Genomic DNA, 51,463 nt, shown 5'->3' on the forward strand with positions numbered 1-51,463 from the left:
TAGGGTGTGTGCGGTACGCACGCACGCGGTTATTTGATTGACGGTTTTGTTGTTTCAACATTTCAGACGGCCTCCAATGTCGTCTGAAAACATCAGCTTCAACAAAGTTAAAACCTTAAACAACAAACCATTCCTTCTCCAACACCCAAACCACAAACAAAAATCCTATGGCGCGTTATCGCAGAAACTTCATTGCCGGCGGCACATTCTTTTTCACCATCAAACTCGCCGACTCGAAATCACGCCTGCTTGTCGAACATATCGGCTTATTGCGTGCGGCTTATATGGATGTGCAAAAACAATATCCCTTTGAAACCGTCGCCGTATGCGTGCTGCCGAACCACATTCACGCCATTTGGACGCTGCCGCCCGACGATGCGGATTATTCCCTACGCTGGCGGCTGATTAAAACCAAATTCTCCGCATATTTCCCTCATGCTGAAAACCTGTCCGCCAGCAAACAGCGGCGGCACGAACGCGGTATTTGGCAACGGCGTTTTTACGAACACACCGTGCGCGACGAAATTGATTTGCAGCGTTGCACAGACTATATCCATTTCAATCCCGTCAAACATGGATTATGCAACAATGTCCGCGATTGGCCGTTTTCGTCGTTTCACCGTTATGTGCGGGACGGATGGCTGCCGTTAAATTGGGGTGGAAAAAAAGAAACGGCGGTAATGAGTTTTGGGGAGTGAATACCATAATAAAAAACTACTGACCGCATGCGTGGCTACGCCACACACCCTACCTGTGAATTACGCGGAACTTCAAAACCAACGCGTAGGGTGTGTGCGGTACGCACGCACGCGGTTAGTTTGATTAATGGCTTTCTGTTGTAAATTAAACTTAGTTGAAACTAACGCTTTCAGACGGTATAAAAAAATGGCTGTCTGAAAATTGAAAAATGCCTTATCCCAAACACTCTGATTCACAAAACAAAAAACGGATTCCAAATCATTGGAATCCGTTTTTCTCTAAAGCTATCCGAATTATTTAGCTTCTTCTTTAGCGTCTTCAGCAGCTTCTTTAGCATCTTCCGCTGCGTCTTTTGCGTCTTCTTTAGCCTCTTCAGCAGCATCTTTGGCTTCTTCGGCTTTCTCTTCAGGAGTTTCGGCAGCAGGTACACCTTTCAAAGCGTCCAAAGAAGTTTTACAAGTTGCATCGCGTTGGTCTGCAGGCAGGTTTTTCAACGCTTCTTTGGTTTGTTCGAAAGATTTTTGCATCATGTCTTTGGTTGCGGCATCTACGTCTTTAGTTGCTTCGGCAAATGCTTTTTCGTACTCGTCACAAACGGCAGAAGAAGATGAGCCTGAACCGCCGCATGCTGACAGGGACAGGGCTGCCAACAAAGCCGCCAATAAAGCTGATGTTTTCATGTGTCTCTCACTTTTTTAAATTTAGGTTAAAGGATGTTATATGTTAATTCATTATATGAAAGTGTCAAGAGTTTTTGTTTAATTTAATCAAAACTATATCATTGAAAGAGCCTGCCTATCTCAAAATAATCAAGGCCGTCTAAAGTTTCAGACGGCCTTAGGTTTGAAGCAATCTTTTTCAGCGATTACGCCGCTTTACGGTGATAATGTCTGAGCGCGTGTTCTTTGCGCCGTCCGCTGGAGAAGGCGGATACGCGTTTCAGGTAGCCGATGACACGGGTGCCGTAGTCGATGTCGTGCGAACCGCAGGCGGAACAGGCGTGCAGGGTGCGTTTGTCGATGTGGCCGCATTCGTTGCAGATGGTGATGCGCACGTTCACGCAGAAGTAGTTGCAGCCGGTTTGTGCAGCGATGTCCAAGAGCGAGCGGTAGCCAGATTCGGGCAGTGCTTCGTCAAGGTTCAGGTGCAGCGCGGAGCCGCCGTCGAGCCAGTCCACCAGTTCTTTGCCGTGCAGCAGGAATTTGTCGAGCGCGTTGATTTCTTCGTCTTCGACGACGTAGAAATAGGAGTTGTAGCATTCGCGGCTGACTTTGTAGCCGTCGGCTTTGTCCCATTTGGCGTTTTTCACACCGAGGTTTTCGGCGGGAACGAACTCGGTGTTGAACTTCACACCGTAGTGTTTGCTGGCGGCTTGGTTGGCTTCGAATATGGTTTTCAGACGGCCTTGGACGAAGTTGATGTAGTCGTCGTTGTAGCCGACTTTGATACCTTGCGATTCGGCGGCTTCCGCCATGCCGTTGATGCCGATGGTGAGGAACTGTTTGTCCAGCGTGATGAAGCCTGCATCGTAAACGGGCAGCATTCCGGCGGCTTGGTATTCTTCCATCAGTTTGCGGTAGGCATATTGGTATTTGTGGATTTTCGCCACTTCGGCGGTAAGGTCGCGTCCGTCTTGCTCCAGCCGGTTCATATTGATGGTGATGACGTTGATGGAACCGGTCGCCACGCCACCTGCGCCGAGGGTGTAGCTGAAGGTGCGGTCTTCGATGGCGTTGCGCAGGCGGCAGCAGGAAGCCAAGGAGTCGGGGTTGTCGGAAAGATAGACGAAGAAGGAATTGCCCTCCGCCAACTCTTTCGCCATTTCGTCGGCGAACACGGTGTCTTTGCATTTGCCTCCGTCGGTCAGCATCGCAGCGGTCACGACAGGGAAAGTCAAAACGGCTTTAGTGCGCTCTTGATTAAACCATTTGAGGAAGAAGTTTTGCAGTTTTGCCACGCTCGTCCACACCGGTTTGCTGAAATCGGGAAAGACGAAATCGCCGAACATCGCATCGAAATAGTATTGATCGTAAACGGAAATATTCCAAAATACGCTCTGATAGCCGCGCGCGGCAGCGGGCTGGTTGATGCTGTACACCACCTGCTGCATATGGTTGGCGATTTCTTTGCCGTGGGTTTCCAAATAATCGTCGCCGTAGTCTTTGCGGGCGAAGTAGTCGAAATAAGTCAGAAATTCCACCGTTGCCACCGCGCCGGCAAACTGTGCGCTGATGGCAAACACTAGGTTGATAAACGAACCGCAAAACGAAGCCAGATGTTGCGGCGCTTTGGATTCGCCGCCGAGTTTGCTTAAGCCGTCGAGCAGGAAGGGATACAGCGTAACCGACACACAATAAGGCTTGAGGCTGGTTTCGTCGTGCACATAAATCTCGTGCGCCTCAATCTGGCGGATGTATTCGTCGGCAACGGATTGGTCGAAAATTTCGGCAATTTTGCGCGATACTTGGGCGCGGTTAATCTGCACGAAAAAGTCTTTCATGATTTCCGCTTCCATCGTGGCGATGTTTTTCTGGGTAACATTGGCGTTGGCGTCCATTTTCGATCCGTCCGCCGCGTTTTGCGCGCTGATGTAGTCACGCATGAATTGTAGTTTTCCGTTTAACTGTTCGGGATGCAGCCGAATCATGTTAATTCTCCTGTATGGTTTGGTTGATTTATTAAACAATGACGGTTGGGCCGTCTGAAACATCGCTGTCAGCGAATACAATAAATTCAATTTAAATCAGTGCAATACAGCACCGGGCTAAATTGAAGCCACTGGAAAAACTTTAGGCGCAGGTTTGTCTTTGATAAACAAGCGGTTCAACACTTCGCCCGTGTGCAAATTGATAAACTTCTGATTGGTGGCCGGACTTTCCAAACCGCCCAACTCCATCTGCCAGCGGCCAGTTTTCAGATACGTCAGATAAGGCAGGATGCCGTCTGAAACCGCCTCCAGCTCATCACGCCCCAGGCCGGTGTACAAACAGGCTTTCAAACCCGCCTGCGTCACGATGGCCAGCATTTTCTGCAAGGTTTCCGGCTGCCATTCTCCGCCCATAAACAACACGCACGTAATCAATCCGCGATAGCGTTTCAGACGGCCTTTTAAGTAATCCTCGGTCAATTCCGTGCCGATGCCCTCTTTCCATGTATCGGCACTATGGCAACCTTTGCAACGCAGCGGACAACCGGAAAACAGAAACGCCAGCGACACTTCGCCCGGCACTTCCTGCCATACAATTTGCTCGATTGTGAATTTCAAACCGCTCATTGCAATGCCATAAAACACAAGATATGGTGTAAATTAAAACACAATAATACTAGATATGGTATTTTATTTAACAATCCATCTTTATTTTGTAATAGATTTTTATAATTTGATAGATTGTAAATTTCAATAATTACATCTACACGGCTCCCTTGATAAAGGCCGTCTGAAAACAATTTCAGTGCATTAATATAAAAAAAAGAAAAGCAAACTCCGTTATAACAAAGACGGTTTTAACAAATCAAAAAAGGCCGTCTGAAATCATCTTTCAGACGGCCTTAATTTCAGGTTTTACCCTCGATTCGAACCTTTCACCATATCCATCAAAAACAATCGGCAATCCAAATTACCGTTAAACAAAGGAATTTTCCGCTTCGGAGAAAGGCGCATAAATTTCGGCATATCGCGATCACCGGTAAACATTCCTACCAGCCAGCCGGCGTAATATTGTTTCAACCATGTACCGAGTTGCGGATATAAAGCCTGCAAAGCTTGAATCTCCGCAAGGCGCACGCCATAAGGCGGATTGGAAATCATAATGCCATGTTCGCCGTTTGGGCGCGCGGTTTGCGCATCTTGCACGTCAAAGCGGATGAAATTATCCACTTCGGCGGCTTGGGCATTAGCCAATGCGGCGCGGATCATATAACGATCGTTGTCGCTGCCGGAAATGGGCGCGGCGGCCGGTTTGATTTGTTTTTCAGCCTCACGGCGCAACGCTTGCCATTTTTCTTTGTCGAAGTTTTGCAGTTTTTCAAAACCGAAACGGCGCATCAAGCCCGGCGCACGGTGTGTCGCAATCCATGCAGCCTCAATGGCAATCGTGCCGCTGCCGCAAAACGGGTCTTGGAAAGGCTGCGTACCGTCGTAACCTGCCAAAAGCAGCAAACCTGCCGCCAAGTTCTCTCTCAATGGCGCTTCGCCGGTATCCTGACGATAGCCGCGTTTAAAGAGTGCTTCGCCGGAAGTATCGATAAAGATTTCCACATTGCGCTCATCGATAAAGGCATGAATGCGGATATCGGGGTTGATTTTACCCACGCTCGGACGCGCATCATAAATATCGCGGAAGGCATCGCAGACGGCATCTTTGATTTTCAAACCGACAAAATCCAAGCTTTTCACATTGGCGCGCTTGCCTTCGACTTTGACTTTAAAGGTCTGCTCCAGCTTAAACCAGCCTGTCCAATGCAGATTTCGTGCCAATTTGTAGATATCGTGTTCGTTTCGATAACCGCCTTTGGTCAAGCGCAACAAAACGCGGCTGGCAACGCGCGAATGCAGGTTGATGCGGTACACCTGCTCCATCGTGCCTTTACATGCCACACCGCCGTCAACAGCGCGGATATCCTGACATGCCATGCTGTCGAGTTCCTGCGTCAAAGGCGCTTCCAAACCGCGAGGACAAGTGATAAAAAGTGAATAAACCGTCATATAAAACCTTTCCGGGTAGGGCTATCCGAACCACTCGGATAACAAATAAAAACAATATTATAGCCGAAAAACCAAAGGCCGTCTGAAACTTCAGACGGCCTTTGAATAAAGCTCGCTTAGTGATCCAAACTGTCGGTTTCAACCTTAACCGCTTTATCGGTTTTATCCTCCGGCAAAACCAAGTTCAACAATACCGCCATAATACCACCTGCGGAAATTGAGTTTTGGAACAATACCGGCAGGTTTTTAAACACTTCCGGCTCAAACGCCACGCCCAAACCCAAACCGACAGAAGTCGCCGCGATAACCGCTTCACGGCGGCGAATACCGTGGCTGACCAAAATCCGCACACCGGCAATCGCAATCAGGCCAAACATCAACACCATCGCGCCACCCAAAACCGGACTCGGAATCGTGGTAAACGCACGGCCGATAACAGGGAACAAGCCCAACAATACCAAAATCGCCGCAATATATTTGCCCACATGACGCGAAGCCACGCCGGTCATTTGAATCACGCCGTTATTTTGCGCAAAAGTAGTCAAAGGCAAAGAGCCCAACGCAGTCGCAATTACAGAAACCAGACCATCTGCCAATACACCGCCGCGCAAGCGTTTGGTATATTCCTCACCCTCGATCGGCTGCTCGGAGACCATCGCAGTCGCCGTCAAATCGCCCACTGCTTCAAATACGCTCAACAGGAAAATCGCACCGGCGACAATAAATGCGTGCCAATCGAATGCAAAACCATATTTAAACGGAACCGGCAGGGTAATCAGCGGCAGGTTTTGCAGGGCGGAAAAATCCACTTTGCCCAAAAACAGCGCAACGATATAACCGACGATCAAACCCACCGCGATGCCGCTCATGCGCAGCAAAGGATTTTTCAAGCAGTTGAAAACCAAAACAATCAGCAACACCAGCGATGCCAGACCCAAGTTTTCCATCGAGCCGAACGTACCGTCTGCTTTCGCACCGAAGCCGCCGCCGAAATCGGTAATGCCGACATGCACCAAGCTCAAGCCGATCAACATCACGACCACGCCGCTTACAGTCGGCGTAATCACTTTTTTCAGATAAGGCAAAAGCCAGGCGGAGAAGCACACCAAAAACGCGCCGACAAAGGACACGCCCAAAAGCGTTGAAATCATTACATCTTCAGTCAAACCGCCCTCTTTCATGCCGGTACCGAGCGCAATCATCACGGTTACAAAAGAGAAATTGACCGACTGAATCGACAACATGCCCGAACCGACCGGCCCGAAACGGTTGACCTGCAAATAAGTACCAACCCCGGAAGCCACCATCGCCATCGACACCAAATAAGCCGTCATTTCAACCGGCAGCTCCAACGCCCCGCCGACAATCAGCGCCGGCGTAATCATCGGGACAAAAATAGCCAAAAGGTGCGTAACCGCACTCAACAACGCATTCCCAAACGGCGGCTTGTCTTCCAAACCGTAAACCAAATCAGGCGAACCGGCCTGTTTATCTGTCATTTCGGCCATAATGACCCTTTCTTAAGAATCGTTAAAAAATATTAAGATGCGCATTTTAACTAATTTAAAATGTATCAGCAAATTCAAAATCATCAGGCCGTATGAAAGTTTTGCCCAATCATTTTCAGACGGCCTCAAACAGCCTTAACACATTTTAATCCTTGACAGTATTTTTCCATCTTAAAACAAACAAACTAATGATTTAAAAATGTATTATTCATTAAGATAATGACAAATCACGATTAAACGGCCCGGCCTAATAGCGGATATGTTTCACACAAACAACAAAGTAAGCTACAATCCGATGAATAATCCACCCACATTATAAAATTAAAGGTTTCCGTATGTTAAAAGGCAGTCTGGTTGCCCTGATTACCCCGATGAATCAAGACGGCAGCATCAACTACGAACAACTTCGCGACTTAATCGACTGGCACATTGAAAACGGCACCGACGGCATCGTCGCAGTCGGCACCACCGGCGAGTCAGCCACCCTGCCTGTCGAAGAACATTTGGCCGTTATTGAAGCCACCGTCAAACACGTCAACAAGCGCATCCCCGTTATCGCCGGCACAGGCGCCAACAATACTGTCGAAGCCATCGCCCTTTCCCAAGCCGCTGAGCAAGCCGGTGCGGACTACACCTTATCTGTTGTTCCCTATTACAACAAACCTTCGCAAGAAGGCATTTACCAACATTTCAAAGCCATCGCCGAAGCCACTTCGATTCCGATGATTATTTATAATGTTCCCGGCCGCACCGTCGTCAGCATGAGCAACGACACTATTTTGCGCTTGGCTGAAATTCCCAATATCGTGGGTGTCAAAGAAGCCAGCGGCAAAATCGGCAGCAACATCGAATTGATCAACAGCGTTCCTGAAGGTTTTGCCGTGTTCTCCGGCGATGATCCTACCGGCCTGCCTTTCATGCTGTGTGGCGGTCATGGCGTGGTAACCGTCGCAGCCAACGTTGCACCGAAACTCTTCGCCGACATGTGCCGAGCCGCCCTTGAGGGCGATATTGCGACCGCCCGTCGTCTAAACGAGCAACTTATCCCAATTTATAACACCATGTTCTGCGAGCCCAGCCCGGCCGCGCCCAAATGGGGCCTGAGCTTATTGGGCAAATGCGAACCCCATGTTCGTCTGCCTTTGGTAGCACTGACCGAAGCCGGTCAAGCCAAAGTCCGAGCCGCTCTGGAAAAATCAGGACAAATCTGATCCGGAAATAAGGCCGTCTGAATCCCAAACACCCTTTTCAGACGGCCTCCCTGTTAAGAACTTCATCCACAGGAAAACAAGATGACCTATATCAAACCCATCGTAGTAGCCCTCGCCCTGATTAGCATGACTGCCTGTTCCGGCAGCAAAAAAGAACAACCCAAACTCGACTATCAAAGTCAATCACACCGCCTGGTCAAACTGGAAGTACCACCTGATTTGAACAACCCGGACCAAGGCAACCTCTATCAATTACCGGCAGGCAGCGGCGCCGTCCGCGCCAGCGACTTCAACAAACGCCGCACCCAAGCCGTACAACAACCTGCCAATGCAGAAGTCTTGAAATCCGTTAAAGGCGTACGCCTTGAGCGTGACGGCAACCAACGCTGGTTGGTTGTCGATGGCAAATCGCCTCGCGAAATTTGGCCGTTGCTGAAAGTATTCTGGCAAGAAAACGGTTTCGACATCAAATCCGAAGAACCGGCCATCGGCCAAATGGAAACCGAGTGGGCGGAAAACCGAGCCAAAATCCCTCAAGACAGCCTGCGCCGCCTGTTGGACAAAGTCGGCTTGGGCGGCATCTACTCCACCAGCGAACGCGACAAGTTCATCATCCGCATCGAACAAGGCAAAAACGGTTCGACCGACATCTTCTTCGCCCACAAAGGCATGAAAGAAGTTTATGCCGACCGTAAAAAAGACACTACCATGTGGCAGCCAAGCGAGAGCGACCCTAACCTCGAAGCCGCATTCCTCGCCCGCTTTATGCAATACTTGGGCGTTGACGGCCAACAAGCCGAACAGGCTCTGACCCAAAGCGTTGCCGCCCGCAGCAATGCCTCCGAGTTGGCCCGTGTGGACAACGGCACCCTGCTGCTGGCAGGCGATTACGGCCGCAACTGGCGCCGTACCGCCCTTGCGCTCGACCGCATCGGCCTGACTGTTATCGGTCAAAATGCCGAACGCCACGCCTTCTTGGTTCAACAAGCCCCAACCGAAGGCGAAGCAGTTGCCAATAAAAAACCCGGCCTGTTCAAACGCGTATTTGGCAAAGGCAAAGCAGAAGCACCAAAAACTTATCCTGAAATCATCGTTTATGTTGAGCCAATCAACAATGGCGCACGCCTCCATCTGTTGAACAAAGACGGCAGCCCATACAAAGGCAGCGATGCATCCACATTGCTGAGCCGCCTGCACACAGAATTGCGTTAATCCGTTATTCAACTCAAGGCCGTCTGAAATATTCAGACGGCCTTTTTAACGAATCCGACATGGTTTCAAATTCCCAATCTGACGTTATAATCAAAACATTTTTCCCCTTATCCAAGCTGCCATGACCCGACAAAAAGCCTATCTGCTTCTGACCGCTCTGTTTACCCTGATGTTTATCGTCCTGATTCTGTTGGGCGCTTATCTTCTGAACATTCACAGCAAACAATTCGCCGTTGCCGCCTTTCTGTTTGCCTTTGCCGCCGTTTTTGCCCAAATCGGCAGCCTTGCCCTTTACATCCGCTACAAAGTACGCGCGCAAATGGCCCGTATGCAGCAAACCGAAACCCATTAAGGAAAAACCATGTTTGAAAAAATCGTCCTTGCCAGTGGCAACGCAGGCAAACTCAAAGAATTTTCCCGCCTCTTTACCGACTTAAACATCGAAATCCTGCCGCAATCGCAGTTCAATACGCCCGAATGTCCCGAGCCGTACCATACCTTTGTTGAAAATGCCCTGGCCAAAGCACGCCATGCCGCCAAATACAGCGGCTTACCGGCACTTGCCGATGATTCCGGCATCTGCACCAACGCCTTAAACGGCGCACCCGGCATTTTCTCCGCACGTTATGCAGGCGAAAACCCCAAATCCGATGCCGCAAACAACGCCAAACTGTCTGCCGATCTTGCCGATAAAGACGACAAAAGCTGCTACTACGTCTGCGTGCTCGTCCTCGTCCGCCACGAAAACGACCCGCAACCCATCATCGCCGAAGGCATCTGGCGCGGCCAATGGCAGGCCGAAGCAGCCGGCACAAACGGCTTCGGCTACGACCCTCATTTCTATCTGGCCGAACACGGTTGCACCGCCGCCGAGCTTGCCCCTGAAATCAAAAATGCCGAAAGCCACCGCGCCCAAGCATTGCGTGAATTGTTAAGAAAAATTGAATCCTTATAAACCAAAGGCCGTCTGAAACCTTCAGACGACCTACCTTACATTCATTCCCATGCCCAAACCCTCTCCTGAAGAATTGGCAGCCTTTGCAAAACACGTCGCTGCCTTCATTCCAACCACACCTGACGAACTTCTTCAACTCATTGACAGTCAAGAAACTGCTATCGTCTTTTTAGGCAAACCAAGCTGTTCATACTGTCGCCGTTTTGTTGCAAAACTGTCTACCGTTTCCTTAAACAAGCAGTTTACCATCCGCTTTACAGACAGCAGCAACAAAGCGGCTTTGAAAGATTTTCGTGAACAACACGGCATCAAAACTGTTCCCGCATTACTCAACATCTCACAAGGCAAAATAAAATTTGTCTGTAATTCCAAATTATCAGAAGAAGAAATTGAAGCTTTTTTGAGCGCTTAGACTGCGCAAATTTCCTACTGATTACTTTCCCGGCCGACATTTCAGTTAAAATAACGGCCTAAAAATTTCAGACGGCCTCGAGCCTCAACACATCATGACCCAAATCACCTTCCAACGCCCCGGCCAGCTAACCGCCCTACCTCCTTTATCACTCTATATCCACATTCCGTGGTGCATCAAAAAATGCCCGTATTGCGACTTTAATTCACACAGCCTGAAAAACGGCCTGCCGGAAGAAGCCTATATCGATGCCCTATTAACCGACTTGCAGCTTGAGTTGCCGAATATTTGGGGCAGACCGGTGGAAACCATATTCTTCGGCGGAGGTACGCCCAGCCTGTTTCAAGCGAAATCGATTGACCGTTTGTTAAGCGGCGTGCGCTCGCTGTTGCGTTTGCAACCCGAAGCGGAAATTACTTTAGAAGCCAATCCGGGCACATTTGAAATTGAGAAGTTTCAAGGATTTAAAGACGCAGGCATTACGCGTCTGTCTATCGGCGTGCAAAGTTTTAACGATGATATGCTTGCTCGATTGGGACGCGTTCACAACGGTAAAGAAGCCCTGACAGCCATTGATACTGCCTTGAAATTATTTGAAAAAGTCAATATCGATTTGATGTATGCCCTGCCAAACCAAACGGTTCAGACGGCCTCAAACGATGTGCAAACCGCTATTGCAACAGGCGTATCGCATATCAGCGCATATCATCTGACCATGGAGCCGAACACGCCTTTCGGTCATACGCCACCAAAAGGTTTGCCGCAAGATGAAGCAGCATTGGATATTGAAGATGCCGTACACGGAGCGCTGGAAGGCGCGGGTTTTATCCACTACGAAACATCGGCTTTTGCAAAACCAGCCATGCAGTGCCGCCACAATTTGAACTACTGGCAGTTCGGCGATTATTTGGGCATCGGCGCGGGCGCACATGGAAAAATTTCCTATCCCGACCGCATCGAGCGCACCGTCCGCCGCCGTCATCCCAACGACTATCTTGCCACCATGCAGAGCAATCCGCATGAAGCAGTTGAACGCAAAACCGTTGCTGCCGAAGACCTTCCATTCGAGTTCATGATGAACGCCCTGCGCCTGACCGACGGCGTACCTGCTGCAACGCTGCAAGAACGTACCGGTGTCCCCACTGTAAAAATTATGGCTCAAATCGAAACCGCCAGACAAAAAGGCCTGCTTGAATCAGACCCGACCGTGTTCCGCCCGACCGAACAAGGCCGTTTGTTCTTAAACGACTTATTACAGTGTTTTTTATAAGTGCGGTTTTACAACAGTTAAAACATTTTTAGATTTGCTTAATTTACGACAAGAAAATACAATCAGAACAATTGTTGGGAACGACCAACCCCGGCGATTATCCACTACTTCTAATCCTACATTAAGGACAAAATCATGAAAAAAGTTCTGGTAACACTGATTGCTCTTTCCCTGCCTACATTTGCATTGGCTGATGCAACCAAAGGTTTTTATGTTCAAGCAGATGCTGGTTATGCTACTGTAAAAGGAAAATATGATGATGTAAGTGAATCGGTTAAAGGCTTTAGCCCACGTATCTCTGCCGGTTACGATTTCGGCGATTTCCGTGTTGCTGCTGATTATACCCACTATAAATCTTTTAAATCAGATTCTGAAACTCCAACTACCACTAACAAAGAGAAAGTTAAATTCCAAAGTGTTGGTGTGTCGGCAATTTACGATTTTGACATCAACTCACCTGTCAAACCCTATGTCGGAGCACGCTTAGGAATTAACCGTGTATCTTCAGATGAGAGTGAAACCGGCAGTAACTATTATTCCGAAGAAAGCTATCGCAAAACTCAAGCTGGTATTGGGGTATTGGCTGGTGTAAGCTACGAAGTAACTCCTAATATTGCTTTGGACGCTGGCTACCGCTACAACTACTGGGGCAAATTTGAAGAGACCAAAGTACACTCTCACGAAGTATCTGCCGGTGTACGCGTAAAATTCTAATATTTGAATACTTAACATGAAGCAATCATTGCTTCATACATCAAGTAACAAAAGGCCGTCTGAAACCTGTTTCTCAGGATTTCAGACGGCCTTTTAACTTCTTTAAATATATCTAACTTTTTGCTGCTTTTACTTTTGCTGCAAACCACAGCGCCGCAGCCGTACCTGCCATATCGGCAATACCGTCCGCGATCGAACCTTGGCGCGTAGTAGTCAGAAATGCCTGAGCCAGCTCGCTTCCTACTGCAAATAATAAAGCGGAAAACAGAATGCCTTTATAGGGAATATTCCTATTGTCTTGAATAAATATTTTTGCACACAACCATGCCTGACCGAAAAACAGCCCGAAATGGCCGACTTTATCAAAATGGGGAAATGGTGGAGCGCTATTGCCGCCCTCTTTGAAAAGTAAGGCATAAATGGCAGCGGCAAACCAGATCAAGGCAGCGACAGTAAATTTGTTTAATGGTACGGCTTTCATTTGTCAGCCTCTTCATCCAGCCATGTTTGGCAAATACCTGCCAAGCGGACGAATTTCCCACCCCGCGCCTTCAAAATATCACGCCATTGTGCCACTTCTTCTGCATCCGGGGCATCTTCAATACTGCATTCGTAAAGGCAAAAGTCTAATGTTTCGCCAACAACGCCGGGGGCTTCGGTCTGCATCAGGCTGGTCAGTTCGTTCATATTTACTGTTTCTTTAATTGGTTTATCGCTAGCCAGACTGCGCCGTCTGTTTTCAGGCCGTCTGAACTAATGTGCAAGGCTGCCCGTTTGATTTGGGCACGCTTACTTACTGTGTAAAAAACGCGTTGCCTCTTCCCATTCGCCATTTAACACGGCCGGCAATCCTTGCAGGGATTTGGCGATAGAATCATCAATTTGCTGTCTATGTTCCGCTGACGGTTTATTCAACACATAACCGACAACCAGATTACGGTCGCCAGGATGATCAATACCTAAGCGCAGGCGGTAGAAATTAGGCGTACCCAAACGAGCCTGAATGTCTTTGAGACCGTTGTGTCCGCCGTTGCCGCCGCCAAGTTTAAATTTGATACGGCCGCATGGAATATCCAGCTCGTCATGAACCACCAAGATTTCCTCCGGCTTGATTTTGTAAAACTGAGCCAAAGCGGCTACTGCCTGACCGGATCGGTTCATAAAAGTCATGGGTTTGAGCAGCCAAACATCGCCATCAGGCGTAGTGGCGCGCGCTACTTCGCCGTAAAATTTCTTTTCGTCTTTAAAATTGACTTTCCATTTCCACGCCAGTTCGTCCAACAGCCAAAAGCCGACATTGTGGCGCGTTTGTTCGTATTCTTGGCCTGGATTACCCAAACCGACGATTAATTTAATTTTCAAGCTCATTACTGTTCTTTCAGTTTGACAGGCCGTCTGAAAAAGTTTCAGACGGCCTTGGATTTATTCTTGCCCGGCGCGTTTACGTCGCGCTTCTTTCGGATCAATCAACAATGGACGATAAACCTCAATCCGATCGCCATCTCGCAACACCGTCTCATCTTTCACCGCCTTGCCGAAAATACCCAAAGGCGCTTGCTGCAAATCCAACTCTGGAAACTCCTCCTCCAAACCACTTTGCAGGGCGGCTTCGCGTACGGTTGAACCTTCGGCAACGGTCATACCCTTCAACACTTGCCTATCGGCCAGTCCGTAAACAATTTCAATCTCAAGCATAGCGGCGGTCGGCCTCTTTAATAAAAGCATCCACCAACGTACCGGCGAGATGGCCGAACACTGGGGAAATCATGGCAGAGAGTACGGCATTGGAAAAATCGTATTCTAATCTGAATTCGACTTTACACATATCATCGCCCAAGTCGATAAATTTCCAAGTGCCGCGCAGGGTTTTAAACGGCCCCTCGAGCAAATCCATGCGGATTTCCTGCCCCGGGATATTGTGGTTGTGCGTCGCAAACGACTGTTTGACGCGCATATAGTCCATAAACAGGCGCGCTTTGAGCTCATTGCCTTTGCGTTCGATGACTTCGGTCTTGCTGTACCACGGCAAAAATTTTGGATAGTCCTCAACTTTGTCCACCAGCTCAAACATTTCCTTAGCGCTATGCAGCACCAATACATTTTTCTCGACTTTTTTCATGTTGGTTGTAGACCTTGTTTTTAAATATTTGGGGTTCAGACGGCATGATGTAGAAAAATATCCGCCCTACTTTGGGACAAAATTCCCAATTTAAACTGCTTCTCCATTTTGTTTCGCTTCCAGCCATTCCCAGCGTTCCAGCTTTTCTAAAAGCAGCATTTCGATTTCTTCGGCCCTGCTTTGCAATGCACCTGCTTTTTCGTAATCTTTAAAAATTTCAGGATCGGAAAGCTGGGTATTGATTTCAGCCTGCTCAGTTTCCAAAGCTGCGATTTCATCAGGCAGGGCATCGAGTTCACGCTGTTCTTTATAGGAAAGTTTGACCGTGCGGTTGGCTTTGGGTTTGACTTTCTCAGGCTCGGCAACCGCTTTAGGCGCAGAGGCCATCTGAATTTTCTCTTCCCGCGATTTTGCGTCGATATAATCCTGATAGCCGCCAATGTATTCTTTCAGACGGCCTTGTCCTTCGAAAACAATGCTTTGGGTAATTACATTATCCAAGAACATACGGTCATGCGAAACAAGGAATACCGTGCCTTGGTAATCGCGCAGCAAGTCTTCGAGCAGCTCTTGGGTATCGATGTCCAAGTCATTGGTCGGTTCGTCCAAGACCAAAATATTAGCAGGACGGGTGAAGAGTTTTGCCAGCAGAAGGCGGTTGCGTTCGCCACCGGAGAGCGATGAAACAGGGCTTTGCGCACGGGCGGGGTGGAACAGAAAATCTTCCAAATAGCTCATTACATACTTTTTCTTACCGCCGACTTCAACGTAATCATTGCCCTGTCCGAGCGTGTAAAACACGGTATCGTTTTCGTTCAACGCGCTGCGGAACTGGTCAAAATAGGCAACTTCCTGCTTACTGCCAATACGGATTCTGCCGTAGGTCGGCTGCAATTCGCCCAGAATCAGCTTGAGGAAGGTGGTTTTGCCGATGCCGTTGGGGCCGATTAAACCGATTTTGTCGCCGCGCTGCAAGATGGCGGAGAATTTGTCCATGATGACTTTGTCGCCATAGGCAAACGAAGCGTGTTCCAGTTCGGCGATGATTTTGCCGCTTTTTTCGCCGCTGTCGAGCTTGAAGTTGACATGCCCTTGTACGTTGCGGCGTTCGGCGCGTTGGCGGCGCAATTCTTCCAAACGGCGCACGCGGCCTTCGTTGCGGGTGCGGCGCGCTTCTATGCCTTTGCGTATCCATGCCTCTTCCTGAGCATGGAATTTATCGAAGAGGCGATTGTGTTCCGCTTCAACCGCCAATTCCTGCGCTTTTTTCTCGCTGTATTTGGAGAACGAGCCGGGATAGGAGCGCAAAATGCCGCGGTCGAGTTCGACAATGCGCGTGGCAATGTTGTCCAGAAAACGGCGGTCGTGGGTAATCACAACCAAACTGCCTTCAAACGCTTTGAGCAGGTTTTCCAGCCAGATAATCGCGTCGATGTCCAAGTGGTTGGTCGGCTCATCCAGCAGCAATACGTCGGGCTTCTGCACCCAAGCCTGCGCCAAGGCGACACGCTTTTTCTGTCCGCCGGAGAGGTTGCCGATTTTTTCGTTTTCTGGCAAACCGAGTTCGCCCAAAGTCTGCTTCACCGCCGCATCCAGCTTCCAGCCGTCCTTCGCTTCGATTTCAAGCTGCAATTCGTTGAGTTCTTTCAACAAAGCCTCACTCGAACCATTTTCCAACTCATGGCTGACGTGATGATAACGGCGCAATAAATCGCGAATTTCGCCCAAACCTTCGGCAACGGTATCAAATACGGTTGCGTCCTTATCAAAAAAGGACTCCTGCGGCACATAAACGATTTTGAGGTTATTTTGAACAATAATCTGCCCGTCATCGAGCTTTTGTACGCCTGCAAGGATTTTTAAAAACGAAGACTTACCCGCACCGTTGCGGCCGATTAAACCAATTTTTTCGCCGCTGTCGAGTTGAAAAGAAGTTTTGTCGAGCAAGGCAACGTGGCCAACGGCAAAAGAAGCATTTTCTACGGATAAGATATTCATGGGGAAACTTCAAAAAAGAAAAGGGGGACATTTTAACCGATTATCGGCAGATATTTGCCGACAATCATATGAAATTGAAAGTATCAGGCCGTCTGAAAGCAGTTTTCAGACGGCCTTCATTATTATTCTTGAACCTTCAAGCCGAAATGCAGATAGGCTCGTTCGGTTGCCACGCGTCCGCGCGGTGTACGCTGCAAAAAGCCCTGCTGAATCAGATAAGGTTCAATCACATCTTCGATGGTATCGGTCGATTCGCCAATCGCAGCGGCCACGTTTTCCAAACCGACAGGGCCGCCGCTGAATTTGTGCAGAATCGCCTCAAGGAATTTTCTGTCCATCACATCCAAACCCTGCCCGTCCACATCCAGCATACTCAAGGCAGCATCGGCAATTTCCGCATCAATCACGCCGTTGTTTTTCACATCGGCGTAATCGCGTACACGTCGTAAAAGGCGGTTGGCAATACGCGGCGTACCGCGGCTGCGCTTGGCCACTTCCATCGCACCCTCTTCACCCATTTCCAACTGCAACAATTGAGCAGAACGGGCAACAATAGTCGCCAAGTCTTTGTTTTGATAAAACTCCAATCGGGACACAATACCGAAACGGTCGCGCAACGGATTGGTCAACATACCGGCACGGGTCGTCGCGCCTACCAATGTAAACGGCGGCAAATCGATTTTGACCGAACGTGCGGCCGGCCCCTCTCCAATCATGATGTCCAACTGATAATCTTCAAGCGCAGGATAAAGGATTTCTTCAACCACGGGGCTTAAACGGTGGATTTCATCAATAAACAGCACATCATGCGGCTCTAGGTTGGTCAATAAAGCAGCAAGGTCGCCGGCGCGCTCTAAAACCGGGCCGCTGGTTTGACGCAAATTAACGCCCAACTCTTTAGCGATAATATGCGCCAAAGTAGTTTTACCCAAACCCGGTGGGCCAAATAGCAAAGTATGGTCAAGCGCTTCGCCACGTTTTTTCGCCGCCTGAATAAAAATAGCCAACTGCTCTTTGGCCTTGTCCTGCCCGATATAGTCGTCTAAAGTTTTCGGACGTAAAGCGCGTTCAAGCAATTCTTCCTGAGCTGAAATATTTTGAGCAGTGATAATGCGCTGAGGTTGTGCAGAAGTAAGATTATCGGTTTGTAACATAATGTTTCTAAATTCTAAGATCATTCCTGGCCCGTTGTTTCAGACGGCCCGAACAATCAGATAAAGCGGTTAAATTATGATTTTGGCCATTATACCCGATAAGGCCGAGCCACTTTTCCTTCAAATTTAAATCACACAAAAATTTTCGTTTTCAGACGGCCAAAGCAACGTATAATAAACGGTTAATTCAAATACCTATCGCATTCAGGAGAACACATGAGCCTCAAGCAAAAAGTCATCGCCATCGACGGCCCCAGCGCATCCGGCAAAGGGACGGTTGCCTCACGCGTAGCCAAAGCCTTGGGTTTTCTTTACCTCGATTCCGGTGCGCTTTACCGCCTGACGGCGCTTTACGCACAAAAACAAAATGTTGCCTGGACAGATGAAGATGCCGTCAGCACACTGGCAGAAACCTTGCCCGCACAATTTGAAGGCAGCGTTGTATTATTAAACGGCGAAGATGTATCCGAGCAAATCCGTACCGAAGCGATCGGCATGGGCGCATCTGCTGTCGCGCAGTTGCCTAAAGTGCGTACCGCCCTTTTGCAGCGCCAACGCGATTTCCTGACCGAAAAAGGTTTGGTCGCCGACGGCCGCGATATCGGCTCGGTTATTTTCCCTGATGCCGCATTAAAAATCTTCCTGACTGCAAGTGCCAATGTTCGCGCCCAACGTCGTGCCAAACAACTCGGTATCCCATGCGAAGGGGTTGCATTCGAGCGTATCTTGTCAGACATTGAAGCGCGCGACGAAGCAGACCGCCGCCGCCCTGTTGCCCCGTTGAAACAGCTGCCCGACGCCCTGCTTTTAGACACTGACAACCTTTCTATCGAAGAAGCTGTAAAAAAAGTGCTTGATTGGTATCATAAAGTTTAAAATTTGGAGTATAATCGCGAAGTTTTCATTTCAGACGGCCTGTTGCCCCTAATAACAAGGCCGTCTGAAAACATTTCCCAACCTGCCGCGCCAAGGACGGCAGGTCATTTCAAACCTAACCCGCACCCCTTGGCGGTGTACCGAAAAGAGTATATATGACTATGGAAAATTTTGCCCAGCTGCTGGAAGAAAGCTTTACCCTGCAAGAGATGAACCCAGGTGAAGTGATTACTGCCGAAGTAGTCGGCATCGATCAAAACTTCGTTACCGTTAACGCAGGTCTGAAATCAGAATCTCTGATTGATGTTGCTGAATTCAAAAACGCTCAGGGCGAGATTGAAGTTAAAGTTGGCGATTTCGTTACCGTTACCATCGAATCTGTTGAAAACGGCTTCGGCGAAACCAAACTGTCCCGCGAAAAAGCCAAACGCGCTGCCGACTGGATCGCTTTGGAAGAAGCTATGGAAAACGGCGACATCCTGTCCGGCGTTATCAATGGCAAAGTCAAAGGCGGCCTGACTGTTATGATCAACAGCATCCGCGCATTCCTGCCGGGTTCTTTGGTTGACGTACGTCCTGTAAAAGACACTTCTCACTTCGAAGGCAAAGAAATTGAATTCAAAGTGATCAAACTGGACAAAAAACGCAACAACGTCGTTGTGTCCCGCCGCGCTGTTCTGGAAGCTACTTTGGGCGAAGAACGCAAAGCCTTGCTGGAAAACCTGCAAGAAGGTTCAGTTATCAAAGGTATCGTTAAAAACATCACCGATTACGGTGCATTCGTTGACTTGGGCGGCATCGACGGTCTGTTGCACATCACCGACTTGGCATGGCGCCGTGTGAAACACCCAAGCGAAGTTTTGGAAGTTGGTCAAGAAGTAGAAGCCAAAGTTCTGAAATTCGACCAAGACAAACAACGCGTTTCCCTGGGTATGAAACAACTGGGCGAAGATCCTTGGAGCGGCCTGACCCGTCGTTACCCACAAGGTACCCGCCTGTTCGGTAAAGTATCCAACCTGACTGACTACGGTGCGTTCGTTGAAATCGAACAAGGCATCGAAGGTTTGGTACACGTTTCCGAAATGGATTGGACCAACAAAAACGTACACCCAAGCAAAGTTGTTCAACTGGGTGACGAAGTTGAAGTCATGATTTTGGAAATTGACGAAGACCGCCGCCGTATCTCTTTGGGTATGAAACAATGCCAAGCTAACCCTTGGGAAGAATTTGCCGCCAACCACAACAAAGGCGACAAAATCTCCGGCGCAGTTAAATCCATCACTGACTTCGGCGTATTCGTAGGTCTGCCTGGCGGTATCGACGGTCTGGTTCACTTGTCTGACCTGTCTTGGACTGAAGCCGGCGAAGAAGCTGTACGCAAATACAAAAAAGGCGAAGAAGTTGAAGCCGTTGTATTGGCCATCGACGTTGAAAAAGAACGCATCTCTTTGGGCATCAAACAACTGGAAGGTGATCCGTTCGGCAACTTCATCAGCGTAAACGACAAAGGCTCTTTGGTTAAAGGTTCTGTGAAATCTGTTGACGCCAAAGGTGCCGTAGTTGCTCTGTCTGAAGAAGTTGAAGGCTACCTGCCTGCTTCTGAATTCGCCGCTGACCGCGTTGAAGACCTGACTACCAAACTGAAAGAAGGCGACGAAGTTGAAGCCGTTATCGTTACCGTTGACCGCAAAAACCGCAGCATCCGTCTGTCTGTTAAAGCGAAAGACGCTAAAGAAAACCGCGAAGTGCTGAATTCAGTTAACGCCGCTGCAACTGCCAATGCCGGTACTACCAGCTTGGGCGACTTGCTGAAAGCCAAACTGTCCGGCGACCAAGAATAAGGTTGCAGACATGACGAAGTCTGAATTGATGGTTCGCCTCGCAGAAGTGTTTGCCGAAAAAAATGGCAACCAACTGCTGGCTAAAGATGTCGAATACAGTGTAAAAGTCTTGGTTGATACCATGACCCGCTCACTGGCTCGTGGACAACGTATCGAAATCCGCGGCTTCGGCAGCTTCGACTTGAACCACCGCCCTGCCCGTATCGGGCGCAACCCTAAAACCGGCGAACGTGTGGAAGTGCCTGAAAAACATGTTCCCCACTTCAAACCGGGTAAAGAGTTGCGTGAGCGTGTAGACTTGGCATTGCAAGAAAGTGCTCATTAATACTTAGTAGCAAAACGCCGCAGAAATGTGGCGTTTTTTTGTTTTTTCAAAAATACTAAAGCCAGCCCTTTTTACTTGCACTTTAATCGCACACTTTTCCAACTATATTGACAACAAAGCCTTTGCAAAAAACGCAGGCCGTCTGAAATCATTTATAATAGACCGACTATTCCATAATGAGAACATCATTCCGACTACTGTCCATATTATTGTGGATGATGTTTCGACTATCGCCAGCAAAACATAATAAAGGTTATACATGAGCAATAGAGACCAACTATTTACGCCACCGCCATTTGAAAACCACAGCCCATTGACTTGGTATCAGGCCGCCGCCGAACAACCCAACTTCATCCGTGACGAAGCACAAGCACGAGCCATTGAGTATTTGGATCGCTTATGGACCGAGCTGATGATGTTCAAACGCAAACGCAACCGTTTTCTCGGCCGCAGCCTGCGTTCCCCTCAAGTACCTAAAGGACTCTATTTTTATGGCGGTGTAGGACGCGGTAAAAGTTTCCTGATGGACGCTTTTTTTGGCTGTCTCCCTTATCGCCGTAAGCGCCGCGTGCATTTCCATGCCTTTATGGCCGAAATTCATCAAAGGCTGAAAGCTTTAAAGAGTGAAGCAAATCCTTTAAAAGCCGTTGCAGCAGAAATTGCCAAAGAAACACGCGTATTATGCTTTGATGAATTTCACGTCAGCGACATTGCCGATGCGATGATTTTAGGCCGTTTGTTGGAAAACCTGCTGAGCGAAGGTGTTGTTTTGGTGGCTACTTCCAACTACGCTCCATCCGAACTCTATCCTCAAGGCCAAAATCGCAGCAGCTTTCTGCCAACCATCGCCCTTATCGAATCTAATCTGACCGTTTTAAATGTGGATGGCGGCGAAGATTACCGATTGCGCACACTACGTCCTGCCGAAATTTTCTTTGTACCCAATAATGAAGAAAACGAGCAAAAACTGGCCGTTTTATTTAAAGAAATGAGCGGAATCTCTGAATTGAATCCGGGAATCAGCATTATTCATGGACGGGAAATTCCTCATAAAGCCCAGTCGGAACGCGCCATCTGGTTTGATTTCCGTGCATTGTGTTTCGGCCCGCGATCACAAGCCGACTATCTGTATTTGGCCGAACATTACGAGATGGTTTTTCTATCAGGATTGGAACGCCTGACCCCTCAAGAAAAAGCAGAAGCACGCCGTCTGACATGGTTGATTGACGTTTTATATGACTTCCGCGTGAAATTGTGCGCCACCAGTGCCGTTGGCGTAAACGATATTTATGTTGAAGGCGATTTTGCCGAAGAATTTACCCGTACAGCCAGCCGCATGGTCGAAATGCAGTCTGAAGTCTATTTGGAGCAACCGCACCTGACTTTAAGCAAATAATGCCTTTCCCAAAAAAGGGCGAAATTTGGTAAAATACACTCCCCTTGCCTTTGGGTTACGACAACTTACCTTTCAATAAAAACAAGGACATAATATGGCCATCGAACGTACGATTTCCATCATCAAACCCGATGCGGTAGAAAAAAACGTCATCGGCAAGATTTATAGCCGCTTTGAAGAAAACGGCCTGCGCATTATTGCGGCAAAAATGAAGCAGCTGTCTGAGCGCGAAGCAAAAGAGTTTTATGCCGTACATAAAGGCCGCCCTTTTTACGAAGACTTAGTTAAATTCATGACACGCAATCCCGTCATGATTCAAGTATTGGAAGGTGAAAACGCCGTTGCTAAAAATCGTGAATTGATGGGCGCAACCAATCCAGCTGATGCCGCTCCAGGCACAATCCGCGCCGACTTTGCAGAATCTGTCAGCGTCAATGCAGTGCACGGTTCTGACAGCGTGGAAAACGCTGCGATTGAAATTGCCTACTTCTTCAGCCAAAGCGAAATCTGCCCACGATAAAAGCAAAAAGCCTGTAGCCGCTTTACGGCCGTCCGATTCCATATCGGACGGCAAAAGTGCTTTGTATGCACTGCAAATGACAGGCCGTCTGAAACCCTTAAAGGCTTTTAAAGCAAAGCTGACCGATAAGCCTCTTTACTTTAAAAGCTTTATTGAGAAACATAAAAATACATGAAAACCAATCTACTGAATTACGATTTAAACGGACTGACGCAACACTTTGCCGAAATGGGTGAAAAACCTTTCCGCGCCAAGCAAGTCATGCGTTGGATACATCAAGCCGGTGCACAAAACTTTGAAGAAATGACTGATTTGGCCAAATCATTGCGCGCCAAGCTGAATGAACAAGCCACAATCGAAGTGCCTAAATTAATGATGGCACAAGAATCTACGGATGGCACACGCAAATGGTTGCTGGATGTCGGCACGGGCAACGGTGTAGAAACCGTTTTCATTCCCGAAGCCGAACGCGGCACTTTGTGCATCTCTTCCCAGGTAGGTTGCGCATTGGAATGCACCTTCTGCTCTACTGGACGACAAGGTTTCAACCGCAACCTGACTGCCGCAGAAATTATCGGCCAGCTTTGGTGGGCCAATAAAGCCATGGGCGTTACCCCTAAAAATGAACGCGTTATCTCCAACGTGGTGATGATGGGTATGGGCGAACCCATGGCAAACTTTGATAATGTTGTTACCGCTTTGAGCATTATGCTGGATGATCACGGCTATGGCTTGAGCCGCCGCCGCGTGACCGTTTCCACTTCGGGCATGGTTCCGCAAATGGACAGACTGCGCGATGCAATGCCTGTTGCTTTAGCAGTATCTTTACACGCCTCCAACGACGAAGTGCGCGATCAAATCGTTCCGCTGAATAAGAAATATCCGTTGAAAGAATTAATGGCGGCCTGTCAACGTTATCTGGTCAAAGCCCCCCGCGACTTTATTACCTTTGAATACGTTATGCTCGACGGCATCAACGACAAGGCCCAACACGCGCGCGAATTGATTGAATTGGTTAAAGACGTACCGTGCAAATTCAATCTGATTCCGTTCAACCCTTTCCCAAATTCCGGCTACGAACGTTCTACCAACGAGAATATCCGTATCTTCCGCGATATTCTGCAACAAGCCGGCTTTGTCGTTACTGTCCGCAAAACCCGCGGCGACGATATTGATGCCGCTTGCGGACAATTGGCCGGACAAGTACAAGATAAAACACGCCGCCAACAAAAATGGCAACAAATTTTGGTCGAACAATAAGGTTAATTATGAAAATCAAGTTCGGATTCGCTTTACTTACCGCACTGACTCTTTCTGCCTGCGCATCCTCTTCCGGACCAAGCCCCAAAGAACGTGCCATTCAGGTTTCCAATATCAAAACCCAGCTTGCCGTGGAATATATGCGCGGCCAAAACTACCGCCAAGCTACCGAAAGTATCGAAGAGGCACTTAAATTCAATTCAAAAAACGATATTGCTTGGCTGGTACGCGCTGAAATATATCAATATCTGAAGGTCCGCGATAAAGCTCAGGAAAGCTTTCTTAAAGCATTGTCTTTAAAACCGGATAGTGCGGAAGTTAACAACAATTACGGTTGGTTCTTATGCAATCAAATGAATGCACCTGCCGAATCTATGGCTTATTTTGATAAAGCACTGGCCGACCCGACCTACCCGAGTCCCTTTATTGCCAATATGAATAAAGGCATTTGCAGCGCAAGGTTAGGCCAATACTCTTTGGCTCAAGCCTATTTGGAAAGGTCTTTGGCAGCCAATCCACAATTCTTCCCTGCTTTCAAAGAGCTTGCCCGAACCAAAATGATGGCAGGCAATCTGAACGATGCCGACTATTATTTCCGCCAATACCAAAGCAAAGTCGATGTCCTGCAGGCTGACGATTTGCTTTTAGGCTGGCGTTTGGCTACCGCCTTGGGCAATAAACACGCCGCATACGAATACGAAGCCCAACTTAGGGCAAACTTCCCTTATTCAGACGAACTACAAACTGTTACAACAGGCCACTAAATGGAAAATAACGATAAAATCAACTACGACACACAAGCCGCCAAAACACTGGGGGATGAATTACGCAAGCACAGAACTGATGCCAAAATCGATATTGAAGATGTTGCTTCACGTTTAAAACTGTCTGCCGAACAAATTGATGCCTTGGAAAAAGGGGAATATTCAAATTTTCCGGGCCTTGTCTTCGTCTCAGGCTATCTTCGTTCATATGCACGATTCCTCAAAATCGATGAACAAACCATCACCAAACATTTGCACTCGATTACTCCGCAACTTGAAGACCATGTATATGCAGTAACACGCAGCACCAACAGCGGCTTAAGCTACGAAGATGCTGAAAAACAGGGTTTCCCTAAATGGATATTGGGTGCAGCCGCATTGGCTTTAGCAATAGGCGGTGTTTACTTTTGGCAAAGTAAATCCAGCTATGAAAACGAACAGGCAAATATTCAAAACAGCAAAGATGTTGCCGATACGATGAAAACGCCTGCTTTGAAAACGGATAATGTTGCCGTTAGCGAAATGACCGAAGATGGCAAAAAAGAAATTACCAATAAGCCTGAAGCAGCCAATGAACAAGCAGCTTCAGCAGCTTCTGCCGTTGTAGAAGAAAAACCTGCCGTCAAAGTCGAAAAAGACGAACTGTGGATTAAAGTCCAATACCGAAGCAATCTGATTATTGCAGACAAAGATGGAAAAGTAGTATTCAGCCGCATTGTTCCGGCCGGAAGCGAACATCGTCTGAGAGGCGGTGCGCCTTATAATGTTTGGATCGGTATTGCAGCCGGTTCGGAAGCCAATTACGGCGGCACACCAATCGAGCCTTTAAAACACCGTGTTGCCGGTGAAAAATCCGCCTCTTTTGTTGCAGGAAAAAACTAAAATGACCACACCTAAACGCCGTCTGACACATCAAGTACAAATCGATCATCTCATCGTCGGTTCGGATGCGCCCGTCGTTGTGCAATCTATGACCAATACCGACACCGCAGATGCAGAAGTAACCGCCCGACAGGTCAAAGAGTTGAGCGATGCCGGATCGGAAATGGTACGCATCACGGTCAATACTCCGGAAGCGGCTTCGAAAGTCGCCGAAATCCGCAGCCGCTTAGACGATATGGGTTATACCACGCCCCTGATCGGCGACTTCCATTTCAATGGCGAACGCTTATTGGCTGAATTTCCCGAGTGCGGCAAAGCCCTGTCTAAATACCGCATCAACCCGGGCAATGTCGGCAAAGGCGCAAAAGGCGATGAGAAATTTGCCTTTATGATTCGTACAGCGGCAGAAAACAATAAAGCCGTACGCATCGGCGTGAACTGGGGTTCGCTTGATCAAAGCCTTGCCAAGCGCATGATGGATGCCAACTTGGCCTCTGCCACACCGAAGCCGCCTGAAGAAATCATGAAAGAAGCTTTGATTGTTTCGGCGCTGGAGTCGGCAGAAAAAGCCGTAGCTTTGGGTTTACCCGAAGACAAAATCATTTTGTCGTGTAAGGTCAGCGCCGTACAAGACTTGATTCAGGTTTACCGCGAATTGGGCAGCCGTTGCCGCTATCCGCTCCATCTCGGTCTGACCGAGGCTGGCATGGGTAGCAAAGGTATTGTGGCATCTACCGCTGCCTTGGCTGTATTGCTGCAAGAAGGCATCGGCGACACCATTCGAATCTCCCTAACCCCCGAGCCCGGCAGTTCGCGTACTCAGGAAGTCATTGTCGGTCAGGAAATCCTGCAAACCATGGGCTTGCGTTCCTTTACACCAATGGTTACCGCCTGCCCGGGCTGCGGCCGTACCACCAGTACCGTATTCCAAGAATTGGCGCAAGACGTACAAAACTATTTGCGTCAAAAAATGACTGTTTGGCGCACTGAGTATCCAGGCGTTGAATCATTGAACGTTGCCGTAATGGGTTGCGTAGTCAATGGCCCGGGCGAAAGCAAGCTTGCCGATATCGGTATCAGTCTGCCAGGCACTGGAGAGACACCGGTTGCGCCGGTTTATGTAGACGGCGAACGCAAAGTGACCCTCAAAGGCGACAATATCGCTGCCGAGTTTTTACAAATCGTTGAAGATTATGTCAAAACCAACTACTGCGAAGGTGGCGCAAAACATAAGCAAAACCGTGTCATTCCGATTCAGTCTGCCTAAAACATTATCAAGATAAAGAGGCCGTCTGAAAATATGTTGGGCAAACTGGATACTTGGCTGACAGAGCATCCCAAACGCAAGGATTTGCATGGTTGGCGACGCTTTATCGTTGAATTTTGGTTTTTCGGTTTGAAAGAAGCACGAGCCTGCTTATTTGCAGGCTTGTTTTTCATTGCCATGTTTCTTATTCCGAAAACAGGTTGGCTGGGAATTTCGCGCTATGACCTGCTGCTGATTTTTGCCGTCTCCGTGCAAGCAACCATGCTGTATTTCAAGCTGGAAACTTGGGACGAAGTGAAATCGATTACATTGTTTCACTTGGTCGGCTTTGCTTTAGAGTGGTTCAAGACATCAGGCGGTATCCAATCCTGGAGCTATCCAGAAGAAGCATATACCAAAATCGGCGGCGTACCGCTGTTTGCGGGCTTTATGTATGCCGCGGTCGGCAGCTATATTATCCAAGCATGGCGGCTGTTTGACCTCAAAATCAAAAGCCATCCGCCATATTGGTTGGGCACTTTGTGCGCGCTGGCGATTTATATCAATTTCTTTACCCATCACTACATCGGCGACTATCGCTGGTATCTTGCAGCCTTTGCCCTCGGCCTATACGCCCGGACGACAGTCTTGTACACGCCCTATGACACCACTCGCAAAATGCCGCTCCTGCTCGCTTTTGTCCTGATTGGATTTTTCATTTGGCTGGCGGAAAATTTAGGAACTTTATTCGGTGTTTGGCGCTATCCCAACCAAATCGGCGCGTGGGCATCGGTACACATCAGCAAATGGAGCTCATGGGCTTTACTGGTGATGATGACTTTTACCATCGTTGCGAATTTAAAACATATTAAACATACCATCAGCGTATCAAAAGATTAATTGTTCAACATATATAAAAAGGCCGTCTGAAACTTTCAGACGGCCTTTCATTTTCAACAATCAATTAAACAAACTTAAGGCTTTCACAAACACCATAATGACGCCGTAGCCCAAAGGAATGCAGACCAAAGCCCAGCGCCACCACACCCCGATACCGCCCGCTGATACTTTTTTACTAATCAGATAGGCATCGGATACAGCGGTTTCATCATCGGGATTACGGCTATGGGCCGCTACTTTAATGTCTTTCTCGTGATGCTTTTCATGAACCGAACGGACACTCAAGTTACACAGCAAACCGACAATCAACAAACCCGCCATGATGTACATGGTAATGCTATAAGCCTCGGCAGCCGGAACACCGCTTTCAATTTGACTTTGGCGGATATAGTTAACCAATACCGGGCCAATAACGGCAGCAGTTGACCATGCCAGCAAAATCCTGCCGTGGATTGCACCGACTTGATAAGTGCCGAACAAATCCTTCAAATAAGCCGGAATGGCTGCAAAACCACCGCCATACATGGAAATAATGACGCAGAAACCAATGACAAACAAAGCCTTGTTACCGCTTCCGCCAATAGACGGAATGGCAAAATACAACAGCGAGCCGAGCACGAAGAAAATGGTATAAGTATTTTTACGGCCGATTTTATCGGACACACTGGACCACAAAAAGCGGCCGCCCATATTAAACAGGCTCAACAGGCTCACAAAACCTGCCGCCGCGCCCGCACCAATGGCCGCTTGTTTTCCCACAGACGCCTCGGAAAACAGCTCCTGAATCATGACGGAAGCCTGTCCTAACACACCAATACCGGCCGTTACATTCAAACACAACACCCAGAACAAGAGCCAGAATTGCGGCGTTTTCATGGCTTGTGAGACATTGACATGATTGCTGCTGACCAATTTGCTTTTGTTTTTCGGCGCAACATAACCTTTAGGTTTCCAGCCATCGGCAGGTACTCGGATCGTAAACGCGCCGAACATCATCAACACCAAATAAAACAACCCTAAAACCACAAAAGTCTGTGCAACGCCAACCGAAGTTTCACTGGAGAAAAAACTCATCAGCGATACCGACAAAGGCGAGGCCAACATCGCGCCGCCGCCAAAACCCATAATCGCCAAGCCTGTCGCCATGCCCGGTTTATCGGGAAACCATTTCATCAAAGTCGATACAGGCCCGATATAGCCCAAGCCCAAACCAATCCCGCCAATCACGCCGTTGCCCAAATAAAGCAAAAACAGATTATGCGTATGGACGCCGATTGCCGACACAAAAAAGCCCAAACTAAAACAGCAGGCGGCAACAAACATCGCCTTACGCGGACCAACTCGCTCCATCCAAGTACCAAACATGGCCGCAGACGCGCCCAACATCGCCAAGGCAATACTGAAAATCCAACCCACCGTGGTCAGCTTCCAATCTCCGGCAGCCGACTCAGTGATACCGATAAGCTTGGTTAAAGGCGCATTGAACACGGAATAAGCGTATATCTGCCCGATGGCAAGATGCACAGCCAAAGCGGCAGGCGGTACCAGCCAACGATTAAAGCCGGGTTTGGCAATGGTCGCCTCACGGTCTAAAAACTTCATAAAATCCTCTTATCTTATGTATGTCAAACGCTGATTCCATATCATATGGAATCGAAAAATTGTTAACAATATTGTAACATTAATCTCCCATTTTCCTTTTTGTCCGCTCCATGATAATTTTGCGCATCAGGCAGAAAAAACATTCATCTAAACCATTTTCCTCATCCAATATCAACAAAAAGGCCGTCTGAAAATCTTTCAGACGGCCTTTTCATTCATATCGTTTTATGCGGCGAAGCGTTTGGCAACTTCATCCCAGTTAACGATTTCCCAAAAACCTTTCAGGTAATTAGGACGGCTGTTGCGGTAGTCGATGTAGTAGGCGTGTTCCCATACGTCGCAAGTCAACAGCGGAGTATTTTCAGTAGTCAGCGGAGTACCTGCATTGGAAGTAGAAACCAGTTCCAATTCGCCGGCAGGCGTTTTCACCAACCATGCCCAACCGGAACCGAAAGTACCGGCCGCGCAGGCATTGAATGCTTCTTGGAATTTCTCGAAGCTGCCCCATTTGGCGTCGATGGCCGCAGCCAACTCACCGGCAGGTTTGCCTTGGCCTTTAGGGGTAAAGCCCAGCCAGTAGAAAGTGTGGTTCCAAGTTTGGGCAGCGTTGTTGAACATACCGCCGGAAGATTTTTTTACGATTTCTTCCAAAGGCATTTCTTCAAACTCAGTGCCTTTGATTTGATTATTCAAATTGGTGATGTAGGTTTGATGGTGTTTGCCGTAGTGGAACTCCAAAGTTTCTTTGGTCAGATGTGGGGACAATGCGTCCAGTTCATAAGGCAGTTGTGGCAGCTTATGTTCCATTTTTGTGCTCCTGATTGTTGATATTTATATTTTGGTAGTGTGCGTCGTCATATTGACAACATGACTATTTTACCTGCTTTAGCCTAAACAAACCAATTGAACTTACACTGCGTTATAATAGCGGATTACAATTTTCCAGCCAGAGATGCCCGTCATGAGCAATTATTCCGACATACCGTCTGAAGACCGTGAAATCAGCGCATTATCCTTGCCGCCGCATTCCACAGAAGCGGAGCAATCCGTTTTGGGCGGCCTGATGCTGGAAAATTCGGCTTGGGACCGTATTGCCGATGTCGTTTCCGGTGAAGATTTCTACCGCCACGAACACCGCCTGATTTTTCGTGCCATTGCCAACCTGATTAACGAAAGCCGCCCTGCCGACGTCATTACCGTTCAAGAAAGTTTGGAACGCAATGAAGAATTGGAAGCGGCAGGCGGATTCAACTATCTGATTACGCTGGCGCAAAACACGCCATCCGCTGCCAATATCCGCCGCTACGCCGAAATCGTGCGCGAACGTTCCATCATGCGCCAGCTTGCCGAAGTCGGCACGGAAATTGCACGCAGCGCCTACAATCCGCAAGGGCGCGATGCAGGACAGCTTTTGGACGAGGCAGAAAACAAAGTATTCCAAATTGCCGAAAGTACCGCCAAATCCAAACAAGGCTTCCTTGAGATGCCCGATCTTTTGAAAGAAGTGGTCGAGCGCATCGATATGCTTTATTCGCGCGACAATCCTGACGAAGTAACCGGCATATCGACAGGTTTTATCGACCTCGACAAAAAAACATCAGGCCTCCAACCGGGTGATTTGATTATCGTCGCAGGCCGTCCGTCTATGGGTAAAACCGCCTTTTCGATCAATATTGCCGAACACGTTGCCGTAGAGGGCAAGCTACCTGTCGCCGTATTCTCGATGGAGATGGGCGGTGCGCAGCTGGTTATGCGTATGCTGGGTTCAGTCGGACGTTTGGATCAAAGCGTTTTGAAAACCGGCAGATTGCAAGACGAACACTGGGGCCGTCTGAACGAAGCGGTCGTTAAACTTTCCGATGCACCCATGTATATCGATGAAACTCCGGGTTTGACCGCGCTCGAACTGCGCGCCCGCGCCCGTCGCCTTGCGCGCCAGTTCAACGGCAAATTGGGGTTGATCGTCATCGACTACCTGCAATTGATGTCAGGCTCCGGCCGTTCTGACAACCGCGCTTCCGAGCTTGGCGAAATTTCCCGCTCCCTCAAAGCATTGGCCAAAGAATTGCAAGTTCCCGTCATTGCCCTGTCGCAGTTGAGCCGTACCGTTGAACAGCGTACCGACAAACGCCCGATGATGTCCGATTTGCGTGAATCCGGCGCAATCGAACAAGATGCCGACTTGATTATGTTCATGTATCGTGATGAATACTACAACTCAGAATCACCCGCAAAAGGCTTGGCGGAATGTATTATCGGCAAACACCGTAACGGTCCCGTCGGGAAAGTATTCCTCACTTGGATGGGTCAATTTACCAAATTTGATAATGCTGCCTATATTCCAGAATCCATGTTGATGGAAGATTGAGACAGGTTATCTGAAAAACTAACCGAATTTCATATTTTATTAGTCACGCATTCCAAAATCGTTTAGAATAAATCCAATAAAAGCAAAAGCATTGCCACAAGCAAATGCAAAAAGAGAAAACGTCGGTTACCCCAACACATTACTACCCAAAAATCACTCATGTATCAGACACAAAAAGGCTTCACCCTAATTGAGTTGCTGATCGTCATTACTATTGCAGCAGTAATGGCCGTCATCGCATTCCCAAATATGAATCAATGGATTGCCTCCAGACGTGCGGCATCGCAAGCAGAGCAAATTGCCAATCTGCTGCGTTTCGCGCGAAATGAGGCCGTCCGTCTCAATCTTCCCGTTTACATCTGCCCGGTCAAAATCAAATCCGATGGCTCGCCCAATAATGGTTGCGATTCCAAATATGCCGGTAATGGTATGTTGGCCTACGCCGATAAAAACGGAGATTCCAACTATAAAAACGATACAGTCGATTTATCCGTCCGCTCCATTATCCTTAATGGGGATACCGACAAAGTGGAATACAGCTTCAACTATATCCCTATCGGCAATGACCGTTCCGCCCTCTCGACCTCAGCTTCAAAAGAAGTCTGGTGGAGATTCCTGCCCAATGGTACATTTGGCCATTCAACCGATGGCAAGAATTATCAATTTTCAGACGGCCACATCAAAATCAGCCTGACGGATAAATCCGCCGCCGATGCTGAAACCAAGAAAGCCCGTGCTACCGTACTTTTGATCAATGGCAATGGGCATGTCGAAATCTGTGCTAAAAACGATGAGCGCAAAATATGTGAATACTCTTCCAAATAATAACAACGGTATCTTATGAACATTACTAATCCTACTCATCTCAGATCATTTAAAGGCCGTCTGAAAACGAGCTCAACAAGCTTTACCCCAAAACTTCAATCAGGCATGACCCTGATTGAAGTTTTGATTGCCATGTTTGTCCTTGCCATCGGTGTGCTCGCCCTTCTGGCTGTTCAATTGCGTACAGTATCCAACGTGCGTGAGTCTGAAAATCAAACCACCGTCGCCCAAATTACGCAAAATCTAATCGAAGGCATGCTTATCAATCCGACGCTCTCTGAAGAAACCGATACTGCAGGCGACAAAACCTCCCGTTATAAAAAATCCTACGATGCTTACATCACATCAAGCTCTGAACAGCTGAAAGACTCAAAGCAAACTACAGAATTTAAAGACAAAATGACAAAAGCGCAACTTGCGCAAGCTCAAATTGCACAGTTTAAAGCCGATTTAGCCAAAGCCCTTCCCGAAGCCCAAATTTTCGCGACCATCTGCAAAGACTCTTCCGGTGTAGAGCCGACTTACGAAAAGGGGTTTAACGCAAAATGCGATGGCAAAGGCGACACAACCATCGTGAAAGTTTTATGGTTGCAAGATGTCGAAGAAGAGAATACTTCAAAAAATCTCAACACATTGGGGCATCACGTTGTCTATACCTACCAATCACGCGTAAGAGACTAACAATGAACAATAAACGCTTACTCAACCATATTCCCAATAAAACCGCCATTCGCGGTTTCAGCATCCTTGAATTTCTGGTTGCCAGCCTGCTCAGTATGATCGTCTTAATGGCGGTCAGCTCCACCTACTTTACTGCACGCGGATTAAACAAATCTGCCAACGCCCGCATCGGTATCCAACAAGATTTGCGCAACGCCGCCAACATGATTGTCCGCGATGCGCGTATGGCAGGCAATTTCGGCTGCTTCAATATGTCGAATTTTCCTGCCTCTGCAGTAACAGAAGACAAAAGCTCAGATGAATACACATTGAAAACGGCTGGTGTGAATAATCTGTTACCGATTAAAGAAATCAATAAATTAGGCTATGCAGGCTTTGCTCAAACCGGCAAAGCCCTGCTGTTTCAATATGGAATCGACAAAGCAAACCCTGCTGCGAAAACTGCCATTGTCAGTAGCTGCTCAGGCATTGCGAAGCCTCAAACAGAAATTAAAGATTTGGATGCGGCAAAAACGGCTTTGAAAATGACCGACTCTGATCAAAACGGCAGTATCGCCATCATGAAACATGAAATGATTGCCTACGCTGTCGGTAAACTTGGCGAAGAGAGCGGTTTGTTCCGTTTCCAATTATCAAATGATGGCTCATGGGGTAATCCGCAGCTGCTGATTAAAGGCATCACTGCTATGGATATCCACTATATCTATGCAGAATGTCCTCATTCTGAAAATGCCTCTGCCAGCGGAGTCAATACAGAATCCTTTGATTACAAAACCGCATTGGATAGCTCAGCTGAGGCTAAGTCTCCGGCTTCTATCCAAATCGTACTGAATAACGGCAGTATCGACCCATCGAAAGAACAAGACAATAAAGTCGATATCTACAATATTAATGCCACCATCCGCGGAGGAAACGTATGCGCCGACCGATCACTCTAATCAAACCTGACCGGCAGCAGGGCTATGCTTTGTTTATCGTTTTAATGATGATGGTCGTCATCGCCCTGCTCGTGGTTACAGCCACCCAGTCCTACAATACCGAACAGCGTATCAGCACCAACGATGCCGACCGCAAACTGGCAACCACCTTGGCCGAAGCCGCATTGCGTGAAGGTGAAAATCAAATTTTTGATATTGAAGGGAAAAAGACTAATTTTACCAAAGAGTGTAAAGATGGTTTTTGCGCCACACCTCACGTGAAATCTGACAGCGAAGCCATCGAAGAAACCGCTACTGAAGATGCCTGGAAAAGAAAATGTGATAAAAATCAAAATCTTTGCATCGATACCAACGGTAAAGAATACTCTCTAGGTAAAAATAGCGGCATTGCAAAAAATCCCCGCTACATTATCGAATATTTAGGTAAAACTACTGAGGGTCGAATTACCTACCGCGTTACTGCCAAAGCATGGGGTAAGAATGCCAATACCCAAGTCGTCCTTCAGTCTTACGTTGCCAGCGAATAATATAATGAATACCACCTCTACCCAACAACTAGGCTTTACGCTGGTTGAGATGATGATTGCCGTCGCCATCTTAGCCATCCTAAGCATCATTGCCATTCCCTCTTACAACCGCTACATTGAACGCGGCTACCAATCACAAGCGCATGCCGAGTTAGTCGCCATCAATTCTGCTTTTAAAAACCAGATGGTTAAAAATCCAAAGTGGAAAACTGATGAAATTAAAACCAAGTTGGATGACTTTATCTCCTCATATAAAGGTCATAAAGATTTGGCAGACAAATACCAATACTCTGCCGAAATGATTGATGCCAATAAAAGCCGAGCCTATCGTTTGAAAGCCATACCCATCAAAACAGGCTATACCCTTTCCGTTTGGATGGATAGTTTGGGCAATGCTTACAAATGTACTGATATTGATTCTGCCAAAGATTCCAAAACTACAATGACCAATGGCAAAGGTTGCGAATCGGTTTCTAAAAAGAAATCTTCTTAGTCTGACAAAAATAAAAAGCAGTGTCATCTTACTGACACTGCTTTTTTTATTTTACTGCTTCCAATCATCGTCTCGGCGTTGGCGTTTCAACAAAATCCTGACTGCGCCATCATTGCCTTGTCGAGGCTCGACATAAGCCAACACATCAGGATGCTGCATCAACCAGCGGCGCGTCATATTTTTCAAAACCGGTTTATAGCCTGCCGAACCCAAGCCACTGCCGTGGACAATCTCGCCGCAAACGCCGCGTTTTTTCGTAAACTCGATAAACTCGTTCAATACCTGCTGCGCCTCTTCCTGCGTATAGCCGTGCAAATCTACATCCGCCACCACAGGATAATGGCCGTTTCGCAAACGCATCAAATCATTTTTACCCTGTCCATTTTTACTGAACGAAGCCGGCGGTTCTTCCCAGCCGCCGCTGCCCACATAAAAATAATCTTCCTGCTCTAAAGTCGCCATTTCTTTAGGTCGCGGTTTGATAGGCGATTTATCGCGGGGCTGTTCATAATAGTTGCCGGCATTTTTCAACGGCGTAACCTTACCAACCGCCTTACTGAAATCCACATCTTCCGCCTGCTTTTTAGCCTTCGCTTCCGCTTCCCGCTCCGCAGCTTCCTTTTTCGCCTGTTTGCCCAAAGCCTTCAGTGTTTCTTGAAAGTTTGCCGTCATGGTTTGTCCTTTCCAAAAAATTGATTGCATACATTATAGCAAACCCGATTACAAGGCCGTCTGAAAGACTCTTATCATCGCACCTTGTTTAGGGTATAGTATTGTCGCCTTGTCAGTCTTACAAAGAGAAAAATCATGTTTAAACGCCCGGAAGAAATTATTGTTTTGGTACTTGCCCTATTATGGGTCGCACTCAGCTACTACTTCGCCGCCATCCTGATTTCAGATGCCTACACCATCCTCCTGATTACCGTATTGACCTTTATTTGGGCAATTGCATGCTTCTTCTTGTGGCAACGCAACTTAAGCCGTCATATTTGGCCGCTGTTTCTCGGCAGCCTGGTTGCCTGCTGGTGGCCTTACTTCACTTGGCTTGCAAGCGACGTTCCCGAAGGCACATGGTATTCGGGCTGGACATTCAAATCCATTATCGCCCTGATTCCCGTTATTGCCGCTTATGTCTTCAAGTGGAAACGGAGCCGGAAAAACAAAATTTCCAATACCCTCGCCTGATACCTTACGCCGTCTTTTCAGACGGCGTTTTCCATATCTGACATAGCGCTCAGACTGTCAACAATTCCAATAAAATGCTATACTCTTCACACGATTTAACACCCTAAAACAGGCCGTCTGAAAGACTTATCAAGATGATCAGCAAACAAGAATACCAAGCACAAGCCGCACAAGGTTACAACCGCATTCCACTCGTTCAAGAGCTGCTTGCCGATTTGGATACACCGCTCTCAATCTACCTCAAACTAGCCAACAAGCCTTTCACCTACCTGCTCGAATCCGTTGTCGGTGGCGAACGCTTCGGCCGCTATTCCTTCATCGGCCTGCCTTGCAGCCACTATCTCAAAACCAGCGGCAAACATGTCGATGTATATCAAAACGGCGAAATCGTCGAACAACACGACGGCAATCCCCTACCCTTTATCGAAGCCTTCCACAACCGCTTCAAAACGCCCGAAATCCCAAGCCTGCCGCGCTTTACCGGCGGCCTGGTCGGCTATTTCGGTTATGAAACCATCTACAATTTCGAACATTTTTCCCACCGCCTGAAACATACGGCCAAAGCCGATCCGCTCGGTACGCCCGACATCCTCCTGATGCTCTCGCAAGAATTGGCGGTTATCGACAATTTGAGCGGCAAAATCCACCTCATCGTTTACGCCGATCCCTCGCAGCCCGACGGCTACGAACGCGCGCGCGAACGTCTTGAAGACATCCGTACCCAGTTGCGCCAAAGTTGCGCCATCCCACTTTCCCTCGGCAGCAAACAAACCCAAGCAGTCAGCGAATTTGGCGAAGAACCTTTCAAAGCCTGCGTCAACAAAATCAAAGACTACATCTTTGCAGGCGACTGCATGCAGGTTGTCCCCAGCCAACGCATGAGCATGGAATTTACCGACAATCCGCTTGCCCTCTACCGCGCCCTGCGTACGCTGAACCCATCGCCGTATATGTTCTACTACGATTTCGGCGATTTCCATATTGTCGGCTCTTCGCCCGAAATCCTCGTCCGCCGCGAACGCGACGACGTCATCGTCCGCCCTATCGCCGGCACGCGCCTGCGCGGCAAAACACCAGCAGAAGACCTTGCCAACGAACAAGACCTGCTGAGCGACGCCAAAGAAATTGCCGAACACGTCATGTTGATTGACTTAGGACGAAACGACGTCGGCCGCATCAGCAAAACCGGCGAAGTCAAAGTCACTGACAAAATGGTAATTGAAAAATACTCCCATGTGATGCACATCGTTTCCAACGTCGAAGGCCGTCTGAAAGAGGGCATCACCAACATGGACATCCTCGCCGCCACGTTCCCCGCCGGCACACTCTCCGGCGCCCCCAAAGTCCGCGCCATGGAGATCATCGAAGAAGTCGAACCGAGCAAACGCGGCATCTACGGCGGCGCAGTCGGCGTATGGAGTTTCAACAACGACATGGACTTGGCCATTGCCATCCGCACTGCCGTGATTAAAAACAATACTCTCTTCGTCCAAAGCGGCGCAGGCGTAGTTGCCGACTCCGACCCAACATCCGAATGGCAGGAAACCCAAAACAAAGCTCGGGCAGTAATCCGCGCAGCGCAAATGGTGCAAGAAGGATTGGATAAATAATTTTCAGACGGCCTGCGCTCTGAAATGACTAAAAAATAAGATTATGATACTCAACGAAAAACAACTAAAATCCATCAGCAAATTCCTCAGCTTTATCTTACGCCATCATCCCGAGCAAATCGGTATTACTTTGGATAAAGACGGTTGGGTGGATATTGATACCCTACTGACGCAGGTAAACCATCCTGAACGTGGCTTTACGGGCAATCCGCTGACCTATGAAGTATTGCTGGAAGTGGTCGAAAACAACGATAAAAAACGGTTTACCCTTTCTGAGGACGGCAAACGCATCCGCGCGGCGCAAGGTCATTCGACGGCACAAGTTCAGGTCGAACACAAAGTGGCAACGCCTCCTCAGATTTTGTATCACGGTACGGCTGAACGCTCTGTTCCGTCTATTTTGGAACAAGGCCTACATTCTGCCTCGCGCCATTTTGTTCATCTGTCTGCCGATGCTGAAACAGCCGTTAAAGTCGGCTCCCGTCACGGCAAGCCGGTTGTATTGACCATCGACACTGTCGCCATGCTTGCGGCAGGACATCAATTTTATTTGGCAGACAACGGCGTATGGTTAATTGAAAACGTTCCGCCGCAATTTATCGGCAAACTTTAAAACATCAGGCCGTCTGAAGCCATAAACCATGTTCAGACGGCCCGCAAACACCCTACCCAATTTATTCATAAAGCGATTATCCATGAACACATCCCCCATCCTCCCTCCTGCCATGCTCGGCATCCTCGGCGGCGGACAATTAGGCAGAATGTTTACTGTTGCTGCCAAAACCATGGGCTACAAAGTAACCGTACTCGATCCCGACCCGAACGCGCCGGCAGCGGAATTTGCCGACCGCCATTTGTGCGCGCCGTTTGATGATGAAGCAGCTTTGGAAGAATTGACAAAATGCGCGGCAGTTACGACCGAGTTTGAAAACGTCAATGCTGACGCGATGCGTTTTCTCGCCAAACACACCAATGTTTCCCCCAGCGGCGACTGCGTTGCCATCGCGCAAAACCGCATTCAGGAAAAGGCATGGATACGCAAAGCAGGCCTGCAAACCGCGCCGTATCAAGCAGTTTGCAAAGCCGAAGACATCACTGAAGAAAGCGTACAATTTCTGCCCGGCATCCTGAAAACGGCTACTTTGGGCTATGACGGCAAAGGCCAAATCCGTGTCAAAACGGTGGACGAACTCAAAGCCGCATTTGCCGAACACGGCGGCGTGGATTGCGTTTTGGAAAAAATGGTGGATTTGCGCGGCGAAATTTCCGTTATCGTATGCCGTCTGAACAATGATAACGTGCAAACCTTCGACCCTGCCGAAAACATTCACGAAAACGGCATCCTCGCCTACTCCATCGTCCCTGCCCGACTGAGTGCCGACATTCAGCAACAGGCGCGGCAAATGGCGCAGCGTTTGGCCGATGAATTGAACTACGTCGGCGTATTGGCGGTAGAAATGTTTGTTGTCGGCGATACACATGAATTGGTCGTCAACGAAATCGCGCCGCGTCCGCACAACTCCGGCCACCATACCATCGACGCCTGCGCGGCAGACCAATTTCAGCAACAGGTCCGCCTGATGTGCAACCTGCCTCCGGCTGACACTAAATTGCTGAGTTCTTGCTGTATGGCGAATATTTTGGGCGACGTTTGGAAGGAAGACGGCGGCGAACCCGAATGGCTGCCGCTGCAAAGCAACCTGAACGCACATCTGCATCTTTACGGTAAAAAAGCCGCGCGCAAAGGCCGAAAAATGGGCCACTTCACCGTTTTGGCCAACGATGCGGACAACGCGTTCCAAACCGCACAAACCTTGCATCAAAGCCTGTAACCTTACCCACTTTTTTCAGACGGCCTTTGATTGCCAAAGGCCGTCTGAAATTAATTTTTCCGACCATCTGCCATGAGCCTTCTGACCATCCTCCGTCCGGCAACCGAAAAAGACTGCCAAGCCATACACAACGCCCATCTGCATGCCGTTCAATACGCCTGCATCCGCAGTTACGACGAAACCATTATGCACGCATGGGAAAGTCTGCTCGACATCAACAGCTATTTGGAAACCATCTCCGATAAAAACAAAGCCTTGTGGGTGGTCGAATACAAGGGGCTGATTCAAGGCTTCTTCCAAGTCGATTTTAAAGAAGCGCAACTGGACGCCTTATACGTCCATCCGCTCTTCCACAATCTCGGCTTGGGTACGGCCCTGCTCAGCCGCGCCGAAGAAATGGCCCGAAATGCAGGCCTCAGCTTTCTCAAACTGTATGCCTCGCTCAATTCCGTGCCTTTCTATCGGCTCAACCGTTATGAATCGCTCGGTACTGCCGTGTTGCAACTGAACAAAACCGTCCGCGTCGAATGCGAATTGATGCGCAAATACCTGTAATTTCCCCTTCCGCCGTTGCTTTTTTGAAAGAAACCGATGTCCCGAATTGCCGCCCTGCCCGACCATCTCGTCAACCAAATCGCCGCCGGCGAAGTGGTCGAACGCCCTGCCAACGCCTTGAAAGAAATTGTTGAAAACAGTATCGATGCAGGCGCGACGGCGATTGATGTCGAGCTGGCAGGCGGCGGCATCCGCCTGATCCGCGTCAGCGACAACGGCAGCGGTATCCATCCGGACGACATCAAGCTTGCGCTCCACCGCCACGCCACCAGCAAAATCAAAACCTTAAACGATTTGGAACACGTTGCCAGCATGGGCTTTCGCGGCGAAGGCTTGGCCAGTATCGCCTCCGTCAGCCGCCTGACCCTGACCAGCCGTCAAGACAGCAGCGCGCACGCGACCCAAGTTAAAGCCGAAGACGGCAAACTCAGCAGCCCCACCGCCGCCGCCCACCCCGTCGGCACCACCATCGAAGCCGCCGAACTCTTCTTCAACACACCGGCAAGACGCAAGTTTCTCAAATCCGAAAACACCGAATACGCCCATTGCGCCACCATGCTCGAACGCCTCGCGCTGGCGCATCCGCACATTGCCTTCTCACTCAAACGCGACGGCAAACCAGTATTCAAACTGCCTGCACAAAGCCTGCACGAACGTATTGCCGCCATTGTCGGCGATGATTTTCAGACGGCCTCGTTGGAAATTGACAGCAGTAATGGTGCGCTAAGGCTCTATGGCGCGATTGCCAAGCCGACTTTCGCCAAAGGCAAAACCGACAAACAATACTGCTTCGTCAATCATCGTTTTGTCCGCGACAAAGTTATGCTCCATGCCGTCAAGCAGGCATACCGCGACGTTTTGCACAACGCGCTGACGCCTGCTTTCGTCCTCTTTCTCGACCTGCCGCCCGAAGCCGTGGATGTCAACGTCCACCCAACCAAAACCGAAATCCGCTTCCGCGACAGCCAGCAGGTGCACCAACTCGTGTTCCACACGCTCAACAAAGCCCTTGCCGACACGCGTGCCGACTTGACCGAAAGCGTCAGCAATGCAGGCGAAGTGTTGCATGACATTACCGGCGTTACGCCTGCATCAATGCCGTCTGAAAACAACAACGAAAATCTGTTTGATGGCGCATCCAACTACCCGACAGGCAACAAATCCGACACACGCAATGCCTTTGGTTCATCAGGCAAAACCGCGCCCATGCCTTACCAAGCCGCGCGCGCGCCGCAACAACGCAGCCTGTCCCTGCGCGAAAGTCGCGCGGCAATGAATACTTACGCCGAGCTCTACAAAAAAACCGACGACATCGACCTAGAGTTGAGCCAATTCGAGCAGGCACGTTTCGGCAATATGCCGTCTGAAATGCCTACTCCCAAAACAGATACGCTGCTTTCAGACGGCCTTCCATCACAATCCGAACTGCCGCCGCTCGGCTTTGCCATTGCCCAATTATTAGGCATCTACATCCTTGCCCAAGCCGAAGACAGCCTGTTGCTCATCGATATGCACGCTGCCGCCGAACGCGTCAACTACGAAAAAATGAAACGCCAACGTCAGGAAAACGGCAGCCTGCAAAGCCAACGCCTGCTTATTCCCGTAACCTTTGCCGCATCCCACGAAGAATGCGCCGCCCTCGCCGATCATGCCGAAACGCTGGCAGGCTTCGGGCTGGAACTGTCCGACATGGGCGGCAATACCCTTGCCGTCCGCGCAGTTCCCGCCATGCTCGGCAAAGCCGACGTCGTTTCGCTCGCCAAAGATGTATTGGGCGAACTCGCCCAAGTCGGCAGCAGCCAAACCATCGAAGAACACGAAAACCACATCCTCGCCACCATGTCCTGCCACGGCTCCGTCCGCGCCGGCCGCCAACTTACCCTGCCGGAAATGAACGCTCTCCTGCGCGACATGGAAAATACGCCACGCAGCAACCAGTGCAACCACGGCCGTCCGACTTGGGTCAAACTGACTTTAAAAGAATTGGATGCGTTGTTTTTACGTGGACAGTAACGCCGATAAAAAGGCCGTCTGAAACTATTTTCAGACGGCCTTTTAAATTATTTGCCTTTAACGAATATCCATAGGCGCAAACGATTTCACGGTTTCATCGATTGCTTTAACACGGGTCAGGAAGTCTTCCAATTGGGCAAGCGGCAATGCACTTGGGCCATCGCATTTGGCTTGGTCGGGATTGGCATGGGATTCAAGGAACAAACCGGCCAATCGGGTTGCCATGCCGGCAAGCGCCAAGTCCAATACTTGGGCGCGACGACCGCCTGATGCCGCGGCACCGGATTCGCGCGTTTGCAGGGAATGGGTTACGTCAAAAATAACGGGCAGGTTGTGACACGTTTTTTTCATCACACCAAAGCCGAGCATATCGACCACCAAGTTGTCGTAGCCGAAGTTCGCGCCGCGTTCGCACAAAATGATTTGCTCGTTGCCTGCTTCTTGGAATTTCTCGACGATGTTTTTCATTTGAGACGGGCTGAGGAATTGCGGCTTTTTGATGTTGATGACATTGCCGGTTTTCGCCATTGCCACCACCAAATCGGTTTGGCGTGCCAAGAATGCTGGCAGCTGGATGACATCGCAGACTTCGGCAACCGGCTGGCATTGGTAAGGCTCGTGAACGTCGGTAATCACGGGAACGTTAAACTCGCGTTTCACCGCTTGAAAAATCTTCATGCCTTCATCCAAACCCACACCGCGGAAAGAGTGGATGGAAGAGCGGTTTGCCTTGTCGAAAGAGGCTTTGAACACGTAAGGGATGCCGAGTTTATCGGTTACTTTAACGTATTGCTCACAGGCTTTCAGCGTAGAGTCGAGGTCTTCAAGGACATTGATGCCGCCGAAAAGGGTAAAGGGCGCATCGTTGCTGACGGTGATGTTGTTGATTTGGATATTCACGGCAAAGCCTTTCAGATAAGTTAAATTTGGGAAACAGGCCGTCTGAAACGTTTCAGACGGCCTTAGTTTGAATATTACAACACGGTGTGCGGCGGCTCATAAGAAATCACGTCGCGGATTTTGTTGTTCTCATCGACGAGGACGACTTTCGGCTCATGCGCTGCAATTTCGGGTTCGGACAACATGACGTAAGACATGATGATCACGATGTCGCCTTTTTGAACCAAACGCGCGGCCGCGCCATTGAGGCAAACGACGCCGCTGCCGCGTTCGCCGGGAATGGTGTAGGTTTCAAGACGTTCGCCGTTGTTATTGTTGACGATGGCGACTTTTTCGTTCACGCAAATACCTGCCGCATCCAGCAGGTCTTGGTCAACGGTAATGCTGCCGACGTAGTTGAGGTCGGCTTCGGTAACGGTGGCACGGTGGATTTTGCCGCCGAGCATGGTACGGAACATGGGTTTCCTTTTTGATTGTGGGTTGATTTGCGGTTTTAACTTCCGGGAAGTTAAAACCGCTGTTTGTGTGATTGAGGATTAGTTATTGGGAAAGTCTGATTCGTCGAACTCGGGTTCCGGGTCGCTTTGAAGGACTTTTCCGTTTAATTTCAACTCGCTGTTTTGCAGAGTCAGATGGGTTTTGACATTATCGTCTTCCAAGGTCAGATATTTTTCTCTTGCCATGCTTTTGATGGTACTGTCCACCATCAGGCGCAAGGTTTCGTTGATATCGTCGATGCTGGCGCGGCCTGCGGCTTCATCTTCGGCATTGACGCTAAACAGGCTGCTTGCTTGGTTGACGGCGAGCTGCTCCAACAATTTTTGCGGTACGCTCATATTGAAGTCGGCTTCGGTTTTCTTCAGCATATCGCCCAAGTTATTGAGGTCTTTGGCTGCCAAACCTTTAAACGCAAGCTTGCCGCTGACATCGACATCGCCATGAGGCATGGTGAATTTGAAGGTTTTGACGTTTAAAACCGGATTGTTGGTAAACAGGCCCGAAGCCTCGTTTTTGGCCGTCTGAATCAAGGAAGCCTGAATTTCTTCTTCGCTCATTTTCTTCACGGACACTTCGGCAATTTTGTTTTTCAACGCCAAAAGCGATGCGGCATCCAAATGCTCGGCAGCGACATTGATGTCCAGAGGGCCGTATTTGTCTTCGCCATAGGTCAGGCTTTCAAATTGGAAGCGACCTTCGCTGTTGATGAATTTATCGACTTCGCCGGTCTGGGTATCGAAACGCAGTTTGTTGACTTCGATTTTAGACGGAGCAATCGTGCCGGTCGGATTGATGAATGCACCGATTTGCAGGTTGGTCACAAGGTTGACCAACTCGTTCAACTTAACGTTGTAATCGATGTTTTCTTTCCATTGCAGCAAGAATTTATCCAGCGTAATGCTGCTCTTGCCCAAAGAAAGTTTGGTCAGGCCGTCTTCCGTTTCGGATTGGAAGCGCAGGTTTTCCAAAGACACATCGCCTTTGTCGGCCAATTTGACTTGCAAAGACGGCGCAAGGTAATCGTGGCGATAGCTTTTAAAGCCTTGGCTGTAATCGGTATTGCCGCTAAAGCCTTTCCAGTTGAGCTTGATACCGGAAAGCTCTTCATAATCGAAGGCAGGAATATTGAGGCTGAGTTTGCCGTCGCCGGAAAGGTAAACCGTATTGGTCATGGTCAACGGCGTTTGTTGGCCGAAGAAGCGGTCCAAAACCTTTTTGGTTTCCGGATGGTATTGGAACTCGGTTTCCACGTGGGCGCGCGTACCGAAGCCGCCGGCAAACGGGCCGTGTGTTACGTGGTTGATGACCGTAATCGGCTCTTGCAGGACGGTTTTCAAATTGTCCGGCAGGTATTTTTGCGTATTTTGAAGCAGAGTCGGCTTGAGGCGGATGACGGTCGTCTCGGTTGAACTGAACCAGCCGCGATCGTATTGGTGGGATTCAACGGTCAGGAAACCGGACTCCTGCAACAGCTTTTGTTGCTCGGTCAGGCTTTCTTCCGCTTTGACACCGAGATAGTAAGGCGTGCCGAGCGCAGCGGCGATAACGACGGCGGCAGTCGGGATAAGATACTTTTTCATCACTTCAAACAGATTAGGTTCAAAGCGTAAAGCATAGCATTTTTTAGCTGTTTTGTCTTATCCGCCGTTTCAGACGGCCTTTAGGGGAAGATTGTGATATTATGCAAATATAAACGGTTTTTACACTTTTGGCAGGCCTTACCCTGTCTGCCGAAATGTCATTAAAGGTTTGCAAATGCTTTTATTTATCGACAATTACGACAGCTTCACCTACAACATCGTCCAATACTTTGCCGAATTGGGGCAGGAAGTTTTGGTACGCTGCAACGATGAAATCACCCTCGAAGAAATCGAAGCCCTGAAACCGCAATATCTGGTCATCGGCCCGGGCCCTTGCTCACCGAAAGAAGCGGGCATTTCTGTTGCGGCCATGCAGCACTTTGCCGGCAGGCTGCCCGTCATGGGCGTGTGCCTCGGCCATCAAACCATGGGCGAAGCGTTCGGCGGCAATGTCGTGCGCGCGCAAACAATGATGCACGGCAAAGTCTCCCCCGTTTTCCATCACGGCACAGGCATGTTTAAAGACCTGCCCAATCCGGTCAACTGCACGCGCTACCACAGCCTCGCCATCGACCGCACCACCCTGCCCGACTGCCTCGAAATTACCGCATGGACGGAAGACGGCGAAATCATGGGCGTACGCCACAAAGAATATGCCGTCGAAGGCGTACAGTTCCACCCCGAAGCCCTGCTGACCGAACACGGCCACGACATGCTGAAAAACTTCCTGGAAGAATTCAAAGACTACCGCCCGCAAAAATCTTAATGAAAGGCCGTCTGAAATGGGTTTGACAGTGTTCAAACCGCATTTTCAGACGGCCTGAATCACATCGGACACGAACAAAGGAACAATCATGATTACCCCTCAACAAGCGATTGAACGCCTCATCAGCAACAACGAACTTTTCTACGATGAAATGACCGACCTCATGCGCCAAATCATGAGCGGCCAAGTTCCGCCCGAGCAAATCGCCGCCATCCTGACCGGCCTGCGGATTAAAGTTGAAACCGTTTCCGAGATTACCGCCGCAGCCAGCGTGATGCGTGAATTTGCCACTAAAGTGCCGCTGGAAAACGCCGATGACTTGGTCGATATTGTCGGCACAGGCGGCGATGGTGCCAAAACCTTCAATATTTCCACGACTTCTATGTTTGTCGCAGCTGCGGCAGGCGCGAAAGTCGCCAAACACGGCGGCCGCTCCGTTTCTTCATCCAGCGGCGCCGCCGATGTCATGGAACAAATGGGCGCCAACCTCAACCTCAACCCCGAACAGGTTGCCCAAAGCATTCAGCAAACCGGCATCGGCTTTATGTTCGCGCCCAACCATCACAGCGCCATGCGCTATGTTGCCCCTGTCCGCCGTTCGCTCGGCTTCCGCAGCATCTTCAATATTTTGGGTCCGCTGACCAATCCTGCCGGCGCGGCAAACCAACTCTTGGGCGTGTTCCACATCGACTTGTGCGGCATTCTTTCCCGCGTATTGCAACAGCTTGGTTCCAAACATGTTTTGGTCGTGTGCGGTGAAGGCGGTTTGGATGAAATAACGCTGACCGGCAAAACCCGCATTACCGAACTGAAAGACGGCAAAATCACCGAATACGACATCAGCCCAGCCGATTTTGGCATGGAAATCCGCCGCAATTTAGACGAAATCAAAGTCGAAAATGCGCAAGAATCCCTGCAAAAAATGAACGAAGTGCTGGACGGCAAAGCCGGTGCCGCACGCGACATCGTCGTCCTCAATGCCGCCGCCGCGCTCTACGCAGGAAACATGGTCGCTTCGCTGGCAGACGGTGTCAAAGCCGCTCAAGAAGCCATCGACTCCGGCAAAGCCAAAGCCAAAAAAGACGAGTTTATCGAATTTGGCAAACAGTTTGCCTAAGCTTTAAAACTATAAACAAAGGCCGTCTGAAAATCTTTCAGACGGCCTTTTATTCTTTAAATATTAAAATTTGCTTTTAATATCATTAATCAAGCCTTCAGCTTTTTCTTTGGCTTCTTCAGCCAAGTGTGCTACTTTCTCTTTGGCTTCACCGGCTAAAGCAGTTGCTTTTTCTTTAGCTTCACCTGCAAAGTTTTCTACTTTTTCTTTAGCCTCGCCTGCGAAGTGCGCCGCTTTTTCTTTGGCTTCACCTGCAAAGTTTTCTGCTTTTTCTTTAGCATCCGCAGCAACTTCTTTTGTCTTACCGACGCCTTGTTGAACTACACCTTCAGCTTTGAGTTTGGAATCGTCAAGAACTTCGCCGGCTTTCTCTTTTACTTCACCGCTGATTTGATCTAATTTGCCAGTCATCATTTATTCCTTCTTAGTTTCATGTTGATAAGAGTAATCACTATATCCCAAAAGATATTGGGTTGCAACTTAAAGTCTGTCTCAATATTAAAAACATAATAAAAATGGATTACGTCAAGTTAGCACAACTGTTTCAATATCGCTTCGGCTACTGCCTTGCCTATCATCTTACTGCCAAACTCATTGAAATGAAGCCCGTCGCACAGCATCACATCAGTCAAATCCTGCTCAAACATCAGGCTGTATAAATCATTGATGGCAAAGCCATATTGCCTTGCCAAATCCTCCGCCACACGGTTATAGGCCTTCAAATCAGCCAGATAGCGGCGCGAGGGTTTGACGATATTGTGTACGCTTTCCAAAAACGGCGTACTGCACGCCCAAATAATTTTTGCACCTGTCTGTTTCAAATAATCAAAAATTTGAATCAGGTTGCTGCGATAGGTTTTTATATCGGCCACCGGCTCATTACAGCCTTGATTATGGCGGATGTCGTGCAAACCGCAATTGATGTGGATAATGTCTCCCACAGTCGCGCCCTCTGTCCATTGCCTGATATGCTCTAACACATCATGCGACGAACGGCAGTTTTCCGATGGAGAAACAATATCCACCTCAGGCAAAGCGGCGCGCGTGTAAGGCTCCGAAGCAAGCCGAACGGAGTCGCCGATTAAGTAAACGGTCATTTTTGTTCTCCTCCCTTTATTTGAATCAACAGCAAGGCCGTCTGAAATATCACTTATATTATTATAAGAGTGCTATTTCAGACGGCCTTAACTTCAGTCAAGTTCTATCGTTAAATCATCAATTAGAGCTGACTGTTTTTATAAAAATCAATTAATTGCTTGGCCTGCAACATGGGCAGACCAAAACGGTCGCTTACGACTTTCAAATCCTTCCATTCCTGACCGGTCAGATTTTGCCCAACCCATTTGAGGTTTTCCGGATTGCTTTTGATTTTCTCAAAATACGCCTGCTTGCGTTTCCAGTTGCGCGACCACACCAGCAACATGGTAAAAATACATAAAACAATCAATACAATATTGGTAAACAACATCATGTCCATACGACATACTCCCGCTTGGATCTCAAAATCAGAAAATATGGATTAAAGGCCGTCTGAAAAAAAAACAATCTTCAGACGGCCTTTATATTATCACTCAATGTTCACCCGTTTCAGGCGCAAGGCATTGCTCAACACGGAAACCGAGCTTGCCGCCATTGCCGCGCCTGCGATGACCGGATTTAAAAAGCCGAGTGCGGCGAGCGGAATGCCCAAAATATTGTAGAAGAAGGCGAAAAACAGGTTTTGCTTGATGTTTTTCAAAGTTGCCTGCGACACCAGCAGGGCATCGGCGAGTTGGTTGACCGAATGCTGCATCAGCGTGGCGGAGGCGGTGTGTTCGGCAACGTCCGCACCACCTTTCATGGCGAAGCTGACGTTGGCAGCAGCGAGTGCGGGCGCGTCGTTGATGCCGTCGCCGACCATAGCTACAGTTTTGCCGGCAGCTTTGAGTTTCTGCACTTCGGCAGCTTTATCGCGCGGACTCATATTACCGAAGGCGTGTGCGATACCCAGTTGTTTGGCGACATATTCAACCGTTCCTTGGTTGTCGCCGCTCATGATGTAAACGTCGATGCCGTGTTTTTTCAGACGGCCTATGGCTTCGGCGGTATCAGCTTTCAACGCGTCGGCAAGTGCGAATGCGCCGATAGGTTTGTTATCGACTGAGACTGCAACAATGCTTGCAATGTCCCAAACGCCGTCTGAAAACTTCGGCAAGGTCAATTCGGCAAATTCGGCTTTGCCCGCTTTCACCAAACCCACTCCTTCGACTTCGGCGGTAATGCCTGCACCGACAACGGTTTGCGCGTTTTGTGCGGCGGGAATCTCCAAACCGCGCGCTTGGGCGGCGGAAACGATGGCTCGGGCGAGCGGATGAGCGGCGTTTTGTTCGACGGCGGCGGCGATGCGGTACAAAGCGTCTTCGTCAAAGTCGCTGTCGGGAACACAATAAACGGCGGCAACCTGCGGCCTGCCTTCGGTCAGCGTGCCGGTTTTATCCAACACGACGGCATCGACGTGGGCGGCTTCCTCCATTGCCGCTGCGTCTTTAAACCAAATACCGTGTTTCACTGCTTTGCCCATGCCAACCATAATCGCGGCGGGGGTCGCCAGACCGAGCGCGCACGGACAAGCAATTACCAAAACAGCAACGGCGTGCATCAACGCAACAGTCCAATCGCCTTTCACCAGCCAAGTGGCTATAAAAGTCAAAAGCGCGATGCCCACGACAGTTGGCACGAACACCGCCGCTGCCTTGTCTGCCACACGCGCAATCGGTGCTTTACTGCCTTGTGCTTCAGAGAGCGCGTTCATCATGTCGCCGAGCAATGTTTGGCTGCCGAGCTGTGTGGCGCGGTAAACCACGCTGCCTTCGGTCATCAACGCACCCGCCAACACTTTGCCGCCTGCCTTTTTCTCTTCGGGGTTGGATTCGCCGGTAAGATGACTCTCATCCGCCCAACCGCTGCCGCTTTCAATAATGCCGTCGGCGGCAATGCGTTCGCCGTGGTTAGCGCGGATAAGGTCGCCGATTTGTACTTGGTCGATGGGAAGCTGTTTCCATTCGCCATTGCGTTGCACGTTGACTTGGGTCGGCGTGAGCTTGAGCAGCAAGCCCAAGCTGTTCAGGCTGGATTTTTTGGTGCGGTGTTCCAAAAATTTGCCCAGCGACACAAAACCGATCACCATCACGCCTACTTCAAAATACACGTGTGCCATGCCGTGCGCCGCGTGCGGGCTGAAAAACAGCATATAAACGGAATACAGGTAAATCGATACCGTGCCGATGGTAACCAGCACGTCCATGTTCGCCAACCCGCCCTTAATGCTTGCCCACGCGCTTTTGTAAAACGGGATGGCCAGCCAAAGCTGCACCACGCTTGCCAGCACAAACTGCCATACAGGCGGAATCATCCAATCGTGCCGCCCGATCATCATCCCTGCCATGCCGATAAGGAACGGAATATTGATGGCCAACAAAAGCCACAGCCTCCAGCTTACATGCGCTGCTTCTTCGGGCTGCGGCAGCGCGTCTTCCGTTTTTTCCTTCGCGCCGTAGCCGGTTTTCTCGATAATTTTGGCGATGTCGGCTGCGGAGGTTTTGCTGTCGTCAAACGTAACCTGCGCTTCCTCGCTGGCAAAGTTCACCCCTGCCGATTCGACAAAATCTTTTTTGTTCAACACTTTTTCAATACGCGAAGCGCAGGCCTGACAGGTCATGCCTTCGATTTGAAAACGGACTTTTTGTTGCATGGTTTCTTCCTTCTGAATGTGGTTGGGCTACCTGAAAAAAGCGGAGCAGGGTTTTCAGGTAGCCTTTGGGGTGTTGCAGTCGATTTGTTGCGATTCGATTTACAAAGCCGCATCAAAGCCGCCGTCTTCCACCGCTTCTATCAGCGCGGCGGGGTTGGTTTGGGCGGGGTCGAATTCCACGACGGCATTCTTGTTTTCCAGGCTCACTTCGGCCTTGTCCACGCCGTTTACGCCTTCGAGGATGCTGGTTACGCTTTTCACGCAGCCGCCGCAGGT

The 51,463-nt window shown here is 49.1% G+C and carries 55 protein-coding genes; 32 read left to right on the plus strand and 23 right to left on the minus strand.

The genetic code is table 11. From position 1 onward, the window contains the following. The first annotated feature begins 167 nt into the window (after positions 1-167). Complete coding sequence (locus HMPREF2596_RS07285) at positions 168-698, plus strand: REP-associated tyrosine transposase (RefSeq protein ID WP_070850559.1); 531 nt, start codon at positions 168-170, stop codon at positions 696-698. A 294-nt stretch (positions 699-992) separates the two neighbouring features. On the opposite strand, the gene HMPREF2596_RS07290 is transcribed toward HMPREF2596_RS07285, so the two are convergent. The 5 genes from HMPREF2596_RS07290 to HMPREF2596_RS07310 all read right to left on the minus strand — a co-directional run bounded on the left by HMPREF2596_RS07290 (position 993) and on the right by HMPREF2596_RS07310 (position 6,912). Then, positions 993-1,379 (minus strand): DUF5339 family protein, encoded by a 387-nt coding sequence (locus tag HMPREF2596_RS07290; RefSeq protein WP_004519763.1) that lies wholly within the window; start codon positions 1,377-1,379, stop codon positions 993-995. Positions 1,380-1,564: 185 nt separating this feature from the next. After that, positions 1,565-3,409 carry an anaerobic ribonucleoside-triphosphate reductase gene (gene nrdD / locus HMPREF2596_RS07295; RefSeq protein ID WP_083325005.1) on the minus strand — a complete coding sequence of 615 codons (1,845 nt, stop codon included), beginning with the start codon at positions 3,407-3,409 and terminating at the stop codon, positions 1,565-1,567. Positions 3,410-3,463: 54 nt separating this feature from the next. Continuing rightward, complete coding sequence (gene nrdG, locus HMPREF2596_RS07300) at positions 3,464-3,973, minus strand: anaerobic ribonucleoside-triphosphate reductase activating protein (RefSeq protein WP_070850561.1); 510 nt, start codon at positions 3,971-3,973, stop codon at positions 3,464-3,466. A 288-nt stretch (positions 3,974-4,261) separates the two neighbouring features. Beyond that, entirely contained in the window at positions 4,262-5,404 is a 1,143-nt protein-coding gene (locus HMPREF2596_RS07305) for a THUMP domain-containing class I SAM-dependent RNA methyltransferase (RefSeq protein ID WP_070850562.1), read from the minus strand. A gap of 116 nt (positions 5,405-5,520) precedes the next feature. Then, the gene (locus HMPREF2596_RS07310; RefSeq protein WP_070850563.1) at positions 5,521-6,912 is read right to left on the minus strand and encodes a nucleobase:cation symporter-2 family protein; all 1,392 of its coding nucleotides are present in this window, start codon (positions 6,910-6,912) and stop codon (positions 5,521-5,523) included. Between the two features lie 335 nt (positions 6,913-7,247). On the opposite strand from HMPREF2596_RS07310, the gene dapA reads away from it, so the two are divergent. The 7 genes from dapA (at position 7,248) to HMPREF2596_RS07345 (ending at position 12,686) form a co-directional block, all read left to right on the plus strand. Continuing rightward, complete coding sequence (gene dapA / locus HMPREF2596_RS07315) at positions 7,248-8,123, plus strand: 4-hydroxy-tetrahydrodipicolinate synthase (RefSeq protein WP_070585470.1); 876 nt, start codon at positions 7,248-7,250, stop codon at positions 8,121-8,123. 81 nt (positions 8,124-8,204) lie between these two features. Continuing rightward, the gene (bamC, locus tag HMPREF2596_RS07320; RefSeq protein ID WP_070850564.1) at positions 8,205-9,335 is read left to right on the plus strand and encodes an outer membrane protein assembly factor BamC; all 1,131 of its coding nucleotides are present in this window, start codon (positions 8,205-8,207) and stop codon (positions 9,333-9,335) included. A gap of 121 nt (positions 9,336-9,456) precedes the next feature. Next, entirely contained in the window at positions 9,457-9,687 is a 231-nt protein-coding gene (locus tag HMPREF2596_RS07325) for an NGO_0222 family membrane protein (protein WP_070850565.1), read from the plus strand. A gap of 9 nt (positions 9,688-9,696) precedes the next feature. Beyond that, positions 9,697-10,290 carry an RdgB/HAM1 family non-canonical purine NTP pyrophosphatase gene (rdgB, locus tag HMPREF2596_RS07330; RefSeq protein ID WP_070850566.1) on the plus strand — a complete coding sequence of 198 codons (594 nt, stop codon included), beginning with the start codon at positions 9,697-9,699 and terminating at the stop codon, positions 10,288-10,290. Positions 10,291-10,339: 49 nt separating this feature from the next. Then, the gene (locus HMPREF2596_RS07335; protein WP_070850567.1) at positions 10,340-10,702 is read left to right on the plus strand and encodes a thioredoxin family protein; all 363 of its coding nucleotides are present in this window, start codon (positions 10,340-10,342) and stop codon (positions 10,700-10,702) included. 94 nt (positions 10,703-10,796) lie between these two features. Then, complete coding sequence (hemW, locus tag HMPREF2596_RS07340; protein WP_070850568.1) at positions 10,797-11,972, plus strand: radical SAM family heme chaperone HemW; 1,176 nt, start codon at positions 10,797-10,799, stop codon at positions 11,970-11,972. Positions 11,973-12,107: 135 nt separating this feature from the next. After that, positions 12,108-12,686 carry an opacity family porin gene (locus HMPREF2596_RS07345; RefSeq protein WP_070850569.1) on the plus strand — a complete coding sequence of 193 codons (579 nt, stop codon included), beginning with the start codon at positions 12,108-12,110 and terminating at the stop codon, positions 12,684-12,686. 112 nt (positions 12,687-12,798) lie between these two features. Here HMPREF2596_RS07345 and HMPREF2596_RS07350 read toward each other — a convergent pair whose 3' ends face one another. From HMPREF2596_RS07350 to ruvB, 7 genes are all read right to left on the minus strand, one after another. After that, a complete protein-coding gene (locus HMPREF2596_RS07350; protein ID WP_070850570.1) occupies positions 12,799-13,167 on the minus strand; it encodes a VanZ family protein in 369 nt (122 codons plus the stop codon). Then, positions 13,164-13,373: a dioxygenase gene (locus HMPREF2596_RS07355; protein WP_070850571.1), complete on the minus strand. Its 210-nt coding sequence runs from the start codon at positions 13,371-13,373 to the stop codon at positions 13,164-13,166. The genes HMPREF2596_RS07350 and HMPREF2596_RS07355 overlap by 4 nt, the downstream gene beginning before the upstream one ends. A 102-nt stretch (positions 13,374-13,475) precedes the next feature. After that, on the minus strand, positions 13,476-14,054 hold the full coding sequence (pth, locus tag HMPREF2596_RS07360; protein WP_003683307.1) for an aminoacyl-tRNA hydrolase: 579 nt from the start codon (positions 14,052-14,054) through the stop codon (positions 13,476-13,478). 54 nt (positions 14,055-14,108) lie between these two features. After that, positions 14,109-14,381, minus strand: coding sequence for an RnfH family protein (locus HMPREF2596_RS07365; RefSeq protein WP_070850572.1), 273 nt, complete (start codon positions 14,379-14,381; stop codon positions 14,109-14,111). Continuing rightward, positions 14,374-14,805: a type II toxin-antitoxin system RatA family toxin gene (locus HMPREF2596_RS07370; protein WP_003683270.1), complete on the minus strand. Its 432-nt coding sequence runs from the start codon at positions 14,803-14,805 to the stop codon at positions 14,374-14,376. Before HMPREF2596_RS07370 ends, HMPREF2596_RS07365 begins: the two co-directional genes overlap by 8 nt. Positions 14,806-14,895: 90 nt before the next feature. Continuing rightward, positions 14,896-16,803 (minus strand): ATP-binding cassette domain-containing protein, encoded by a 1,908-nt coding sequence (locus HMPREF2596_RS07375; RefSeq protein ID WP_070850573.1) that lies wholly within the window; start codon positions 16,801-16,803, stop codon positions 14,896-14,898. 122 nt (positions 16,804-16,925) lie between these two features. Then, the gene (gene ruvB, locus HMPREF2596_RS07380; RefSeq protein WP_070712754.1) at positions 16,926-17,957 is read right to left on the minus strand and encodes a Holliday junction branch migration DNA helicase RuvB; all 1,032 of its coding nucleotides are present in this window, start codon (positions 17,955-17,957) and stop codon (positions 16,926-16,928) included. 216 nt (positions 17,958-18,173) lie between these two features. Here ruvB and cmk point away from each other — a divergent pair, with 216 nt between their 5' ends. From cmk to HMPREF2596_RS07435, 10 genes are all read left to right on the plus strand, one after another. After that, positions 18,174-18,833, plus strand: a complete 660-nt coding sequence (cmk, locus tag HMPREF2596_RS07385; protein ID WP_070850574.1) for a (d)CMP kinase — start codon at positions 18,174-18,176, stop codon at positions 18,831-18,833. A 155-nt stretch (positions 18,834-18,988) separates the two neighbouring features. After that, positions 18,989-20,674: a 30S ribosomal protein S1 gene (rpsA, locus tag HMPREF2596_RS07390; protein WP_114139670.1), complete on the plus strand. Its 1,686-nt coding sequence runs from the start codon at positions 18,989-18,991 to the stop codon at positions 20,672-20,674. A 10-nt stretch (positions 20,675-20,684) separates the two neighbouring features. Further along, positions 20,685-20,999, plus strand: a complete 315-nt coding sequence (locus HMPREF2596_RS07395) for an integration host factor subunit beta (RefSeq protein ID WP_003678992.1) — start codon at positions 20,685-20,687, stop codon at positions 20,997-20,999. A 259-nt stretch (positions 21,000-21,258) separates the two neighbouring features. After that, positions 21,259-22,395, plus strand: coding sequence for a cell division protein ZapE (zapE, locus tag HMPREF2596_RS07405; protein WP_070850576.1), 1,137 nt, complete (start codon positions 21,259-21,261; stop codon positions 22,393-22,395). A gap of 94 nt (positions 22,396-22,489) precedes the next feature. Then, positions 22,490-22,915: a nucleoside-diphosphate kinase gene (ndk, locus tag HMPREF2596_RS07410; RefSeq protein WP_003747024.1), complete on the plus strand. Its 426-nt coding sequence runs from the start codon at positions 22,490-22,492 to the stop codon at positions 22,913-22,915. A 171-nt stretch (positions 22,916-23,086) separates the two neighbouring features. Continuing rightward, positions 23,087-24,175: a dual-specificity RNA methyltransferase RlmN gene (gene rlmN, locus HMPREF2596_RS07415; protein WP_036490631.1), complete on the plus strand. Its 1,089-nt coding sequence runs from the start codon at positions 23,087-23,089 to the stop codon at positions 24,173-24,175. A gap of 8 nt (positions 24,176-24,183) precedes the next feature. Next, complete coding sequence (gene pilW, locus HMPREF2596_RS07420) at positions 24,184-24,939, plus strand: type IV pilus biogenesis/stability protein PilW (RefSeq protein WP_003683469.1); 756 nt, start codon at positions 24,184-24,186, stop codon at positions 24,937-24,939. Further along, positions 24,940-25,821 carry a helix-turn-helix domain-containing protein gene (locus tag HMPREF2596_RS07425; protein WP_070850577.1) on the plus strand — a complete coding sequence of 294 codons (882 nt, stop codon included), beginning with the start codon at positions 24,940-24,942 and terminating at the stop codon, positions 25,819-25,821. 1 nt (position 25,822) lies between these two features. Continuing rightward, positions 25,823-27,088, plus strand: coding sequence for a flavodoxin-dependent (E)-4-hydroxy-3-methylbut-2-enyl-diphosphate synthase (gene ispG / locus HMPREF2596_RS07430; RefSeq protein ID WP_070850578.1), 1,266 nt, complete (start codon positions 25,823-25,825; stop codon positions 27,086-27,088). A 33-nt stretch (positions 27,089-27,121) separates the two neighbouring features. Then, positions 27,122-27,967, plus strand: a complete 846-nt coding sequence (locus tag HMPREF2596_RS07435) for a DUF817 domain-containing protein (RefSeq protein WP_070850579.1) — start codon at positions 27,122-27,124, stop codon at positions 27,965-27,967. Positions 27,968-28,027: 60 nt separating this feature from the next. Here the strand turns inward: HMPREF2596_RS07435 and HMPREF2596_RS07440 are convergent, their stop codons facing one another. After that, entirely contained in the window at positions 28,028-29,569 is a 1,542-nt protein-coding gene (locus HMPREF2596_RS07440) for an L-lactate MFS transporter (protein WP_003747033.1), read from the minus strand. Between the two features lie 225 nt (positions 29,570-29,794). Continuing rightward, positions 29,795-30,376: a superoxide dismutase gene (locus tag HMPREF2596_RS07445; protein WP_070850580.1), complete on the minus strand. Its 582-nt coding sequence runs from the start codon at positions 30,374-30,376 to the stop codon at positions 29,795-29,797. A 154-nt stretch (positions 30,377-30,530) separates the two neighbouring features. Here HMPREF2596_RS07445 and dnaB point away from each other — a divergent pair, with 154 nt between their 5' ends. The 6 genes from dnaB (at position 30,531) to HMPREF2596_RS07475 (ending at position 35,401) form a co-directional block, all read left to right on the plus strand. Next, positions 30,531-31,937: a replicative DNA helicase gene (gene dnaB / locus HMPREF2596_RS07450; protein ID WP_070850581.1), complete on the plus strand. Its 1,407-nt coding sequence runs from the start codon at positions 30,531-30,533 to the stop codon at positions 31,935-31,937. 159 nt (positions 31,938-32,096) lie between these two features. Next, the gene (locus tag HMPREF2596_RS07455) at positions 32,097-32,762 is read left to right on the plus strand and encodes a GspH/FimT family pseudopilin (RefSeq protein WP_070850582.1); all 666 of its coding nucleotides are present in this window, start codon (positions 32,097-32,099) and stop codon (positions 32,760-32,762) included. Positions 32,763-32,777: 15 nt separating this feature from the next. Next, positions 32,778-33,443 carry a type IV pilus modification protein PilV gene (pilV, locus tag HMPREF2596_RS07460; protein ID WP_210401071.1) on the plus strand — a complete coding sequence of 222 codons (666 nt, stop codon included), beginning with the start codon at positions 32,778-32,780 and terminating at the stop codon, positions 33,441-33,443. Between the two features lie 2 nt (positions 33,444-33,445). Then, complete coding sequence (locus HMPREF2596_RS07465; protein ID WP_070850584.1) at positions 33,446-34,381, plus strand: PilW family protein; 936 nt, start codon at positions 33,446-33,448, stop codon at positions 34,379-34,381. Further along, a complete protein-coding gene (locus HMPREF2596_RS07470) occupies positions 34,360-34,908 on the plus strand; it encodes a pilus assembly PilX family protein (RefSeq protein WP_070850585.1) in 549 nt (182 codons plus the stop codon). Before HMPREF2596_RS07465 ends, HMPREF2596_RS07470 begins: the two co-directional genes overlap by 22 nt. A gap of 4 nt (positions 34,909-34,912) precedes the next feature. Then, complete coding sequence (locus tag HMPREF2596_RS07475) at positions 34,913-35,401, plus strand: PilX family type IV pilin (protein WP_070850586.1); 489 nt, start codon at positions 34,913-34,915, stop codon at positions 35,399-35,401. A 51-nt stretch (positions 35,402-35,452) separates the two neighbouring features. Here HMPREF2596_RS07475 and HMPREF2596_RS07480 read toward each other — a convergent pair whose 3' ends face one another. After that, a complete protein-coding gene (locus tag HMPREF2596_RS07480) occupies positions 35,453-36,073 on the minus strand; it encodes a Smr/MutS family protein (protein ID WP_036490614.1) in 621 nt (206 codons plus the stop codon). A gap of 135 nt (positions 36,074-36,208) precedes the next feature. On the opposite strand from HMPREF2596_RS07480, the gene HMPREF2596_RS07485 reads away from it, so the two are divergent. The 6 genes from HMPREF2596_RS07485 (at position 36,209) to mutL (ending at position 42,596) form a co-directional block, all read left to right on the plus strand. Continuing rightward, positions 36,209-36,586: a hypothetical protein gene (locus HMPREF2596_RS07485; RefSeq protein ID WP_070850587.1), complete on the plus strand. Its 378-nt coding sequence runs from the start codon at positions 36,209-36,211 to the stop codon at positions 36,584-36,586. 134 nt (positions 36,587-36,720) lie between these two features. After that, a complete protein-coding gene (gene trpE, locus HMPREF2596_RS07490) occupies positions 36,721-38,196 on the plus strand; it encodes an anthranilate synthase component I (RefSeq protein ID WP_070850588.1) in 1,476 nt (491 codons plus the stop codon). 43 nt (positions 38,197-38,239) lie between these two features. Continuing rightward, on the plus strand, positions 38,240-38,809 hold the full coding sequence (locus HMPREF2596_RS07495) for an RNA 2'-phosphotransferase (RefSeq protein WP_070850589.1): 570 nt from the start codon (positions 38,240-38,242) through the stop codon (positions 38,807-38,809). Between the two features lie 82 nt (positions 38,810-38,891). Next, on the plus strand, positions 38,892-40,028 hold the full coding sequence (locus HMPREF2596_RS07500) for a 5-(carboxyamino)imidazole ribonucleotide synthase (RefSeq protein ID WP_070850590.1): 1,137 nt from the start codon (positions 38,892-38,894) through the stop codon (positions 40,026-40,028). 72 nt (positions 40,029-40,100) lie between these two features. Then, on the plus strand, positions 40,101-40,583 hold the full coding sequence (locus HMPREF2596_RS07505) for a GNAT family N-acetyltransferase (protein WP_003747064.1): 483 nt from the start codon (positions 40,101-40,103) through the stop codon (positions 40,581-40,583). A gap of 36 nt (positions 40,584-40,619) precedes the next feature. Then, a complete protein-coding gene (gene mutL / locus HMPREF2596_RS07510) occupies positions 40,620-42,596 on the plus strand; it encodes a DNA mismatch repair endonuclease MutL (RefSeq protein ID WP_070850591.1) in 1,977 nt (658 codons plus the stop codon). Positions 42,597-42,653: 57 nt separating this feature from the next. Here the strand turns inward: mutL and kdsA are convergent, their stop codons facing one another. From kdsA to HMPREF2596_RS07525, 3 genes are all read right to left on the minus strand, one after another. After that, positions 42,654-43,496: a 3-deoxy-8-phosphooctulonate synthase gene (gene kdsA, locus HMPREF2596_RS07515; protein ID WP_003747068.1), complete on the minus strand. Its 843-nt coding sequence runs from the start codon at positions 43,494-43,496 to the stop codon at positions 42,654-42,656. Positions 43,497-43,570: 74 nt separating this feature from the next. Then, complete coding sequence (gene panD, locus HMPREF2596_RS07520; RefSeq protein WP_003678944.1) at positions 43,571-43,954, minus strand: aspartate 1-decarboxylase; 384 nt, start codon at positions 43,952-43,954, stop codon at positions 43,571-43,573. Positions 43,955-44,032: 78 nt separating this feature from the next. Beyond that, positions 44,033-45,574 carry a YdgA family protein gene (locus tag HMPREF2596_RS07525; protein ID WP_070850592.1) on the minus strand — a complete coding sequence of 514 codons (1,542 nt, stop codon included), beginning with the start codon at positions 45,572-45,574 and terminating at the stop codon, positions 44,033-44,035. Between the two features lie 175 nt (positions 45,575-45,749). Here HMPREF2596_RS07525 and HMPREF2596_RS07530 point away from each other — a divergent pair, with 175 nt between their 5' ends. Beyond that, positions 45,750-46,340 carry an aminodeoxychorismate/anthranilate synthase component II gene (locus HMPREF2596_RS07530; protein ID WP_070850593.1) on the plus strand — a complete coding sequence of 197 codons (591 nt, stop codon included), beginning with the start codon at positions 45,750-45,752 and terminating at the stop codon, positions 46,338-46,340. A gap of 88 nt (positions 46,341-46,428) precedes the next feature. Next, positions 46,429-47,457 (plus strand): anthranilate phosphoribosyltransferase, encoded by a 1,029-nt coding sequence (gene trpD / locus HMPREF2596_RS07535; protein WP_070850594.1) that lies wholly within the window; start codon positions 46,429-46,431, stop codon positions 47,455-47,457. 63 nt (positions 47,458-47,520) lie between these two features. Here trpD and HMPREF2596_RS07540 read toward each other — a convergent pair whose 3' ends face one another. From HMPREF2596_RS07540 to HMPREF2596_RS11070, 5 genes are all read right to left on the minus strand, one after another. Further along, entirely contained in the window at positions 47,521-47,868 is a 348-nt protein-coding gene (locus HMPREF2596_RS07540) for a CsbD family protein (RefSeq protein WP_070850595.1), read from the minus strand. 119 nt (positions 47,869-47,987) lie between these two features. After that, positions 47,988-48,554, minus strand: coding sequence for an SGNH/GDSL hydrolase family protein (locus tag HMPREF2596_RS07545; RefSeq protein ID WP_070813944.1), 567 nt, complete (start codon positions 48,552-48,554; stop codon positions 47,988-47,990). Between the two features lie 122 nt (positions 48,555-48,676). Further along, positions 48,677-48,934 (minus strand): hypothetical protein, encoded by a 258-nt coding sequence (locus HMPREF2596_RS07550; protein WP_049329664.1) that lies wholly within the window; start codon positions 48,932-48,934, stop codon positions 48,677-48,679. A gap of 90 nt (positions 48,935-49,024) precedes the next feature. Further along, the gene (locus HMPREF2596_RS07555) at positions 49,025-51,187 is read right to left on the minus strand and encodes a heavy metal translocating P-type ATPase (RefSeq protein ID WP_070850596.1); all 2,163 of its coding nucleotides are present in this window, start codon (positions 51,185-51,187) and stop codon (positions 49,025-49,027) included. A 99-nt stretch (positions 51,188-51,286) separates the two neighbouring features. After that, positions 51,287-51,463, minus strand: a 177-nt coding sequence (locus HMPREF2596_RS11070) for a heavy-metal-associated domain-containing protein (RefSeq protein WP_083325007.1), incomplete at its 5' end; no start/stop codon positions are given.

The sequence above is a fragment of the Neisseria sp. HMSC078C12 genome (assembly GCF_001838065.1).
Lineage (GTDB): Bacteria > Pseudomonadota > Gammaproteobacteria > Burkholderiales > Neisseriaceae > Neisseria.

What these genes read in the sequence shown, in the direction of transcription:
- HMPREF2596_RS07455 (WP_070850582.1), top strand. Translation starts at nt 32,097, where the DNA reads ATGTATCAGACACAAAAAGGCTTCACCCTAATTGAGTTGCTGATCGTC.
- HMPREF2596_RS07355 (WP_070850571.1), bottom strand. Translation starts at nt 13,373, where the DNA reads ATGAACGAACTGACCAGCCTGATGCAGACCGAAGCCCCCGGCGTTGTT.
- HMPREF2596_RS07435 (WP_070850579.1), top strand. Translation starts at nt 27,122, where the DNA reads ATGTTGGGCAAACTGGATACTTGGCTGACAGAGCATCCCAAACGCAAG.
- HMPREF2596_RS07440 (WP_003747033.1), bottom strand. Translation starts at nt 29,569, where the DNA reads ATGAAGTTTTTAGACCGTGAGGCGACCATTGCCAAACCCGGCTTTAAT.
- mutL (WP_070850591.1), top strand. Translation starts at nt 40,620, where the DNA reads ATGTCCCGAATTGCCGCCCTGCCCGACCATCTCGTCAACCAAATCGCC.
- HMPREF2596_RS07305 (WP_070850562.1), bottom strand. Translation starts at nt 5,404, where the DNA reads ATGACGGTTTATTCACTTTTTATCACTTGTCCTCGCGGTTTGGAAGCG.
- nrdD (WP_083325005.1), bottom strand. Translation starts at nt 3,409, where the DNA reads ATGTTTCAGACGGCCCAACCGTCATTGTTTAATAAATCAACCAAACCA.
- trpD (WP_070850594.1), top strand. Translation starts at nt 46,429, where the DNA reads ATGATTACCCCTCAACAAGCGATTGAACGCCTCATCAGCAACAACGAA.
- HMPREF2596_RS07495 (WP_070850589.1), top strand. Translation starts at nt 38,240, where the DNA reads ATGATACTCAACGAAAAACAACTAAAATCCATCAGCAAATTCCTCAGC.
- HMPREF2596_RS07285 (WP_070850559.1), top strand. Translation starts at nt 168, where the DNA reads ATGGCGCGTTATCGCAGAAACTTCATTGCCGGCGGCACATTCTTTTTC.
- panD (WP_003678944.1), bottom strand. Translation starts at nt 43,954, where the DNA reads ATGTTCCGTACCATGCTCGGCGGCAAAATCCACCGTGCCACCGTTACC.
- HMPREF2596_RS07310 (WP_070850563.1), bottom strand. Translation starts at nt 6,912, where the DNA reads ATGGCCGAAATGACAGATAAACAGGCCGGTTCGCCTGATTTGGTTTAC.
- HMPREF2596_RS07395 (WP_003678992.1), top strand. Translation starts at nt 20,685, where the DNA reads ATGACGAAGTCTGAATTGATGGTTCGCCTCGCAGAAGTGTTTGCCGAA.
- HMPREF2596_RS07345 (WP_070850569.1), top strand. Translation starts at nt 12,108, where the DNA reads ATGAAAAAAGTTCTGGTAACACTGATTGCTCTTTCCCTGCCTACATTT.
- HMPREF2596_RS07470 (WP_070850585.1), top strand. Translation starts at nt 34,360, where the DNA reads ATGCGCCGACCGATCACTCTAATCAAACCTGACCGGCAGCAGGGCTAT.
- HMPREF2596_RS07555 (WP_070850596.1), bottom strand. Translation starts at nt 51,187, where the DNA reads ATGCAACAAAAAGTCCGTTTTCAAATCGAAGGCATGACCTGTCAGGCC.
- HMPREF2596_RS07540 (WP_070850595.1), bottom strand. Translation starts at nt 47,868, where the DNA reads ATGACTGGCAAATTAGATCAAATCAGCGGTGAAGTAAAAGAGAAAGCC.
- HMPREF2596_RS07370 (WP_003683270.1), bottom strand. Translation starts at nt 14,805, where the DNA reads ATGAAAAAAGTCGAGAAAAATGTATTGGTGCTGCATAGCGCTAAGGAA.
- HMPREF2596_RS07530 (WP_070850593.1), top strand. Translation starts at nt 45,750, where the DNA reads ATGCTTTTATTTATCGACAATTACGACAGCTTCACCTACAACATCGTC.
- rpsA (WP_114139670.1), top strand. Translation starts at nt 18,989, where the DNA reads ATGACTATGGAAAATTTTGCCCAGCTGCTGGAAGAAAGCTTTACCCTG.
- hemW (WP_070850568.1), top strand. Translation starts at nt 10,797, where the DNA reads ATGACCCAAATCACCTTCCAACGCCCCGGCCAGCTAACCGCCCTACCT.
- bamC (WP_070850564.1), top strand. Translation starts at nt 8,205, where the DNA reads ATGACCTATATCAAACCCATCGTAGTAGCCCTCGCCCTGATTAGCATG.
- HMPREF2596_RS07365 (WP_070850572.1), bottom strand. Translation starts at nt 14,381, where the DNA reads ATGCTTGAGATTGAAATTGTTTACGGACTGGCCGATAGGCAAGTGTTG.
- dnaB (WP_070850581.1), top strand. Translation starts at nt 30,531, where the DNA reads ATGAGCAATTATTCCGACATACCGTCTGAAGACCGTGAAATCAGCGCA.
- HMPREF2596_RS07290 (WP_004519763.1), bottom strand. Translation starts at nt 1,379, where the DNA reads ATGAAAACATCAGCTTTATTGGCGGCTTTGTTGGCAGCCCTGTCCCTG.
- HMPREF2596_RS07375 (WP_070850573.1), bottom strand. Translation starts at nt 16,803, where the DNA reads ATGAATATCTTATCCGTAGAAAATGCTTCTTTTGCCGTTGGCCACGTT.
- ispG (WP_070850578.1), top strand. Translation starts at nt 25,823, where the DNA reads ATGACCACACCTAAACGCCGTCTGACACATCAAGTACAAATCGATCAT.
- cmk (WP_070850574.1), top strand. Translation starts at nt 18,174, where the DNA reads ATGAGCCTCAAGCAAAAAGTCATCGCCATCGACGGCCCCAGCGCATCC.
- HMPREF2596_RS07480 (WP_036490614.1), bottom strand. Translation starts at nt 36,073, where the DNA reads ATGACGGCAAACTTTCAAGAAACACTGAAGGCTTTGGGCAAACAGGCG.
- HMPREF2596_RS07325 (WP_070850565.1), top strand. Translation starts at nt 9,457, where the DNA reads ATGACCCGACAAAAAGCCTATCTGCTTCTGACCGCTCTGTTTACCCTG.
- rlmN (WP_036490631.1), top strand. Translation starts at nt 23,087, where the DNA reads ATGAAAACCAATCTACTGAATTACGATTTAAACGGACTGACGCAACAC.
- pilV (WP_210401071.1), top strand. Translation starts at nt 32,778, where the DNA reads ATGAACATTACTAATCCTACTCATCTCAGATCATTTAAAGGCCGTCTG.
- HMPREF2596_RS07350 (WP_070850570.1), bottom strand. Translation starts at nt 13,167, where the DNA reads ATGAAAGCCGTACCATTAAACAAATTTACTGTCGCTGCCTTGATCTGG.
- HMPREF2596_RS07550 (WP_049329664.1), bottom strand. Translation starts at nt 48,934, where the DNA reads ATGGACATGATGTTGTTTACCAATATTGTATTGATTGTTTTATGTATT.
- HMPREF2596_RS07545 (WP_070813944.1), bottom strand. Translation starts at nt 48,554, where the DNA reads ATGACCGTTTACTTAATCGGCGACTCCGTTCGGCTTGCTTCGGAGCCT.
- HMPREF2596_RS07465 (WP_070850584.1), top strand. Translation starts at nt 33,446, where the DNA reads ATGAACAATAAACGCTTACTCAACCATATTCCCAATAAAACCGCCATT.
- ndk (WP_003747024.1), top strand. Translation starts at nt 22,490, where the DNA reads ATGGCCATCGAACGTACGATTTCCATCATCAAACCCGATGCGGTAGAA.
- HMPREF2596_RS07335 (WP_070850567.1), top strand. Translation starts at nt 10,340, where the DNA reads ATGCCCAAACCCTCTCCTGAAGAATTGGCAGCCTTTGCAAAACACGTC.
- HMPREF2596_RS07500 (WP_070850590.1), top strand. Translation starts at nt 38,892, where the DNA reads ATGAACACATCCCCCATCCTCCCTCCTGCCATGCTCGGCATCCTCGGC.
- rdgB (WP_070850566.1), top strand. Translation starts at nt 9,697, where the DNA reads ATGTTTGAAAAAATCGTCCTTGCCAGTGGCAACGCAGGCAAACTCAAA.
- HMPREF2596_RS07475 (WP_070850586.1), top strand. Translation starts at nt 34,913, where the DNA reads ATGAATACCACCTCTACCCAACAACTAGGCTTTACGCTGGTTGAGATG.
- HMPREF2596_RS07425 (WP_070850577.1), top strand. Translation starts at nt 24,940, where the DNA reads ATGGAAAATAACGATAAAATCAACTACGACACACAAGCCGCCAAAACA.
- pth (WP_003683307.1), bottom strand. Translation starts at nt 14,054, where the DNA reads ATGAGCTTGAAAATTAAATTAATCGTCGGTTTGGGTAATCCAGGCCAA.
- ruvB (WP_070712754.1), bottom strand. Translation starts at nt 17,957, where the DNA reads ATGTTACAAACCGATAATCTTACTTCTGCACAACCTCAGCGCATTATC.
- dapA (WP_070585470.1), top strand. Translation starts at nt 7,248, where the DNA reads ATGTTAAAAGGCAGTCTGGTTGCCCTGATTACCCCGATGAATCAAGAC.
- HMPREF2596_RS07485 (WP_070850587.1), top strand. Translation starts at nt 36,209, where the DNA reads ATGTTTAAACGCCCGGAAGAAATTATTGTTTTGGTACTTGCCCTATTA.
- pilW (WP_003683469.1), top strand. Translation starts at nt 24,184, where the DNA reads ATGAAAATCAAGTTCGGATTCGCTTTACTTACCGCACTGACTCTTTCT.
- zapE (WP_070850576.1), top strand. Translation starts at nt 21,259, where the DNA reads ATGAGCAATAGAGACCAACTATTTACGCCACCGCCATTTGAAAACCAC.
- HMPREF2596_RS07525 (WP_070850592.1), bottom strand. Translation starts at nt 45,574, where the DNA reads ATGAAAAAGTATCTTATCCCGACTGCCGCCGTCGTTATCGCCGCTGCG.
- HMPREF2596_RS07505 (WP_003747064.1), top strand. Translation starts at nt 40,101, where the DNA reads ATGAGCCTTCTGACCATCCTCCGTCCGGCAACCGAAAAAGACTGCCAA.
- HMPREF2596_RS07445 (WP_070850580.1), bottom strand. Translation starts at nt 30,376, where the DNA reads ATGGAACATAAGCTGCCACAACTGCCTTATGAACTGGACGCATTGTCC.
- trpE (WP_070850588.1), top strand. Translation starts at nt 36,721, where the DNA reads ATGATCAGCAAACAAGAATACCAAGCACAAGCCGCACAAGGTTACAAC.
- nrdG (WP_070850561.1), bottom strand. Translation starts at nt 3,973, where the DNA reads ATGAGCGGTTTGAAATTCACAATCGAGCAAATTGTATGGCAGGAAGTG.